The sequence below is a fragment of the Streptomyces sp. NPDC021080 genome, assembly GCF_044333225.1.
GTDB lineage: Bacteria > Actinomycetota > Actinomycetes > Streptomycetales > Streptomycetaceae > Streptomyces.
The window spans coordinates 436,078-493,748 of record NZ_JBIRQM010000005.1; the positions used below are offsets into that span (position 1 = coordinate 436,078).

Sequence of the window (57,671 nt, forward strand, 5' to 3'; positions counted from 1 at the left end):
CCACGCCCGCGGCATCACGGTCGTCGGCGGCACGATCACCCCGTACGGCGGTCATGCCGCGTACACCCCGGCCCGGGAAGCCGTGCGGCAGGCCGTGAACGCCGCCATCCGCACCCACCGGATCTTCGACGCGGTCGCGGACCTCGACGCCGCCGTCCGCGACCCGGCCCACCCGGACCGGATCCTCCCCGCCTACGACCCCGGAGACCACCTGCACTTCAACGACGCCGGCATGAGCGCGCTGGCCGACACGATCGACCTGCGGTCCCTGTCGGCACCCCGCACCCCGGCCCCCGATCACCGCGCCCGGCCCCTCAGCCCCAGATGACCGCTCCCAGCCAGGCGCCCATGATCAGCAGGCAGGCGAAGAGTTCCGTCAGCACGCTCCAGCCGCCCGCCCGCATCGCGGTCCGCACCGAGGCCTTCGCCGGGCCGTGGCCGCCGAGGCGCAGCCGTTCGCTGAGGTAGATCCCGCCGACGAAACCGGCCACGGCACCCACCACCGGGACCAGGAAGAAGCCGAGGAACGAGCCGCCCCCCGCGAATACCGCCATCCGGGTGGTGGCACCGCTCTCGCGCAGCCGCCGCGGCGGCAGCATCCAGCGGACGGCCTGGGAGAGCAGCAGGACCGCTGTCGAGGCCACCAGGACGGCCCAGGACAGCGTCTGCGGGTAGCTCAGCGCCCACCACAGCACCGCGGCCCAGACGAGCCACGACCCCGGCAGACCAGGCACCAGTACTCCGACCAGGCCGAGCAGAATCACCAAGCCGACCAGCAGGAGTTCCCACACTCCCATCTGCCCAGCCTGCCCGAGCGGACGGGGGAGCGCAGGTCAGCGCCGCGCCACCCAGTCACGCTCGTACGCGTGCCAGCCCAGCTGCAGCCGGGTCGTCACGCCCGTCAGCTCCATCAGACGCTTGACCCGGCGCTGCACCGTCCTCAGGCCCAGGTCGAGCTGTTTGGCGACGCTCGCGTCGGTCAGGCCCGCGAGGAGCAGGGAGAGGATCTCCAGGTCGGTGGTGTCCGGACCGTCCGGTTCCTGCTCCAGCACGCCCCGGCTGCCCAGCCGCAGCGGCAGCGCGTCCCGCCACACCGACTGGAACAGCCCCGACAGCAGCTCGAGGAGTCCGCTCGCGTGCACGACCAGCGCGGCCGGCTCGGCGGTGTGCGAGGTGAGCGGCACCATCGCGAGCGCCCGGTCGGCGATCACCAGTTTGGTCGGCACCCGGTCCACGACCCGCACCTGCTCGTCGCGGCCGAGCGCGGCCGACAGCTCGGTGATCCCGGTCGGCTGGTCCAGGACGGACCGCTCGACGACCACGCGATAGCGGACGCCCCGGCCCGCGGCCTGTTCCTCGGCGTCGTTGTCCGTGCCGGAGACCACCATCGGGGTGCCGGTGACCAGCGCGCACACCTCGTCGCAGGCGCCCAGCTGAAGCTGCAGGAAGCGCTGCGAGACGGCCGCCGCGCCGATCACCACCTCGACCAGGTCGTGCACGGCCGGTTCGCCCGCCGTGCCCCGGTACTCCTCGGCCAGCAGCGCGGCCGCCAGTTCCGCCTTCTCCAGTTCGTGGCGCTGCTGGGTGAGCAACGCGCCGAGGGCGACCCCGGGCGGGGCCGCGACCCAGCGTCCGGGCCGCGCCGAGGACTGGGCGGCCAGGCCCCGTAGCTCCAGCCGCCGCAGGGCGCGCTCCGTCTCGTGCTCGCCGAGCGTGAGCCGGCGCGCGAGATCGGGCACCTCGGCGGCGCCCGCGGACACCAGCGCGCGGTACGCCGACTCGTGGGTCTCGTCCAGACCTATCGCTCCCAGCATGCGGCGAAGCCCCTCCCGTGGATGCGTTCCGGCCGGGCCGGCCGAGCCGTGGCGGAAACCGGCCACGGCGCAAACCCGCCCCGGCACATCATCGCCATACCCCCCGCCCCTCTGACAAGCTCACGTCACCGAGGAGCCGACCGGCTTCCTCGATCCTCCGCTCGGGCCCGGCGTTCGGGTCCGGCGCTCGGGTCCGATGCCTGGATCCGGCGTGCCGGGAAGCGGCCGTGCCGCTTCGCGGACCGGGACGTTTCCGGGCTCGCGGACACGGGCGAACCGGTCCTGGAGCACGGGGGTTGAGGAGGCCGGACGAATCCGGGCCCGAAGCCGGTGCCGAACCGGCCGACGTCGGAGGCGACTCGGCCGTCCGGCCGTGGCCCGGGCCGCTGCGCGGTGCGCGGCGCGGTGCGCGGCGCGCGTGGGCCCGGCCGTCCAGACGTCGCCGGGCGGTTCTCCCGTGGGGGGTGGGACCGTCCGGCGGCAGGATGTCCGCAGCCTCCGGTACGCATCCCTGTTCGAGCCTTCACTCGACGTGCCGTTCGACGGCCCGCACCTTGGCCGGTTTTTCCGGATGCCCCGTTTTCAACCGGCTGTCTCGGTGGACAATCGGGGGCATGAGCCAGCAGGGGGACAGGCCCACCGGTCATGAGGACGACTGGTGGCGGCAGTTGTACGACGACTCCACCGAGGACACGGGGCCCGCGGCCGTGGCCGATTCCCTCGACGACCGGTTCGCGTCGGCGTCGGGGACGCTCGGGGACGGGCTGGACACCGGCCCGGAATCCGGGCGGGACACCCGGCCCGCGCCGGAGCGGAGGCCCGGGCCCGATGCCCGGCCCGCGCCGGAGCGGAGGTCCGCATCCGAGCCCCGGCCCGCGTCGGAGCCGGGGCCGCCCGCGTCCGTACGGCGGCCGACGTCGGACGTGCCGCCCGTACCGGGCCGCGGGCGCATGCCGTCGGACCCGGGCCCCGGCTCGGATCCGAGGTCCGGGACGGACGGGGCGTCCGTCCCGGGACGCGGCTCCGAGCCGGGGCCCGGCCCCCACGGGCTCGGCGGTCTGCCGCGCCCCGAGCGGCCTCCCACCGTGCCCGGGTCCGCCTCCTCCGGGCCGGGGAAGCCGCCGCCCCCGCCGCCGGAGCGGCCTCCCGTCGTTCCGGGGCGACGTCCGGGCACCTCGGCCCCCGCCGCCCGGCCCGGCGCGAACCCGGCCGGCCCGACGCCCTCCGACGAGCCGGTGTCCCGGCCGGGCCGCTGGGAGCGGGGCCCGGTGCCGGGGCCCGGCGCGGACGTGGGCCCGCCCGGCCAGGAGACGCCCCCGTCGGAACCCGCCTCCTGGGAGCCCACCCCGTGGGAGCCCACTCCCTGGGAGCCCCCGTCCTGGGAGCTCCCGCGGCCGGCTTCGGCCCCGGCCGCTCCCGCGGATCTGCCGTCCGGCCCGAAACCGCCGGGGTCCACCGCGCAGGAACCCGGCCCGCACGCCTCCCGGGACACCCGGAGCGAGCCGTCCCCGGTGCCTCGCGCCGACCGGGTGCCCGCTTCGAGGGCGTCGGCGGAGGTGCCGCCGGCACCCGAGGCCGCTCCCGCGGCGCCCCCGGACGCCGCGTCCCCCGGACCCTCGGCGAACGCCCTGCCCAGCACCACCGGCGGCTTCCGGACACCACCGCCCGAGCCGGCCCCCGGGGACCTGTCCGCGGACGAGTCCCGGGAGACGTTCCTCTCCGTCGTCGAGCCGCCGCCCTCCGCCGGACACGTCGGCTCCGGCCCGCCCACCTACGACCCCGAACCGACCGCGCTGCCGTCCGCCGAGCCCGACGAACTCGGCGACCTGGTCGCCGACACCGTGCTGGACGGAGCGCGCTACGGGACGAGCACCCTGCGGGCCGTGTCGCTGCGCGGGGACTCCGCGCGCTACCGGGGCGAGCCGCGCCGGGACGCGCTGCTCACCGCGCGGTTCGGCACGGGCGAACAGGCACTCGTCCTGGTGGCGATGGCGACCGGCGCGCGCGCCACCTCGGGCGCGCACCGGGCCGCGGCGGAGGCGTGCCAGTGGATCGGGCAGGCCGTCGGGCGCAGTCACGAACGGCTCTCCGAGGACATCAGGGCCGCCCGGCGCGGCGAGCTGAAGTCGGGACTGCACCGGCTCACCGCCCGCAGCCTCGGCAAGCTGCGGGCGAGCGCGGCGGAGCAGGGCGTCGAACCCGAGGAGTACACGGCGGGCCTGCGCTGTCTGTTGCTGCCCGCCGATCCCGAGTGCCGTACCCGGGTCTTCTTCGGCGTCGGAGCGGGCGGCCTGTTCCGGCTGCGGGACGGCGAGTGGCAGGACATCGAGCCCCGGGTCTCCGACACGGCGGGGGAGGCCGTCGTCGGTTTCGGATCGCCGCCCCACGAGACCCCCGAGGGCGACCGGCTCACCATGGACCTGGGCATCACGACACCACCGAGCCCGTACGAACCCGCCCCCCGGCCGCCGCAGGCCCCCTTCCGGTTCCGGGCCTCCGTCGCCCGCCCGGGTGACACGCTCCTGCTGTGCACGGGCGGCCTCGCGGAGCCGTTGCGCGGCGAGGCCGAACTGGCCGCGTACCTGACGACACGGTGGTCGGTGGCGGAGCCGCCCGGTCTGGCCGCGTTCCTCGCGGACGCGTCGGCGCGGGTCAAGGGGTACGCCGACGACCGGACGGCCGCCGCCGTGTGGGAGGCGTAACCGCGCACGGTGTGAATTCATGGAACCGAGGGACGAGCCGCCGGGTGAACGAGGGGGACCCGGGGCCCAGGGTTTCGCGGATCACGAAGAGGTGTGAGCGGCATGGCCAAGCAGAACGTCGCCGAGCAGTTCGTCGACATCCTCGTCCGCGCGGGTGTCCGGCGGCTGTACGGAGTCGTGGGTGACAGCCTCAACCCGGTCGTGGACGCGATCCGGCGCAACGCGGCCATCGACTGGATCCAGGTCCGGCACGAGGAGACCGCCGCGTTCGCCGCGGGCGCCGAGGCCCAGATCACGGGCCGGCTCGCGGCCTGCGCCGGCTCCTGCGGACCGGGCAACCTCCACCTCATCAACGGCCTGTACGACGCGCACCGCTCCATGGCCCCGGTCCTGGCCCTCGCCTCGCAGATCCCCTCCGGCGAGATCGGCCTCGGCTACTTCCAGGAGACCCATCCCGACCAGCTCTTCCGCGAGTGCAGTCACTACAGCGAACTCATCTCCAGCCCGAAGCAGATGCCGCGGCTCCTGCAGACCGCCATCCAGCACGCGGTGGGCCGGTCCGGTGTCAGCGTCGTCTCGCTGCCCGGCGACATCGCCTCCGAGCCCGCCCCGGAAAAGACCGTCGAGACCGCCCTCGTGACCTCCCGGCCCACCGTCCGGCCGGGCGACGTGGAGATCGACCGGCTCGTCGCGATGGTCGACGAGGCGGAGAAGGTCACCCTGTTCTGCGGCAGCGGCACGGCGGGCGCGCACGCCGAGGTCATGGAGTTCGCCGGGAAGATCAAGTCCCCGATCGGACACGCGCTGCGCGGCAAGGAATGGATTCAGTACGACAATCCGTTCGACGTCGGCATGAGCGGGCTCCTCGGGTACGGCGCGGCCTACGAGGCGACCCACGAGTGCGATCTCCTCATCCTGCTGGGCACCGACTTCCCGTACAACGCCTTCCTGCCCGACGACGTCAAGATCGTCCAGGTCGACGTGCGGCCGGAGCACCTGGGGCGGCGGTCGAAGCTGGACCTGGCGGTGTGGGGCGACGTGCGGGAGACGCTGCGCTGTCTGACCCCGCGGGTACGGCCCAAGGGGAACAGGCGCTTTCTCGACAAAATGCTGAAGAAACACGCGGACGCGCTCGAAGGGGTCGTCAAGGCGTACACCCGCAAGGTCGACCGGCACGTTCCGATCCACCCCGAGTACGCCGCCTCCGTGCTCGACGAACTCGCTGCCGACGACGCGGTGTTCACCGTGGACACCGGAATGTGCAACGTGTGGGCGGCCCGCTACGTCTCGCCCAACGGCAGCCGCCGGGTGATCGGTTCGTTCTCGCACGGGTCGATGGCCAACGCGCTGCCGATGGCGATCGGCGCCCAGTTCACCGACCGGCGGCGCCAGGTCGTGTCGATGTCGGGCGACGGTGGATTCTCCATGCTGATGGGCGATTTCCTCACCCTCGTGCAGTACGACCTGCCGGTGAAGGTCGTACTGTTCAACAACTCCTCCCTCGGCATGGTCGAGTTGGAGATGCTGGTCGCCGGGCTGCCCTCCTACGGCACCGCCAACAAGAACCCCGACTTCGCGGCGGTGGCCCGCGCGTGCGGGGCGTTCGGCATCAGGGTCGAGAAGCCCAAGCACCTCGCCGGCGCCCTCAAGGACGCCTTCCGTCACAAGGGCCCGGCCCTCGTCGACATCGTCACCGACCCGAACGCGCTCTCGATCCCGCCGAAGATCAGCGCGGACATGGTGACGGGGTTCGCGCTCTCGGCGTCGAAGATCGTGCTGGACGGCGGCGTCGGCCGGATGCTGCAGATGGCCCGCTCCAACCTGCGCAACGTGCCCCGCCCGTGATGCCAGTGAGCCCCGTGACGACCATGACGGGACTCGACCCGTGAGGCCCGTGGTGGCGTCCTACCGGCCGCCGTCGGCGTTCGGGCTCATGCCAGGGTCCAGCCGTCGTGCGCGTACCAGTAGCGCGGCAGGCCGTCGGTGCCGCTGGTGCGGAACGGCCGGCCGCCGTCGTCGATCCGCTCGGTGCCGGTGCGGCCCTGCGAGGACCAGTCGAGCTCCAGGTACCAGCGGCAGTCGCAGCCGCCGGTCCGCGCGTCGACCATCAGCACCTCGGGGTCCGTCACGGAGACCCGGTAGGGCATGCTCATCGGCGGAGTGATCGTTCCGCTGTCGTTGCCCGGCACCGCGCGGGCGATGGGCCGGTCCTTGTCCAGGTCGACGGTGAACGAGTGCGGGGCCATGTCGGAGCCGCAGCCCTGTCCCGTGGAGTAGACGCTGCCCTTCACCGGGGCCGAGCGTCCGACGACGCGGACCCGCAGCGCCTCCAGGACGACGGCCGCGTCCGTCCGCCCCTGCACGGTGATGTCCACGAACATCTGGCCACCGTGCACGGCGTTCTGTGTCCGTGCCCACGGGGACGCGTCCTGGGGGGCCGGGGGCGGCGGCACCTGCTCGGGCGCCTTGTCGATGACGTAGTCGTGAAAGCAGCCGGTCGCCCAGCGATGGGAGTTCGCGGTCCAGGTGAGCGGGGTGACGGCTGAACCGGCCGTGGGGGAGGAGGGGCTCGTGGACGGGCTCGGCGAGGTGCCCCGCTTGCCGGACGTGCTCGGGGAGGGGGTTCCGGACGGCCGGCCCGGCCGGGTCGAGGGAGGTGCGGACGGCGTCGCCGATCCTCGGTGCACGCCCGTCGCCTTCGCGGCCGGAGCATCGGACGTCCGGTCGGCGGCGTCGGCCGAGGAGTGCCCGGACGGCAGGGCGGACAGGCTGCCCAGGGTGGCCAGCAGCGCGGTCACGACCGCCGCGGCGACCGCGACACGGCGCCTGTACCAGGGCGTTCGCGCCCCGTCGGCCCGCTCGGGGGACGAGCCGGGGAGGCTTTCCGCGGCTCCGCCCGGTCCGGGGTGCCGGTCGCGTTCGAGCGCTTCCCCGGACTCGGTCACGTCCGGGTGCTCCCCGGGAGCGGGAGCGAGGGCGGCACCCGGCGGCGGGGGAGCGGCGGCGTCCTCGGTACTCTGCCCGGCCTCGGACGCCAGGGCCTCGGCCGTGTCCGATCCGGTCTCCGACCCGGGGGCCGTGCGCGGGCGTTGCCGGGCCGCCGCCGCGAGGATCCACAGCCGGTGGAGTTCGACCCGTTCGGCCGGGCTCGCCCCGCACAGCGCGGCGAACTTCTCCACGGACGCGAACCCGAGCGGCACCGCCTCGCCCGCGCAGTACCGGTGCAGCGTCGAGGCGTTCATGTTCAGACGGCGGGCGAGCGCGGCGTAACTGCGGTCGGTACGCCCCTTCAAGTGCCGCAGCAGCGCGGCGAATTCCTCGACCTCGTCCTGGGATGACACCGTTTTCCTCGCTTCCCGTCCCAGGACGGCATCCCAGGCACTCCTCATGAAGGAGGCCGCAGGGCCCGGGACGGTTCCACCGCAGTGCCGTTGCTTCAGGCGGTTGCTGCGGTTGCTGCGGTCGCCGTGCTGCGGGCGGACAAGACGGTCGAGCCGGTGGAGGCGCGGCCGACCGCCCCCGCCATGTCCTACTCCTCCGGCTCCCAGGCCCGGAGCAGGTCGAGCAGCCCTGCGTCTCCGTCGACGCGCAAGGAGTCGGCAGGGATACGGTCGTACAAGTAGAGGACCAACTCACTGGCCGTGCCATGGACGGAGGCGCCGGCAGCGTCCGAGTCCTCGCCGGTCGCGGCAGTGGGCGCGGGGATGCGGGTGGAGCGTGCGCCGTCGCCGTCGACCGTGAGGCGCCAGGAGCGGCCCTCGGCGGTGTGGAAGTCGAAGGCCGTGGGCTTGTGCGGCCAGGCGCTGGGCGTCGCGACGCAGGTGAACAGGAACTCCTCGACACCGTCGAGGGCGACCCCGGCCGGCAGCGGCTGCGGGGCGCCTGCGGCGCGCTGGACGTCGTAGGTATGTACCGCGCTCTCCTGGACCCGGTGCCGGGCGACTCCGCCGGAGGTCCGCGGCGTCTGCAGGGCACTCCACCACGCCCAGCAGCCGGCGTCCGGTCCTGCCTCGCGCAGGGTGCTCAGCAGAAGCTGCGTCGACGCGGCCAGCCAGGCCAGCAGGGCCTCACGCTCCCGCGGCACTTCCAGAGCGGCGCGCGCGGCGGTGGCCTCGGCCGGGGGAGCGCCGGCAGGCCCCGCGCCGACGACGGCGGCCCAGAAACGGTCTCCCCCACCCAGGTGCTTCACCAGGTCGAACAGCGTCCACCCGGGGCAGGTCGGCACCTGTGCGTCGAGATCGGGCGCGGCGGCGACCGCGGCGCGGAAGGCGGTCGACCGTTCATCGATCAGTCGCAGCAGGTCGGGAAACTCGAGATTCTTCTCCACGCCGGATGTCTATCACCGTGCTCCGGTGATCGGACAGCGATTTTCACCGTCGCCGCCGGTCGGCCACTGCGGACGCCCTCGCCTCCCATCGCCCGCCTGGAGCATGGGCATTGCGGTTCCACCGTCCCGGGCCCGGACCCGTCCCGGGCCCGCTCCTAGCGGGCGGGCCGCAGCCGAAGGGTGAGGATCTGGAACGGCCGCAGCTCGATCTGCGGCGGGGCCTCGCGCAGCGGCCGTTCCAGCAGGTCGGTCACCTCGGTCCGGGAGACCGGGAACCCGGCGGTCACCTTCGCGCGGGCCCGTCCGCCCCGCGACTCGTACAGCCGCACCACCACATCGCCGCTGCGGTCCTCGGCGAGCTTGACCGACTCGACGGTGACGGCCGGATGGTCCACGCCCACCAGCGGTTCGACCGCCGGTGCCGTGGCCTCGCGCAGCGGCAGATTGAGCGCGATCCCCTCCGCGACCGCGTCCCCGACACCGGCCCCCGGCAGCAGCGCGTACGTGAACCGGTGCGTGCCGAGATCGGTGTCCGGGTCCGGGCTGTGCGGGGCGCGCAGCAGGGTCAGCCGTACGGTGGTGCCGAGGCCGTCGGTATGCGGGGTGCGGGTCACGTCGTGGCCGTACGTCGAGTCGTTGAGCACCGCGACGCCGTACGACTCCTCCGCTACCCGCAGCCAGCGGTGGGCGCAGATCTCGAAACGGGCCGCGTCCCAGCCGGTGTTGGCGTGGGTGGGACGGTGGACGTGCCCGAACTGGATCTCGGCGGCGGACCGTTCGGCCTGGACGTCGAGCGGGAAGGCGGCCTTGAGGACCTTCTCCGACTCCTGCCAGTCGATGTCGGTCACGATGTCCAGCCGGCGGCTCGCGGCCGTCAGCCGGATCTCCTGGGTGACGCGGGAGGAGCCGAAGGCCCGGGTGACGCGCACGGCCGCGCGCAGTGGCCCGCTCTCCACCAGCTCCACCGACTCGGCGGCCGTGAGGTCCGTGCGGGTGCGCCGGTAGTGCCGGTCGATGTCCCAGGCGTCCCACGCGTTGGGGTGGTCGGGGTGGAGCTGGAGCAGATTGCCCGGGCCGCACAGCACCTCCCGGCCATGGACGAGATCCCGTACGGAGGCCAGCAGCCCGTCGGCGTCGACGCGCACCCGCAGCCGGCCGTTCTCCAGCACGACGGCGCCGTCGCGCTGTTCGGCCCGGACGGCGGGGCCGTGCGGGCCGGGCGGGGCGGGCAGGGCGGCGGCGCCCAGCCCCGGTACCGTCACCAGCGTGTCCCCGGCCACTTCCGTCCGCTCGTACGGCGAGGCGTTCAGCACCGCGGGCGAGCCGGTCCCCAGGGCCCGTACCGCGTCCGTGGTGATCTCCTCCAGTTCGGCGAGCACCCGGGCGTACGTCTCGCGTGCCTCCCGGTGGACCCAGGCGATGGAGGAGCCGGGCAGGATGTCGTGGAACTGGTGCAGCAGCACCGTCTTCCAGATCCGGTCCAGCGCGTCGTACGGGTAGCTGTACGACGGATCGCGCACGGCGGCCGTCGCGCACCACAACTCGGCCTCGCGCAGCGCGTGTTCGCAGCGGCGGTTGCCCTGCTTGGTCTTGGCCTGCGTGGTGTAGGTGGCCCGGTGCAGCTCCAGGTACAGCTCGCCCGACCACACCGGAGCGTGGGCCCCGTACTCCTCCTCGGCGGCGGCGAAGAACGCCTCCGGCTTCTCGATCCGGACCGTGGGCGAGCCCTCCAGGGACCGCAGCCGGCGGGCCTTCTCCAGCATCTCGCGGGTCGGTCCGCCCCCGCCGTCGCCCCAGCCGAACGGGACCAGTGAACGGGTGGCCCGGCCCTTCTCCGCGAAGTTGCGCTCGGCGTGGGCGAGTTCACGTCCGTGGAACTGTGAGTTGTAGGTGTCCACGGGCGGGAAGTGGGTGAAGACCCGGGTGCCGTCGATGCCCTCCCACCAGAAGGTGTGGTGGGGCATCTTGTTGGTCTGGTTCCAGCTCAGCTTCTGGGTGAGGAACCAGCGGACGCCGGCGAGCTTCGCCAGTTGCGGGAAGGCCGCCGTGTAGCCGAAGGAGTCCGGCAGCCAGATCTCCTCGGTCTCGACGCCCAGTTCCTCCCGGAAGAACCGCTTGCCGTGCACGATCTGCCGGGCCAGCGCCTCACCGCCGGGCATGTTGGCGTCGGACTCCACCCACATCGAGCCCACCGGGGCCCAATTGCCGTCCCGTACTGCTTTCTTGATGCGTTCCCAGATGTGCGGCTGGTGCTCCTGGACCCAGGCGTACTGCTGGGCCTGGGAACAGGCGAAGACCAGCTCCGGGTAGTCGAGGGCCAGTGCGGTGACGTTGGCGAAGGTCCGGGAGGCCTTGCGGACGGTCTCGCGCAGCGGCCACAGCCACGCCGAGTCGATGTGCGCGTGCCCGGTCGCCGAGACGCGGTGCGCGCTGGCCGACGCGGGCCGCGCCAACGCCTCCGTCAGCTCGGACCGTGCCGCCGCGGCCGTGCCGGACACGTCGTGCAGGTCGAGGGCGTCGAGCATGTTCTCCAGGGCGCGCAGGATCTCGTGCCGGCGCGGCCGCTGCGGATCCAGCTCGTACATCAGCTCCGAGAGGACCTCGATGTCGAGGATCAGATGCCACACGTCCTCGTCCGGTACGGCGAGATCGGCAGCCGCGAATCGGTAGATCGGCCCATCGCCGGCGGTCAGTACGTCTCCCAGGCGCGTGGGCTCGAAGCCGTGCAGGACGGCGGGGTTCGCCGCCGCCTCCAGCAGCAGCCGCACCGCCTCGCCGCCCCGCGCCGGTGTTCCGACCGTCAGATGGCGGTTGCGGGGGTGGATGCCCTTGAGGGGGACGCCGTCGGCGTCGTACAGCAGCCCCTCCGCCTGGAAACCGGGCCCGTCCCCGGTGAACCCGGGGTCGATCACCACCTCCACCGGGCGGCCCGCCCATTCCCCGGGCACCCGGCCCTCGATCCGGAACCAGCTGGTCGACCAGGGCTTTCCCCAGACCGTTCCGGTCGTGAAGGGCTCGTAGGAGGCCTGGAGCGCCTGTCCCACGGGCACCGGCTCGCCCGGCACATGCCAGACCGAGAGCGTGAGGGGCATCCGCTCGCCGTACCGCGCGGGGCGCAGGAACTGCCGCAGCGCGCGCTCCAGACGGGCCTCCACCAGCGAACGGTCGTCGTGCACGGCGGCTCCTCGGTCCTTGGACGGCTCTGTCGAACCCTTCACTTCCCCGTGCGGGCGGCGCGCACCCGTGGCCGTACGGCAGCTGGTTGATGATTCGACATGACTGTCACGATCCCGAAGAGGGCATGGATCCCGTGAACGTGTTCGAGCAGAGGGGACCCGACATCGGCACGCAGGCGGGGGTCATGAAACGGCAGGCATCAGGAGGTGGTCCCATGACCAAGGGGGCCTTCTCCACCGATCCAGTGGAGGAAGCGTCCGACGGGGCGATGGACGAACCGGACGGCGCGCAGCTCAGGCGCCGGCTGGGCAAGGCGGATCTGAGGGCGGTGCCCGAGGCGCGCAAGGCGCTGAGGGAGCTCTTACGGTACTGGGGGAAACCGGGCAGGGCCGAGACGGCCGAGCTCTTGACCAGCGAGCTCGTCACCAACGCACTGATTCACACGGACGACGACGCCGTCCTGACGGCGACGATCGGACCGCGCGGGCTGCGCGTGGAGGTCCGGGACTTCGTGGCACGCAGGCCCAGACTGTGCGTACCGAACGCCGACGACGGTACGCACGGCAGAGGTCTCGTCCTCGTCCAGTCCCTGGCGGACGCGTGGGGCGTACGGTCGCACGGGGTGGGCAAGGCGGTGTGGTTCGAACTGAACGGCGGCACGGTGTAGGAACACCGCGCCGCCGCTGTCGTGTCCGGGCCCGGCCGGAAACTCCGGCCGGGCCGCGTCGGTCCGGCGTGCGTCCGGGCCGTCAGGCTGTCCGGGCCGGGTGTGTCCGTTCCGGCCACGGCCGTCCGGGCCGGCGTCCGGAGCGGGGAGCCCGGGGCTCAGCCGAACTGCTGCTCGAGATCCTTGAGCTTGCGCTCCAGGGAGTCGAGCCGGGGCAGGGCCATCGTGTCGTCCTCCGTGGTGAGGTCGACGGTGATCGGCTCAGTGCTCTTGCGGACGGGGGTGAGGGAGGGCCGCGATCGTACGGGCAGCTGCTCCGCGGTGGATATGGCAGGCTCCGTGGAGGCTCCGGCGGGTGCCCGCTCCACGGTCGTGGTCTCCAGTTCCCGGGCGCCGCCGCGGCCGGGGAAGCCGCGGCTGAGCGCCTTGAGGTGCGCGCGCTCGACCCGCTCCTCGTTGCGGCGGCGCAGCCGGTTCTGCTCCTTCTGGCGCCGGTCCTCGCGCACCTCGTCCACGGCCTCGTCCAGGGACCGGACGTTCTCCAGGAGCATCAGCGACCACGCGCTGTACGTCTCACGGGGCGCGCGCAGCCAGCGGACGATACGGATCTGCGGCAGCGGACGCGGCACCAGACCCTGCTCGCGCAGGGCGGCCCGGCGGGTCTGCTTCAGGGCCCGGTCGAACAGGACGGCGGCCGACAGGGACATGCCCGCGAAGAACTGCGGAGCGCCGGCGTGGTCCACGCCCCGGGGCGCGTGCACCCAGTTGAACCAGGCCGCGGCACCGGCGAAGGTCCACACGAGTATGCGGGAGCCGAGCGCCGCGTCACCGTGGCTGGCCTCGCGCACCGCGAGGACGGAACAGAACATCGCCGCGCCGTCCAGACCGAACGGGACGAGGTACTCCCAGCCGTTCGAGAGGCCGAGGTTCTGCTGGCCGAAGCCGACCAGGCCGTGGAAGGAGAGTGCCGCCGCGACGGCGGCACAGCAGAACAGCAGGACGTAGGAGGCCGTGCCGTAGACGGCTTCCTTACGCCTGCGACGCTCCTCGGTGCGCTCCCACGAGTCGTCGCTGCTCGCGCTGTCCCCGGACCGCTTGCCGCGTGCGAGCACCGCCACCGCCGCCAGCAGGCCCAGGAGCAGAACGGCGCCTGGAAGCAGCCAGTTCAGCGATATGTCGGTCAGTCTCATCGGGGGTCCCTTGCATGGGGAGAGGGCGTAACGCCCGCCATAGTGGCCCAATCACATCGGCCCTCAGGGGGTTTCGGGGCAAGAGGCCGCCAAGGAAGTGCAAGAAGGTGCGCAGGGCGACTTTCTGCTCGAACTGCCGCGCGAGGGACGGGAGTTGAGTGCGAATAAAGACTACCCATACGGATGGTTCCGCGGAAAGTTCCCGTGACAAGTGAGGAATGTGTGAAGCGCCTGTGTCCCGCGTGCCGTCCGAGAGTGGTGGGGCCCGTCAACTCACCGCGGTGGCGGTCAGTTTGGCGATCCGGTCCGTGTCGCAGGTGCGCGGACAGGTGACGCAGGTGTCGGCGGGGCGCAGGGTGTAGAACAGGCAGCAGCTCACCCGGTCCCGGGTGGGCAGGGACTCCCCGTCGGGACCGGTCAGTTCCCGGAAGGCCGCCGAACCCGCGTACGGCTGGGCGGACCCCGGCAGCAGCAGTTCCAGCTCGCGCAGCGCGCGCCGTTCCTCGCCGAACAGCTGTGCGACGTACCAGAGGCCCTCGACCACCTCGTCCGTCGCCATGCCCCACAGCGCCCGGCCGCGCCGTCGCATCCGCGGCCCGAATCCGCCGAGGAGGGGCTCCAGGTGCCCGGCCACCGCGGCCCGCACCTCCGCGCGCAGCGCCTCCTCGTCCGGTACGACCCGGGCGCCCGGCAGGGCGGCGGCGGGGTCGTCCGGCAGGCAGGCGAACGTGGTGACCCGGACGGCCATCCGGCCCGCCTCGCGCTGGAACGTGACGTCGTCCACAGTCAGGCGGGGCACCCGCCGCAGCAGGAACCACGGCACGGTGATCAGCAGGCAGGCCGGCCAGGCGTACCGGTGCAGTCCGAAGCCGGCCACCACGTCGGGCCGTGCCCGCGTGCCGTGGTCCCGGATCACCTGGGCCTCGTCCCAGGCGAGGAAAGCGTCGAGGTCCGGCCCGCCCTCCGCGAGCCGGGCGGCGGCGGCCCAACCCGCGCCGCGCGGGGGCGCCTCACCCGCTCCCAGCTCGGTGACGCCCAGCCCGGGGAAGACCTCGCCCAGCCGTGCGTAGGCGTCCGCGACGGGCGACACGGCGGCGGCCGGCGCCTCCGTGCGGGCCGCGGCGACCGGGCCCGCCGGGGCGGCGGTGGCGGACGTGGCGGCTTCGGCGGACAGGGTGGGAGCGGACATGCGGAACCATCGCTTCACGATCGTTAGCAGGTAAGCCTTACCTTACCCCGCCGTCCGGGTGTTTGAACTGGGGCCGTGTGCGCCTATCGTGCTTGACGGACGGGTAACAACCGATGCTCACGACCCCGGCCGACGACCCCCCAGAACCGCCCACCCGCAGGAGGAACCGTGGAGCAGACCGGTCCGCGCGGCGCGCACGGCTCCGCCGGGACCTGGGCCCCCGACGCCCGCGCGGGCGCCTTCCGGATTCCGCAGCAGTCGGGCCCGGTGGACGCGGGGTGGGCCGGGGGAGCGGCCGCGGGGGCCGTGGGCGACGGTTTCGGCTCCGGGCAGGGCACCGGGCCGGGCACCGGCACCTCTGCCGTCCTGGCCGCGGCCCGCGGTGAGCACACGCACAGCGAGGCGCCGATCCCGCATCCGCGCACCGACGACACCGTCCGCCCCGCCGCACGCGCGGACGTCCCCCGTCCCGCCGCGGACGCCGAGAACACCAGGCCCGTGCACACCGACGAGCCGCGCCCCGCCGCACGCCCGCAGGCAGCACGCCCGCAAGACATGCGTCCCGGACGCGCGGACGAGGCCCGGCCGGAAGCGGGTGCCGGGGGCGCCCGCCCCGCGCACGCGGAGGAGACCCGTCCGGCCGTACGTCCGCGGAGCGCCCGGCCCCCGCGCGCCGAAGACGCCCGCCCGGCCGTACGCGAGCCGGACGCGGGCCCCGCGCGCACCGAGGGGGCCCGTCCGGCCGTACGCCCGGAGAACACCTGGACCGTGCGCACCGAGGAGGCCCGTCCCGCCGCCCGTACGGAGTCCGCGCGCCCTGTCGTGCAGCGCGCCTCCGTGCGGGGGCAGATCCTCGACGCCCTGCGCACCGCGCTCGTCGCCGGTGAACTCGCCCCCGGCGAGGTGTACTCGGCGCCCGCGCTCGGCGAACGCTTCGGGGTCTCGGCGACGCCCGTCCGGGAGGCGATGCAGCAGCTCGCCCTCGAAGGCGCTGTCGAGGTCGTCCCCAACCGGGGCTTCCGCGTCGTCGAGCGCGGCACCCGGGAACTGGCCGAACTCACCGAGATCCGGGGCCTGATCGAGGTCCCGGTGATGCTCCGGCTCGCCCGCACCGTGCCCGCCGCCCGCTGGGCAGAGCTGCGCCCGCTCGCCGAGGCCACCGTGCGCGCCGCCTCCTCGGGCTGCCGCGCGACCTACGCGGAGTCCGACCGGACCTTCCACCGCGCGGTGCTCGGCCTCGCGGGCAACCAGCAGCTGGTGCGCATCGCCGACGATCTGCACCGCCGTGCCCAGTGGCCCCTCGTCGGCGGTCCCGTCTCCCGGGGCCGCGCCGACCTGGTGGCCGACGCGGCCGAACACACCGCGCTGCTGGACGCGTTGATCGCCGAGGACCTGACGGTCGTCCAGGCGCTGGTACGGGAGCACTTCACCGGCGCGTCCTGAGGCACCCGGGCACCAGGCCCCCAGGAACCCCGTTCAGCCCCTGCCGCGAGGGCGAGGCACGCCACCCGGGTCGTACGCGGCCCCCTGCCGGGGGCGGCGCACCGTGCCGGGCGGCGGGATCCGCGCCCGGCGTCGGCAGCCCCGTGGCGGGCGAAGCGGCCGCCCGCCCGTGTACGGTCAGGCCGTCGCCGCGGGGGGCGACAACTGGTCCGCCAGCCACAGCGGGACACCCCCGAGCAGCCGGAACAGCCGTCCCGCCTCCGCCCGCAGCCGCGAAGCCTCCGGCTCGGTCTCGGCGTCGGCGAGGGACGCCAGCGCCGGCGCCGTACCGACGAGATACCCCAGCTCCTCCCGGATCCGCAGGGATTCGGCGAAGCCGTGCCGGGCCTCCGCCAACTCCCCCTCGCGCAGGGCGATTCCGGCGAGGTGCCGCCAGGTGAAGGACAGCAGCAGGGCGTCGTTCCGGTCGGTCGCGCCCGCGTGCGCCCGCCGGTACGCGGCGCGGGCCGCCTGCGGGGCGTGTGCGAGGTTCTCGGCGAGCAGCCCGCGCCGGAAGTCGAGCAGTGCCCTGCCCGGCGCGCCGGGCGCGAGCAGCGCCGCCGCCCGGCCGAGCGCGGCGCGCGCCTCGTCGGCCCGGTCGCGCACGCCCAACAGGGTTGCGGCATAGGCGAGTTGACCCCGCTCGCAGGCCGCCGCGCCGCGCTCGTCGTCGCTCTGCGCCAGCGCCTCGGCGGTGCGCAGCGCGTCCTCCGCCTCGGCCCAGCCCTGCTCGGTGTAGAGACAGCGCTCCACCAGGAGCGATGCTCTCTGCAGCGCGGGCCCCGCCGTGCGCGGCTGGATCAGCGCCGCCGCGTCGGCCCAGCAGGCGCGCGAGCGCAGCCGCCATACCGCGGTCTGGAGTGGATCGTCCCCTGCAGTCGTTCCGGTACCAGACATGGCGGTATGCGCCACGTTGCCCTCCCCGAGCACACCATTGAGCTGTTGAGTGGTGGCATCTCAGCATGGATCACGGGGCCCGGCCAAGAGGGCGGGTGAAGGATTTCACAAAGTCATGGGTCCCGCGCCGGGCCGCCCGGGGCTCCTGGGGTCAGCTCATCCGCAGGGCCAGGAAGAAGTCCAACTTGTCTTCCAGGCGCGACAGGTCACGACTCGTCAACTGCTCGATACGTCCGACACGGTAGCGCAGCGTGTTGACGTGCAGGTGCAGCCGGGCGGCACAGCGCGTCCAGGAGCCGTCGCAGTCCAGGAACGCCTCCAGGGTCGGGATCAGCTCCGCGCGGTGCCGGCCGTCGTACTCGCGCAGCGGGTCCAGCAGACGGGCGGTGAAGGCACGGCGCACGTCGTCCGGGACGAACGGCAGCAGCAGGACGTGCGAGGCCAGCTCCTGGTGCCCGGCCGCGCAGACCCGTCCGGGACGGGCCGCGGCGACCCGGCGGGCGTGCCGGGCCTCCTCCAGGGCACCGCGCAGCCCCTCGGCCGAGTGGACGGCCGCGCTGACGCCGATGGTGAGCCGGCCGTCGTCGTTCAGGCCGGCGGACAGCGGCTCCCGTACGGCCGCCAGCAGGGTGTCGGCGTGCAGGCCGGGCTCGGTGCCGTCCTCGTCGGAGGGGACCGCCGGAAGGGGGACGAGCGCGACCGCCTCGTCCCCCGTGTGGGCGACGGCGATCCGGTCGGAGTGCTCAGGGCCCGGCGTCAGCGGGTCGACGAGGATCTCCTCGAGGAGCGCCTGGGCGACCGGGCCGCCCTCGATCCCGCCCCCGTCCCACTCGACACGCGCCACCACGACCTGCCAGTGCGGGGCCGCGCCCAGCCCCGGCAGCAGCACCGGCGCCGCGACCCGCAGCCGGGCCGCGATCTCGGTGGGCGCGGCTCCCGTCTGGACCAGTTCCAGGACCTCCTGCGCGAGCCGCCTGCGCACCGTGCGCGCCGCGTCCCGCCGGTCCCGCTCCACCGCGATCAGCTGGGTGACGCCCTGGAGCAGGTCGAGCCGCTCCTCGGGCCAGTCCCCGGCGTCCGCCTCGACCGCGAGCAGCCAGTCGGAGAGCACGGTCTCGCGGACGTCCCGGAGGGCGCCCGTGGCGCGCCCCGAGGAGCGGACCGGGAAGAGCGAGTACATCGCCGGGCCCACCGTCACCCGGTGCGGTCCCCGGCGCCCGCTGCGGACCGCCGCGAGATGGGCCGCGGCCAGCTCGGCGCGGGTGTCCGCGGGCAGCGCCCCGCCCGCGAGCTTCGAGCCCGCGATGGGCCGTCCGGCGGGCGAGAGGACCCAGGCGCGCAGGTCGAGATCAGTGCCGAGGAGATCGAGGACCACGTCCGGGCCGCCGCCGGCCGGGCCCGAGGTCATCATCCGCCGGTGCCGCTCGACCACGGCGGCCAGATCCCCGGCGCGCTCTCCCGAGACCTGGCGCACGACGTGCTCGGTGATCGTGGCGAAGGCGACGGACTCGTTCACGGCGAACAGCGGCAGCCGGTGCCGGGCGCAGGCCACGACCAGGTCGTCGGGGATGTCGCCGAGCTCCGCCTCGCCCGCGGCCAGCGCCGCGACCCCGGCGCCCGCGAGGATGCGGACGAACGGCTCGGAGTCCTCGGCGTCGTGCCGCCAGGCGAGGCCGGTGAGGACCAGCTCGCCGCCCGAGAGATAGCGGCTCGGGTCCTTGAGGTCGGTGGTCATCACACCGCGTACGGTGCGGTCGAGTTCGTCCTCGCCGCCGAGCAGCCGCAGGCCCAGCGCGTCCGTGTCGAGCAGTGCGCGCAGCCGCATTCTCGTCGCCGCCGTTCTTTGTCTCGAAATCTACGATGGATCGGTGGGGCGGGCCCGTCGGCCTCCCGGGCTCCGCGGGAGCTGTCCGCGGACTCCGGGAACCTGCGGTACCGGCCCCGTGGCCCTCTGTTTCCAGACGGCCGCGGCCCTGTTCCCGCAGGGCCCTGTGCCTGCTCCCGGAGGACCGGGTCTCTGTTTCCAGAGGACTGGGTCTCTGTTTCCAGAGGAAAACGAAGAGGTTGCCGATGGCCTCGGTTCATACGAATCTACAAGATGCGCACGCTGGCCAGCGAACTCCTTCATGGTTTTGGTGACTGACCCCGACGTGGGACGCCGCTGTGTACTGACCCCACTCCGCTGTTGAGACCTCATGAACGAGCCGAGGACGCCGCACCCGATCTGGCTTGATGAGAACACCCCCGACACGAATGAAGAGAGCCACTCATGGACTTCCTTCGCCCCGCCAGTTGGGAGGAGGCGCTCGCCGCCAAGGCCGAGCACCCCACGGCTGTGCCGATTGCGGGTGGCACCGACGTGATGGTCGAGATCAACTTCGATCACCGCAGGCCCGAGTACCTCCTCGACCTGAACCGCATCGGCGAGCTGAGCGAGTGGGAGGCGGGCGAGGAGAGCGTGCGCCTGGGCGCCTCCGTCCCGTACACCCGGATCATGGAGAACCTGCGCCGCGAGCTTCCCGGGCTGGCCCTCGCCTCCCACACGGTGGCCTCCCCGCAGATCCGCAACCGCGGCGGCGTCGGCGGCAACCTCGGCACCGCCTCCCCGGCCGGCGACGCCCACCCCGCCCTCCTGGCGGCCGGTGCCGAGGTCGAGGCCGAGTCGGTGCGCGGTTCGCGGCTGATTCCGATCGACGACTTCTACACCGGCGTGAAGCGCAACGCGCTCGCTCCCGACGAGCTGATCCGCGCGGTCCGCGTCAGGAAGGCGGACGGGCCGCAGCAGTTCTCCAAGGTCGGCACCCGCAACGCGATGGTGATCGCGGTGTGCGCCTTCGGACTGGCCCTGCACCCCGAGACCCGTACGGTCCGCACCGGCATCGGCTCGGCCGCGCCGACCCCGGTCCGCGCGAGGACGGCCGAGGAGTTCCTGAACGCGGCGCTCGACGAGGGCGGCTTCTGGGACAACGGAAAGATCATCACCCCGTCGGTGGCCAAGCAGTTCGCGGCGCTGTGCTCCGCCGCCTGCAACCCGATCGACGACGTCCGCGGCACGGCGAGCTACCGCCGTCACGCGGTCGGCGTCATGGCCCGTCGCACGCTGACCTGGACCTGGGAGTCCTACCGCACCGCCGCCCGCAGGGAAGGAGTCGCGTAATGCGTGTCAACTTCACGGTCAACGGCCGCAGTCAGGAGGCCGACGACGTCTGGGAGGGCGAGAGCCTCCTGTACGTCCTGCGCGAGCGCCTCGGTCTGCCCGGTTCCAAGAACGCCTGCGAGCAGGGCGAGTGCGGCTCCTGCACCGTCCGCCTGGACGGCGTGCCCGTCTGTTCCTGTCTGGTCGCCGCCGGCCAGGTCGAGGGCCGCGAGGTCGTCACCGTCGAGGGGCTGGCCGACTTCGCCAAGCAGCGTGCGGAGCAGGCAGGTTGTACGACGGGCGCGTGCAACACGCCGGATTCCGCAGGTATTCCGCTCGACGAGGCCCAGCTGGGGGCACCCCCGGGCGAAGCCTGGGGGAGGGCGGCCAGGGGCCACGACTCGCAGACCGGCGAGGGCACCGAACTCTCGCCCGTGCAGCAGGCGTTCATCGACGCCGGAGCCGTCCAGTGCGGCTTCTGCACCCCGGGTCTGCTGATCGCGGCGGACGAGATGCTGGAGCGCACCCCGAACCCGACCGACGCGGACATCCGCGAGGCGCTCTCGGGCAACCTGTGCCGCTGCACCGGCTACGAGAAGATCATGGACGCGGTCCGCCTCGCGGCCGCCCGGCAGTCCGAGGCGGTCTGACCATGGGAACGACCGGCACACCCACGAACATCACCCAGGGCACCGGGACCAGGGGCGGCATCGGCGAGTCCACCCTCCGTCCGGACGGCACCCTCAAGGTCACCGGCGAGTTCGCGTACTCCTCCGACATGTGGCACGAGGACATGCTGTGGGGCCAGATCCTGCGCTCCACCGTCGCCCACGCCGAGATCGTGTCCATCGACACGGGCGAGGCGCTCGCCACCCCCGGCGTGTACGCCGTCATGACGTACGACGACCTGCCCACCGACGTGAGGAACTACGGCCTGGAGATCCAGGACACCCCGGTCCTCGCGCACGGCAAGGTACGCCACCACGGCGAGCCCGTCGCCATCGTCGCCGCCGACCACCCGGAGACCGCCCGCCGCGCCGCCGCCAAGATCAAGGTGGAGTACCGCGAGCTGCCGGTGATCACCGACGAGGCGTCCGCGACCGCGCCGGACGCGGTCCTCGTCCACGAGGGCCGCACCGACCACCACATCGGCCACGTCCCGCACCCCAACATCGTGCACCGCCAGCCGATCGTCCGCGGCGATGCCGAACGGGCCGCGGGCAGGGCCGACTTCGTGGTCCGGGGCGAGTACACCTTCGGCATGCAGGACCAGGCGTTCCTCGGTCCCGAGTCCGGCCTCGCGGTGCCCTGCGAGGACGGCGGCGTCGAGCTCTACATCGCCACCCAGTGGCTGCACTCCGACCTGCGGCAGATCGCCCCGGTCCTCGGCCTGCCCGAGGACAAGGTCCGGATGACGCTCTCCGGGGTCGGCGGCGCGTTCGGCGGTCGCGAGGACCTGTCGATGCAGATCCACGCCTGTCTGCTGGCGCTGCGCACCGGCAAGCCCGTCAAGATCGTCTACAACCGTTTCGAGTCCTTCTTCGGACACGTCCACCGCCACCCCGCGAAGCTGTACTACGAGCACGGGGCGACCAGGGACGGCAAGCTGACCCATGTGAAGGCGCGGATCGTCCTGGACGGCGGCGCGTACGCCTCGGCCTCCCCGGCGGTCGTCGGCAACGCCTCCTCCCTCGGCGTCGGCCCGTACGTGGTCGACGACGTCGACATCGAGGCCATCGCCCTCTACACCAACAACCCGCCCTGCGGCGCGATGCGGGGCTTCGGCGCGGTCCAGGCGTGCTTCGCGTACGAGGCGCAGATGGACAAGCTCGCCGACGAGGTGGGCATGGACCGGGTCGAGTTCCGCCGGCTCAACGCGATGGAACAGGGCTCGCTCCTGCCGACCGGGCAGCGCGTCGACTCACCGGCCCCGGTCGCCGAACTCCTGCGCCGCGTCAAGGCGATGCCGCTCCCGCCCGAGCGCCAGTGGCTCTCCGCGGGCGAGGACGCCGACGTACGGCAGCTGCCCGGCGGTCTGTCCAACACCACGCACGGCGAGGGCGTCGTCCGCGGGATCGGGTACGCCGTCGGCATCAAGAACGTCGGCTTCTCCGAGGGGTTCGACGACTACTCGACCGCCCGGGTCCGCATGGAGGTCGTCGGCGGAGTGCCCGTCGCCACCGTGCACACCGCGATGGCCGAGGTCGGCCAGGGCGGCGTCACCGTCCACGCGCAGATCGCCCGCACCGAACTGGGCGTCGCGCAGGTGACCATCCAGCCGGCCGACACCCGGGTGGGCAGCGCCGGTTCGACGTCCGCCTCGCGCCAGACCTACGTCACCGGCGGCGCCGTCAAGAACTCCTGCGAGCTCGTCCGCGAGAAGGTCCTGGAGATGGGCCGCCGCAAGTTCGGCACGTACCACCCGGCCTGGGCCACGGCCGAACTCCTCCTGGAGGGCGGCAAGGTCGTCACCGACGGCGGCGAGGTCCTCGCCGACCTCGCCGACGTGCTCGAGGACGAGGCCGTCGATGTCGAGGCCGAGTGGCGGCACCGCCCCACCGAACCCTTCGACCTGCGCACCGGACAGGGCAACGGCCACGTCCAGTACTCCTTCGCCGCGCACCGCGCCGTCGTCGAGGTGGACACCGAACTCGGCCTGGTCAAGGTCGTCGAACTGGCCTGCGCCCAGGACGTCGGCAAGGCGCTCAACCCGCTGTCCGTCATCGGCCAGATCCAGGGTGGCACCACCCAGGGCCTGGGCGTCGCGGTCATGGAGGAGATCATCGTCGACCCGAAGACCGCGAAGGTGCGCAACCCCTCCTTCACGGACTATCTGATCCCCACCATCCTCGACACGCCGACCATCCCCGTCGACGTGCTCGAACTCGCCGACGACCACGCCCCCTACGGGCTCCGTGGCGTCGGCGAGGCCCCGACCCTGTCGTCCACCCCGGCCGTCCTCGCGGCGATCCGGAACGCGACGGGTCTGGAGCTCGACCGGACACCGGTACGCCCCGAACACCTCACGGGCAACGCGTAGTTCCGGGCACCTCTCTCCGGGCGGCGCAGGGAACATCACCCTTCCCCGCGCCGCGCGGAGACCTTCACGTTCGTCTCGGGCCGTCCCCCGGGTCGTGCTGCCGAAGCACCTTCCCAAATCCCGCAGCCGCAGGCGCGGCTGACCAGTCGTCAGGACGGCTGTACGGGTGCCCCTTTGAACCTTGGGAGCAGGCCCACATGACCCAGCAGTCACTGGAGCCGAAGACCACCGCGCAGGACGCGGGCGCGGGCAGCCGCGTTCCGGCGGGACGGTCCTGGCTCGACCGGTACTTCCACATCTCCCGGCGGGAGAGCTCGATCGCGCGCGAGGTGCGCGGCGGCGTCACCACCTTCATGGCGATGGCGTACATCCTGCTGCTCAACCCCCTCGTCCTGTCCGGCAAGGACGTGGCGGGGGACACGCTCGGCCAGAAGGCGCTGATCACCGCGACCGCGTTCGCGGCGGCCTTCACCACCCTCCTCATGGGCTTCGTCGGCAAGGTGCCGCTCGCCCTCGCCGCCGGACTGTCGGTGTCCGGAGTGCTCTCCTCGCAGGTCGTCCCGCAGATGACCTGGCCGCAGGCCATGGGGATGTGCGTGATGTACGGCGTCGTCATCATGCTCCTGGTCGTCACCGGGCTGCGCGAGATGATCATGAACGCGATCCCGCTGGCGCTCAAGCACGCCATCACCATGGGCATCGGTCTGTTCATCGCGCTGATCGGCCTGGTCAAGGCCGGCTTCGTGCACCAGGGCAAGGCCACCCCCCTCACCCTCGGCCCCACCGGTGAACTCGCCGGCTGGCCGGTGCTGCTCTTCGCCGCGACCCTGCTGCTGATCTTCGCGCTCCAGGCCCGCGGGGTCCCCGGAGCGATCCTCATCGGCATCGTCTCCGGCACGGTTCTGTCCGTCCTCCTCGACGCCACCGGCGTCGTCGCCCCCGGACAGTGGGCCGGGGGCGCCCCCGAACTGCACGGCAGCGCCGTCTCGATGCCCGACTTCTCGCTCTTCGGCCAGGTCGAGTTCGGCGGCTGGAGCCAGGTCGGAGCCATGACCGTCGGGATGATCGTCTTCACCCTGGTGCTCGCCGGGTTCTTCGACGCGATGGCCACGATCATCGGCGTCGGCACCGAGGCCGGACTGGCCGACGACCGGGGCCGGATGCCCGGCCTGTCGAAGGCGCTGTTCATCGACGGCGCGGGCGGAGCGGTCGGCGGAGTGGCCGGAGCCTCCGGCCAGACGGTCTTCGTCGAGTCCGCGACCGGCGTCGGCGAGGGCGCCCGTACCGGCCTGTCCTCCGTCGTCACCGGCCTCCTCTTCGCCGCCTGCCTGTTCTTCACCCCGCTCACGGCGATCGTCCCGGGCGAGATCGCGGCGGCGGCCCTGGTGGTGATCGGCGCCATGATGATGACGAACGCGCGCCACGTCGACTGGACCGACCGCGCCACCGCCGTCCCGGTCTTCCTGACGGTCGTGATCATGCCGTTCACCTATTCGATCACCGCGGGCGTGGCGGCCGGTGTGATCAGTTACGTCGCCATCAAGACCGCCCAGGGCAAGGTCCGGGAGACCGGGGCCTTCATGTGGGGTCTCACGGCGGTCTTCCTCGTCTACTTCGCGCTCCACCCGATCGAGGGCTGGCTGGGCGTCCGCTGACACCCGAGCCCCTTCCACGCAACCGCTGTCAAGGAGACCGAGACATGCTGGACATCGCCGCAGAACTGCACCGGTGGGTCGAGCAGGGCCGCGACTTCGCCGTCGCCACCGTGGTGGCGGTCGGCGGCAGCGCGCCCCGCCGGCCCGGCGCCGCGCTCGCCGTCGACTCCGACGGCACGGCGATCGGCTCGGTCTCGGGCGGTTGCGTGGAAGGAGCGGTCTACGACCTGTGCACGCAGGCGCTGGAGGACGGCGGGACCGTCCTCGAACGCTTCGGCTACAGCGACGACGACGCCTTCGCGGTCGGCCTGACCTGCGGCGGCGTCATCGACATCCTGGTCACCCCGGTCCGCTCGCGGGACGCCGCCCGCCGGACGGTGTACGCGGCGGCGCTGGCCGCCGCGGCGGGCGGCGAGGCGGCGGCCCTCGCCCGGGTCGTGAGCGGGCCCGCCGAACTGATGGGCCGGGCCCTCCTCGTGCGGGCCGACGGCTCCCACGAGGGCGGCTTCGGCGCCCATCCCGGACTCGACCGTACGGTGATCGGCGAGGCGGCGGCCCAGCTCGACGCCGGCCGCACCGCCACCGTGGAGATCGGAGAGCAGGGCTCTCGTTGCGGAGCGCCGCTCACGGTCCTGGTGGAGTCCTCGGTCCCGCCCCCGCGCATGATCGTCTTCGGTGCCGTCGACTTCGCCTCCGCACTGGTGCGCGTCGGCAAGTTCCTCGGCTACCGGGTGACGGTGTGCGACGCCCGCCCGGTCTTCGCGACGGCGGCCCGCTTCCCCGAGGCGGACGACATCGTCGTGGAATGGCCCCACCGCTACCTGGAGCGCACGGAGGTCGACTCCCGCACGGTCCTGTGCGTCCTCACCCACGACGCCAAGTTCGACGTCCCGCTGCTGCGGCTCGCGCTGCGGCTGCCGGTGGCCTACGTCGGCGCCATGGGTTCGCGCCGCACCCACCTGGACCGCAACGAACGGCTGCGCGAGGTCGGCATCACCGAGATCGAGCTGGCCCGCCTGAGGTCGCCGATCGGCCTGGACCTGGGGGCGCGGACCCCCGAGGAGACGGCGCTGTCGATCGCCGCGGAGATCGTGGCCGACCGGCGCGGCGGGAGCGGGGTCTCCCTGACCGGGGCGCACACCCCCATCCACCACGACACGCCCTCGACCCCGGTGCGGCGGATCGGGTCGGTGGCCTGAGGGAGGGACCCCCGCCGGGGCCGCGCCTCGGGGCCCTCGTCCGGGCGGCTCCTTCCGGGCCGCGCTCCCGGGCCGCGCTCGCGTGCGGCTCCTTCCGAGCGGTTTCCTGCGTACCGCTTCGCCACTTCTTCCGTGCCCCGTATTGACGTGAACGCGTCTCTCGGCGAGTCTCCTGTGGGAGCGCTCCCGCGCACCCCTCCGCAAGTCCCTCGTGACCGTTGCGACCCCGGAGTGAACCCGTATGAGACGACGCACCCCCACCTGGCTCGCCGCTCTGTCCGTCGGACTGGCCGCCCTGTTCGTCGTACCCCCGGCGCACGCCGCCGAGCCCGCCGGCCGCGGACCGTCGCTGTACGTCCCCGACGCCAACCCGGCGGCGTACCAGCAGGTCCGGAGCCTCGCCCGAGCCGGCCGGCTGCACGACGCGGCGGACGTCCTGGCGATGGTGAACACCCCGCAGGCCGTGTGGTTCGGTGACCAGACGCCGGCCGAGGTGGAGCGACTGGTCCGCACGGTGGTGCGCGACGCGGGCCGCGAGCACGCGGTTCCCGCCCTGGCGCTGTACGACATCCCCGGCCGGGACTGCGCCAACTATTCCGCCGGCGGCGCCGCGAACACCGCGGAGTACCAGGCGTGGATCGACGCCGTGGCACGCGGGATCGGCCGCGGCGACGCGATCGTCGTCCTCGAACCCGACGCCCTCGCCCTGCTGCCCTCCGACTGCGGCCAGGACGACGCGCAGGGCACCAAGACGGCCGCGCGCTACGCCGAGGTCAACTACGCGGTCGACGCCCTGGAGCCGCTGCGCGGCACGAAGGTGTACCTCGACACCGGGCATCCGGGCTGGCACTCGGTCAACGACATCGTGCCGCGCCTGATCGAGGGCGGGGTGGCCCGGGCCTCCGGCTTCTACACCAACGCCTCGAACTACAACACCGACGACGCCAACTCCTGGTACGGCAAGCTCATCTCGTCCTGTCTGGCCTACGCCGACGGCGGTGGTGACGTGGCCCAGTGCCCCAACCAGTGGTGGCCGCGCGCCGACGCGCAGGCCTGGTTCGACGCGCACGTGACGACCCCGCCGTCCCGGATGAAGCACTTCGTCACGGACTCCAGCCGCAACGGCCGGGGCACCTGGACCCCGCCCGCCGGCAGGTACACGGACGCGCAGGACTGGTGCAACCCGCCGGGCCGGGGGCTCGGCGCCCGCCCCACGCTGCGCACCGGCGACCCGCTCCAGGACGCCCGGCTGTGGATCAAGACGCCCGGCGAGTCGGACGGCCTCTGCCTGCGCGGAACCGCGGGCCCCGAGGACCCCGAGCGCGGCACGGTCGACCCGAAGGCGGGGGACTGGTTCCCCCAGCAGGCCCTGGAGCTGGCTCAGTTGGCCGAACCACCGCTTCTCCCGGGGCACTGACCCGACAGGAGGCCGGCCCTCCAGGAGACGCGTCTCCTGGAGGGCCGGCCTTTCGGGAGACGCGTCTCCTGCGGGACCGGCCTTCAGGGGACATGGCTCACGGCCCCAGCAACCCGTCCACCGCCCGCCCGAACATCCACCGCGCCGACCACCCCAGCGGGCGGTCGGCGAGACCCGGCAGCCCGCGCACGCTCAGATCCTCGCGCCAGACCACGCGCGAACCGCCGCCGTCCGCCGGGTGCACCTCGAACTCGGCCCAGCCCGTGACGAACGCGCCGCGCTTGACCAGCCGGCACGTTCCCGGGGTCCCGTCGCCGGGCGGGTGCCACGCGACGACCTCCATCGGGTCGTCGAACGCGAGCGGCCCGAGGCCCGAGCGCGCCACGAAGACCGTGCCCTCCCGCGTCGGCGGCGGCGTGCGCACGGTGACCCGGGTCAGCGGGACGACGTCCGCGTGCCGGGGCCAGTCGGTCAGCCGCCGCCAGCTCTCGGCGACGGCGTGCCGGGACGCGCGTTCCAGGACGAAGAGGACCACGGCACGATCGTAGGCGCCCGGAGGCCGCGGACCGGGGACGAACTCTCCCGTGCTCGGGCGAGACGTCATCAACACAGCGCCGGAACGAGGGTGTTGACGGCGGAGAACGCCCGTTCGACCGCTCCCCGGACCGGACGTCCCCGCGTTACGATGCGGCCGACCGTGATCGACGATCGCCCGAGACGCCGCACCCTGACCGCCCCTCCCGCGACAGGAGCCCACGTGCCGGACCAGCCCTTCGTCCTCGACCCCACAGGCGCCGACATCCACGGGGAGGCCGAGCGGTTACGCGGCCCGCGCCGCGGCTCGCAGGACACGGGAGACGCCCCCGCCGCCGCCCTCGTGGAACTCCCGGGCGGGATCACGGCCTGGTTCCCGACCCGGTTCGACACGCTCAAGCGGCTCCTCGCCGACGACCGGGTCTCCAAGGACCCCAACCAGCACTGGCCCGCCTGGATCGACGGTGCCCACCACGAGAGCTGGGTCGCCCTCTGGGTCGGCGTCACCAACATGTTCACCGCCTACGGCGCCGACCACCGCAGGCTGCGCAAGCTCGTCTCCCCCGCGTTCACCAAGCGGCGCACGGACGCGCTCAGGCCCCGTATCGAGGAGATCGCGGCCGAGCTGCTCGACCGCATGGCCGAGGCGCCCGAGCGCCGGGCCGATCTGCGCTCCGCCTACGCGCACCCGCTGCCGATGCGGGTGATCTGCGAACTCTTCGGCCTCCCCGAGGAGCAGCGCGCCGACATCGCGCGTCTCATCGAGGCGAACATGGACACCACCCTCACCCCCGAGCAGGCCATGGCCACCTACCGGGAGGTCCACGAACTGCTCGCACGGCTCGTGGAGTCGAAGCGGGAGCGGCCCGGCGACGACATGACGACCGCGCTCATCGCGGCCCGCGACGAGGAGGGATCCCGGCTCACCGAGGCCGAGTTGATCGACACCCTCCTCCTCGTCATCGGCGCGGGCCACGAGACGACCGTGAACCTCATCGGCAACGCGGTCCACGCCCTGCTCGCCCACCCGGACCAGCTCGCCCGTGTGCTCGCCGGCGAGGTGCCGTGGAGCGAGGTCATCGAGGAGACCCTGCGCTGGGCCCCCTCGATCGCCAACCTCCCGCTGCGGTACGCCGTCGAGGACATCAAGCTCGCCGACGGCACCCTGATCCCGCGCGGCGACGCGATCCTGGCGACGTACGCGGCGGCGGGCCGTGACCCCCGGCGGCACGGCGAGAGCGCGGACCGCTTCGACACCGGCCGCCTCGACAAGGAACACCTCGCCTTCGGCCACGGCGTCCACTACTGCGTCGGCGCGCCCCTGGCCCGGCTGGAGGCCGCCGTCGCGCTCCCCGCGCTGTTCGAGCGCTTCCCCGACCTGAGCGGGGACAGCTCGCGCGATCCCGCGCGCCTCGCCGAGTCGTTCATCGGCCACGGCTACCGGACCCTGCCCGTGCGCTGGAGCTGACGGTCCCGGGGGAGCCCCCGCCGCCCCGTGCTCACGGGGTGCCGGACCCCTCCCGCGGGCGGCGCTCCCGCCCCGGTCCGTGGCCGGGGCGGTGCACGCCGGCCGTGCGGCCCACGAGCAGGGCCACGGCCAGCAGCCGGCGCCAGTCCAGGGTGGGCTGCACCGCGGGAACGCCCGGACGCTTCCTCGGGACGCGTACGCGCAGCACGCCCGGTTCGACGCGGCAGCGCACCGGGGTGGGCAGGACCATGGCCTCGCCGTCGATACCGGCTTCCAGTTCGCCGCCGTCGGCGGTCACGGTCACCTCGCGCGAGGTGAGGACCGACAGGCCGTGCGGGGCGGGGGAGAGCAGCAGGGCGGCGGCCTCGACGGCGTTGTCCACCTTGACGCCGAGCACCCCGAGCAGCCCCGAGTCCAGCCGCTCGCGCCGGCCCAGCCCCGCCGGATCGTTCGTGCGGTAGGGGTTGTTGCTCACCAGCACCGCCTGCGGGGCGTCGAGTGTCGTACCGGCCGCGTGGGCGGTCAGCACGGGGCCGCGCTGGCGGGTGAGCAGATCCGGAAGGAGCTCCAGGATCGTGCCGATCTTGTCGTCCCGGTAGGCGGGATCCTGGACGACCGCCGCGTACGCGCCGAACGAGGCGTTGTTGACGAACGGGTGCTCCCCGGCGAAGCCGAGGTCCACCCGCAGTTCGACCCCGTCTCCCAGCGCGTCGAGGCAGGTGGCGGGGTCGTCGCGGTCGAGGCCGAGGTCCATGGCGAAGTGGTTGCGGGTGCCGGCCGAGACGACGAGGAACGGCAGACCGTGTTCGGCGGCGACGGCCGCGACGAGTGCCTGCGTCCCGTCACCGCCCGCGACGCCCAGCAGGTCCGCTCCGTCCGCGACCGCCCGCCGGGCCAGCTCGGTGACGTCCTGATGGTGTTCCGGGTCGAGGAGCACGACGCGGGCGCCGAGCCGTTCGGCCTTCTCCACGAGGCCGAACCGCTCCACCTTGCCGCCGCCGGACCGGGGATTCATGAGGACGAACGGCCGTCGCGGCGGCGGAGTGCGGTGCTCCTTCATCGGCCGGACCCGGCCGCGGGCGCCGCGCAGCGCGTAGCGGCCGCACCACACGGCGACGATCCACAGCACGGGGGACAGCAGCAGGGTCCACAGCAGCGTGACCGCGAGGACCACGACGGCGGCGAGCGGGAGGACGATCGCGAGCAGCCCCGCGATCCAGCGCACCGGGCCGCGCCTGCTCAGCATCCACCACAGCGCTGCCGCCGCGACCGCCATGGCGGCGAGGGCGGCCAGCAGGAGCAGGAAGCCGCGTACGCCTCCGAAGGCGAGCGGCAGCGCCACGGCGAGCGCCGCCGACGCCAGCGAGGCTCTCGCCGCCCACCGTTCCCGGGCCGGCGGGCCCGTCTGCGTGCTCATCGTTCCTCCACCGGTCGGTCCGTCCGGCATCGCGGCCGCCGTCCGAGGAGAGGGCCGCCGGGCCGGTCATGCGAACCAGATGCCCCGGCCGCGGACGTCCATGTCCGGCCCGCCGGGACGGCTCTTAGGGAGTCACGCTGTCACGAGCCGGGCTCCGGCACCACGAGGCGGCCCGTGTCCCGGCCCGTGTCCTGCCCGGTCCCTCCTCCCCGTCCCCGTCCGGAAGCCGGGAGAGCGGCGGGATCCGCCGACCCCTCGGCGGGATCCGCCGACCGTGCTCCCTCGGCGGGATCCGCCCGCCGCGCGGCCGGGCCGGGCCGGGTGCGTGCCTCCGGCGGGATCAGCGCGCCGTGCCCGGCCCCGCACACGACCGCCGCCCGCACCGGCTCGCCGCAGTCCGCGTGCACGACCTCCAGCGGCGGCCCCTCGGGATCCGCCGTGTAGCGGTCGCCCCACTGCTTGAGGGCGATCATGACGGGCCACAGGTCCCAGCCCTTGCGGGTGAGCCGGTACGCGTGCCGGGTGCGGCTGCCGGGTTCGCTGTACGGCACGGTGTCCAGGATCCCGGCCGCGACCAGCTTGCGCAGCCGGTCGGCCAGCACGCTCTCGGAGAGCCCGACGTGCCGCCGGAAGTCGTCGAAGCGGCGTACGCCGTTCATCGCGTCCCGCAGGACCAGCATCGACCACTTCTCGCCGATCAGGTCGAGTGTCCGCTGGACCGTGCAGTTCTCGGTACTGGTGTCGAGCCACGTCATGCGCCCATCGTAGGCTGACTGCGAGATTGACAGCCAGGTGTGGCACCGCCTAACTTCGAAAAACAGAGTCAGAGGGTCGACGCGGGAGAGTGGAAGAGCCATGGGCAGGTCTCGTACGTACGACTGGGAGGACCCGGCCGTCTCCGCGGCCGCCGTCGCCCGGTACAGCGGTCTCGAATTCCTCCGCGAGATGCAGGCCGGACGGCTCCCCGCACCGCCGGTCTCCGCGACCCTCGGCATGACCCTCGACGAGGTCGAGCACGGCCGGGTGGTCTTCACGCTGGTTCCGGGGGAGGAGCACTACAACCCCATCGGAAGCGTCCACGGGGGCATCTACGCCACCCTGCTGGACTCCGCCGCGGGCTGCGCGGTGCAGTCCGTACTCCCCCGGGGCACCGGGTACACCTCGCTCGACCTGAACGTGAAGTTCCTGCGGCCGGTCACCGTGGACACCGGCGAGGTCCGCGCGGTCGGCACCGTGCTGAACAGCGGCCGCCGCACCGCCCTCGCCCAGGCGGAGCTCTTCGACACGGGCGGCCGGCTGCTCGCGCACACCACCAGCAGTTGCCTGCTGTTCCCCGTCTGACCCGCCGCCCGGCGCTCCCAGGGCGGGTGCGCGTGAGGCCGGCCCCCGGGCCCCGCCGGTGGGTTCCGCCGGGCCGGCCGGCGGTCCCGGGGATAGCGTGGCGGCGCATGAGGACCAGCCCCCTGAGACTGCCCCTGGACGCCGTGCCGCGCCTGGTCGTCGCGTTGCTCCTCGGCGCCGTGATCGGCTCGGCCGTCGGACTCGGGCACGACGGCTATCTGGGCCTGCTGGCCGGGATCGCCGCCACGGGTCTGTTCTTCGTCCTGGCGGGCTGGGCGGTGCTGTGGCCGATGACGGCCGCGGACACCCGCGCCAACGCGCGGCGCGAGGACTTCCGCCCCCTGGCCGACGAACTCGTGGTGGTCGCGGTCGCCCTGTGCGGGCTGTGCGCCATCGTGCTGATGCTCCTGCGCGGCGGCAGGTCCGACCACAACCACGTCGCGGCCCTGACCGCCCTGTGCGGGGTGATCACGGCCTGGGCCGCGCTGCATCTGATGTACGCCGCCCGCTACGCCTACGTGTACTACGACACGAACGGCGGCATCGACTTCAACACGGACGACCCGCCGGCGTACCGCGACTTCTTCTACTTCAGCTACAACCTCGGCATGACCTACCAGGTCTCCGACACCAGCGTCTCCAGCGCGAGGATCCGCGCGATCGTGCTGAGGCACTGCCTCCTGTCGTACGTGTTCGGCACCAGCATCCTCGCCACCGCCATCAACTTCGTCGTGGGCCTCGTGAAGTAGCGGCGACATGGGACTCATCCGGTCGTGACGACGCCGGGAGTGCGCCGCTCTGATGCGTTCCGTCCCGGGACCCAGCAGGATGGGGAGGGAAGAACCGACCGGTCCGCGTGCGACGGACACCTCCGCGTCCCCCGAGGAGGCCGACCCTTGACCGAGCCACAGGCTGTGATCTCCCGGCCGGCCGGGGCCGCCGTGTTCCTCGTGGTCACCGTCACGCCGGGGCGCGAGGACACGGTCCGCGGTCTGCTGGAGGACGTCTCCGGACTGCGGCGCTCCGTCTCCTTCCGGGCCCCCGACGGCGACCTCGGCTGTGTCGTCGGCATCGGATCGGCGGCCTGGGACCGGCTGTTCGGCGGACCCAGGCCGCAGGAGCTGCACCCGTTCGTGGAGTTGGCGGGCGGACGGCACCGGGCCCCGGCCACGCCGGGCGACCTCCTGTTCCACCTCCGGGCCCGCCGCATGGACCTCTGCTTCGAACTCGCCCGGCTGATCACGGAACGGCTGGAGGGCGCGGTCACGGTGGTCGACGAGGTCCATGGATTCAAGTACTTCGACGAGCGCGACCTGCTCGGCTTCGTCGACGGCACCGAGAATCCCGAAGGCCCGGCCGCCGCCGACGCCGTGCTCGTCGGGGACGAGGACCCCGCCTTCGCGGGCGGCAGCTACGTGATCGTCCAGAAGTACCTGCACGACCTGCGGACATGGAACGCGCTGCCGTCCGAGGAACAGGAGCGGGTCATCGGGCGCACGAAGCTCGCGAACACCGAACTCCCCGACGACGTCAAACCGGCCGACTCCCATGTCGCGCTCAACACCGTCACCGACGAGAACGGCGACGAACGCAGGATCGTGCGGGAGAACATGCCGTTCGGCACCCTGGGAGACGGCGAGTTCGGCACCTTCTTCATCGGCTACGCCCGTACCCCCGAGGTGACCGAGCGGATGCTCCGCAACATGTTCCTCGGAGACGGCCGGGCCTCGCACGACCGCATCCTCGACTTCTCGACCGCGATCACCGGATGCCTCTTCCACGTGCCGGCCGCCGGTTTCCTCGACGACCTCCCCGCCGCCCCCGGCGAACGGTAGGCGGACGAGCCCCCGGCGGACCCGGCCGCCGCGTCGTGGACGTCACGGGCCCCGGCGGCCCCGTGCCCGCAGCCGCGGGGACCGGTCACCCGTCCCGCGTCGACGGGCCGTCACCCGGTGTCGCCGCCCGGCTGCGCCGGGTTCGGCCCCTGGTGGAGCCGACGGTGCCGTCGTGATACTCGACCCGTGGTCCGGCACGGGCGGGGACAGAGGCGGAAACACGGACGGGGACACGCGCACGGGTACGGTCCGACCTCGCCGGGCGCGCGGGCGCTCCCCTGGCGGGACGGCCCTCGGCACGGGTTCGCCGGCCGCGCCGTGTCCCCCTTTCCGGCGTTCCTCAACACGCCCTCCGCCTCGGTGAGTTCCACCTTCGCCGGGGGAACACCGCAGGCCAGGAGCTGTGCGGCGCGGACGGCCGCTCCGGTTGCGGAGCAATAGGCGCCGCGAAATGGTGGAAAGGACTAGTCGTCGCACCGGGAGCTGTCCATGTCGATGTCGTCCTACGGTTTCGGCTCGTCCGACCCCTTCGGTGACCTCCTGAACCGCTTCTTCGGGATGTCGCCCGCCTCCTCCCCGCCGGCGGTGCAGCGCGTACCCATCGGAAGGCTGCTGACGGAGTCCTCGCAGGAACTGCTGAACCTGGCCGCACAGCGGGCCCAGCAGGACGGGACGCCCGACCTCGACACGGAGCATCTGCTGTGGGCCGCCACGAAGGTGGAACCCTCGCGCTCGCTGCTCGCCCGCGCGGACCTGGACCCCGACGCGCTCGCGGTCCAGCTGGCCGAGGTGCTTCCCCGGGAGAGCAGCGAACCGTCCTCGGAGCCGGGACTGACCCCGGCGGCCAAGCGCACCCTCGCCGCCGCGTACGCCCGCTCGCAGGCGGCCGGTGTGTCCTACATCGGCCCCGAGCACATCCTCGCCGCCCTGCTGAGCGACGCCGACACCGGTGCCGCGCAGCTGCTGCGCGCCGACGGGCAGGACGCGCAGAAGCTGGCGGGTCTCACGGAACGCACGGCCCGTCCCGAGAGCCGTCCCACCGATCCCGACAAGCCCGCCACGACCCTCGACGAGTTCGGACGGGACCTGACGGAGGAGGCGAAGGCCGGCCGGCTCGACCCGGTCGTCGGGCGTGCCGAGCAGATCGAGCAGACCATCGAGATCCTCTCGCGGCGGTCCAAGAACAACCCCGTGCTCATCGGCGAGCCGGGCGTCGGCAAGACCGCGATCGTCGAGGGACTCGCGCAGCGCATCGTCTCCGGCGACGTCCCCGACACCCTCAAGGGCAAGCGGGTCGTCTCGCTCGACCTGTCCGGCATGGTGGCCGGAGCCCAGTACCGCGGGCAGTTCGAGGAGCGGCTGAAGAAGGTCATCGAGGACGTCCAGGCCTCGGACGGGGAGATCGTCCTGTTCATCGACGAACTGCACACGGTCGTCGGCGCGGGCGCGACCGGCGAGGGCTCGATGGACGCGGGCAACATGCTCAAGCCCGCGCTGGCCCGCGGAGAACTGCACGTCGTGGGTGCGACGACCATCGACGAGTACCGCAAGTACGTCGAGAAGGACGCCGCCCTCGAACGGCGCTTCCAGCCGGTGATGGTCCCGGAGCCGACGGTCGAGGAGACCGTGCAGATCCTGGAGGGACTGCGCGACGCGTACGAGGCGCACCACCAGGTCCGCTTCGCCGACGGCGCCCTGGCCGCCGCGGCGGAACTCTCCGACCGCTACATCAGCGACCGGTTCCTGCCCGACAAGGCGATCGACGTGATGGACCAGGCGGGTGCCCGGGTGCGGCTGCGCAGCGCGAGCCGCTCGACCGAGGTCGCCGAACGCGAGGACCGCATCGCGAAACTGCGCCGTGAACGCGATCAGGCCGTGGCCGCCGAGGACTTCGAGCGGGCCGGGGAGCTGAAGGGGCGGATCGCCGAGGCGGAGGGCGAACTCGCGGGCATCGAGGAGCGGCGCGCCGGTGTCGTCTCGGTGACCGCCCGTGACATCGCGGACGTCGTCTCCCGGCGCACCGGCATCCCGGTGTCCCAACTCACCGCCAGCGAGAAGGAGAAGCTCCTGAGGCTGGAGGACGAGATGCACTCCCGGATCGTCGGCCAGGACGAGGCGGTCACGGCCGTCTCGCAGGCCGTGCGCCGCAACCGGGCGGGCATGGGCGATCCGAACCGCCCCGTGGGTTCCTTCCTCTTCCTCGGCCCCACCGGCGTGGGCAAGACGGAGCTGGCCAAGACCCTTGCCGAGCAGCTGTTCGGCGACGAGAGCCGCATGATCCGCTTCGACATGAGCGAGTTCCAGGAGAAGCACACGGTCGCCCGGCTCGTCGGCGCGCCTCCCGGCTACGTCGGATACGACGAGGCGGGGCAGCTGACCGAGAAGGTCCGCCGGCAGCCGTACAGCGTCGTGCTGTTCGACGAGGTGGAGAAGGCGCACCCCGATGTCTTCAACACGCTGCTGCAGATCCTCGACGACGGCCGCCTGACGGACGGCCAGGGCCGTACCGTCGACTTCCGGCACTGCGTCGTGATCATGACGTCCAACATCGGCGCGCACCGGATCCTGGACCACAAGGGCGATGTGTCCGATCTCAAGGACGCGTTGATGGACGAGCTGCGGACCCGGTTCCTGCCCGAGTTCCTCAACCGCATCGACGACATCATCATCTTCCACGGCCTGAAGGAGGACGATCTGGCCGAGATCGTCGAGCATCTCCTCGGGCGCAGCGAACGCCGGGTGCACGCGCAGGGCATGAAGCTCGAGGTGACGGACGCGGCCAAGAAGCTGCTGGTCGCCCACGGCCACCAACCCGAGTTCGGGGCGCGCCCGTTGCGGCGCACGATCCAGACGGAACTCGACAACGGCATCGCGGAGCTCCTGCTCGGAGGCGAGGCCGAACCCGGCGACACGATCGTCGCCGACGACCGGGACGGCTCCGTGCGCTGCATCGTGCGCAAGGGTTCCTCGGGCGGCGGCACTTCGGACGACGGCGCCCGGGGCGACGGCTCCCCGGGCGGGAGCACGGAGGTGGAGCAGGGCGGCCGAGCGCCCGCCGGCGACACACGGAACGAGTGATCGACGCACGACGAAGGACGGGACGGAGGACTCCTGACACCGAGGACGTACCCGGGCGCACCGACGCCGGGTAGTCGTTTGAGGAGGCTGCGCATGACGCACCACAAGTCCAACCGGGCTGTCGAAGGCGATCCGGAGCACGCCCACAACAGGGGAATGCCCCTGCGGTCCGACGACGACGAACTCCACGCACGTACGGTCCGTGAGCGGCGGGAAGCAGGTCTGCTCGGCGGACCCATGGAGGATCCCGAGGCCGCATACCGGCGCGAGCGGGTGGAGATCGACCTGGAGGTGGGTTCCGGCCGGATCCCGACGGGCAACCTCACCCGGCGGAACCGGGCCCCCTACCCGCCCTCCAGCTACGGGGACTGAACTCCCCACGGGAAAAGCGCCGTCGGCGCGGGAAACGCACCGTCGGACCCCGGCGCGCGGCTCCGGTCGGCCACTGTCCGGTGGCCCGGGAAGACCACGGCTTCCCAGTGGTCCGGGAAGACCACGGATGTCTAGTGGCCGAGGGAGACCACGAGCGCGCTTCGGGGTCCTTCGGGTGCCCGGAAATTCACGGTGTCGCCCGCCCGGTGACCGAGGAGGGCGTGGCCGAGCGGGCTGTCGGCCGTCACGAGGGTCCGGTCCAGCACCGCGGCGCCGTCGCCGATCTGGACGGTGTCCGTCGTACCGTCCGAGAACCGGACGGTGACCGTGCTGCCCACACCGACCGTGTCCGTGGGCGGCGGACCCGCCACCTCCGCCTGGGCCAGCCGCGTGGTGATCCGCGAGATCCGGTCGTCCAGACGCCGCAGATCGTCCGCGCGCTGCAACTCGTCGGCCGCGTCGGCCTGGTCGCCGACCTCGGCGTCCGAGTCCCGCAGGGTCGCCGCGACCGATGCGCGTTCGGTGCGGAGGTCCGCGAGTTCCTGCTCCAGTGCCTGCCGGGCGGTCTTGCTGATCGGTGCCGGTTCGCCGGACATGCCTGCTCCTCGGTGTACGAGAGATGACGTGGAACGGAGTGATATCAGCATATCCACGCGCTTCTATGTACCAACGGGTCGGATCGCGGTGAAATGTGATGTATGGAATCGTGGGTCACCGGAGTTCAGGACGCTTCGTGCTGTCCTGCGAGTGAGGGAGGTCCCATGTCCTCGAAGCGACGCCGCAAGAAGAAGAGCCGCCGCAAGCACGCCGCGAACCACGGAAGACGACCTCAGTGCTAGCTCGGTGAGACCCTTGAACGCATCCCAGGACGGACAGGACGGCCGGACGCCCCATGTAGGGCCCGACCCACGGGGCGAACCCGAGTTCCATCCGTACCACCACCCGGCCGCCGGCTGGGGTGCGGCCAAGAGCGTGAGCCAGGTCCTGGTGCGCGAACGCGCCCTCGTGGACGGCCCCCGCGCGATCATGCGCATGAACCACGAGAACACGGGCTTCGACTGCCCCGGATGCGCGTGGCCCGACGACACCAAGGGCCTGCACCTGGACATCTGCGAGAACGGCATCAAGCACGTCACCTGGGAGATGACGGGCAAGCGGGTCGGCCGCGAGTTCTTCGCCGCGCACTCGGTGACCGAGCTGTCCACCTGGAGCGACTACGACCTGGAGGACCAGGGCCGGCTGACCGAACCCATGGTCTACGACCCGGAGTCGGACCACTACGTGCCCGTCAGCTGGCGCGACGCGTTCGAACTCGCCGGGCGTGCCCTGCGCGAACTCGACGATCCGGACCAGGCCTCCTTCTACACCTCGGGCCGGCTGGGCAACGAGGCCACGTTCCTCTACCAGCTGCTGGCCCGCGAACTGGGCACCAACAACCTGCCCGACTGCTCGAACATGTGCCACGAGGCCAGCGGCCGGGCCCTCACGGCCTCGCTCGGCACCGGCAAGGGGACCGCCGATCTCAAGGACTGGGAGACCACCGACGCCCTGTTCATCCTGGGCGTCAACGCGGCCTCCAACGCGCCCAGGATGCTCACCGCCCTGGCCGAGGCCTACCACCGCGGCGCCCAGATCGTGCACATCAACCCCCTGGTCGAGGCGGCCGCCACCCGGACCATCGTCCCGCACGACTTCACGGACATGGCCGTCCTCAAGTCCACCCGGACCAGCACCCTGAACCTCCAGCCGCGCATCGGCGGCGACATGGCGCTGATACGGGGGATGGCCAAGGCGATCCTGGAGCAGTCCGAGACCGATCCCAAGGCTCTGGACCGGGAGTTCATCGACCGGCACACGGCGTACTTCGACAAGTACCGCGCCGTGTGCGAGGCCACCTCCTGGGACGCGATCGAGCGGCAGTCCGGGGTCGGCCGGGACGGCATCCTCGAGGCGGCGCGGGTGTACCGCGACGCCGACCGCTCCATCGTCAGCTGGTGCCTCGGCGTCACCCAGCACGAACACGGCGTCGACACCGTGCGCGAGATCGTCAACCTCCTGCTGCTGCGCGGCAATCTGGGCCGCGAGGGCGCCGGTCCCTCACCGGTGCGCGGCCACAGCAACGTCCAGGGCAACCGGACGTGCGGCATCGACCACCGGCCGGGCGCGGAGTTCCTGGACCGGCTCGGCGAGGTCTGCGGGATCGACCCGCCCCGCGAGCACGGCATGGACACCGTCGCCACCATCCACGCCATGCACCGCGGCGAGGTGAAGGTGTTCGTCGGCATGGGCGGCAACTTCGCCCTCGCCGCGCCCGACACCCCGTACACCTACGCGGCCCTGCGTAACTGCGACCTCACCGTCCAGGTGAGCACCAAGCTCAACCGCAGCCACCTCGTGCACGGCCGCCGGGCGCTCGTCCTCCCGTGTCTGGGCCGCACCGAGAAGGACCACCAGCGCGGCGGCGTCCAGAGCACCTCGGTCGAGGACTCGATGAGCATGGTGCACCTGTCCGTCGGCATGAAGCGCCCGGCGTCGAAGCAGCTGCTGTCCGAGCCCGCGATCATCGCCGGCATCGCACGCGCCGCGCTCCCGGACAGCGACACCCCCTGGGAGTGGTACATCGAGGACTACGACCGCATCCGCGACACGATGGCCCGGGTCCTCGACGGGTTCGAGGACTGCAACCGCCGGGTGCGCCTGCCGCTCGGGTTCCGTATCAAACAGCCCGCCCGCGAACTGGTCTTCCTCACCCCCTCGGGCCTGGCCGAGTTCTCCGCCGCCCCGCTGCCCGACGTGGTCCCCGCCCCCGGCACCCTGGCGCTGGGCACCATGCGGTCCCACGACCAGTGGAACACCACGATCTACTCGGATAACGACCGCTACCGGGGCGTCAAGAACCTGCGCACGCTCGTCTTCATGAACGAGGACGACATGCGCGAACGCGGTATCTCCGAGTTCACCCCGGTCCGCATCGTCAGCACCGCCAAGGACGGAAGCCACCGCAGCCTCGACGGCTACCGGGCCATCCCGTACGACATCCCCCGCGGCTGCGCGGCGGGGTACATGCCGGAGATGAACGTGCTCTGCGCGATCGGCGACTACAGCCTCCAGAGCGACCAGCCGTTGATGAAACACGTCAACGTCACCATCGCGCCGTGCAGTTGAGATTTCGCGAAGTGTTGACCCGCGAGGCCGCCGATGACGGTGTGCCGCGACCGCTTCGTTGGCTAGGGTGACAAAGGCTCGCCGCGCGGGCCAAGCCGGACACAACGGGGGTGTGTCAGTGGGGAGTTGGCGTCGAGCGCAAGCCGCCGCGGTACCCCCGGCGCTGCGCACGTTCCTCGGTCTCGTCGCCGCCCTCGCCGCGCTGGTCGTCCTGGTGCTCGGGATCCTGTACGCCGGTGACAGCACACCCGACGCACTGGACGCGCGCCTCGGGGCGGAGGCGTACGACGTGGGGCAGTCGTGGCGGAACGTCGCCCTGGCCCTGGACTTCCTGGGGGAGCCGGCGGGCTCGGTGGCGCTGGTCACGGCCCTCGTGACGGGCTGCCTGCTGCTTCGGCGCCCTCGCACGGCGGTGCTTCTCGTCGCCGGCACCGCCACGTCCGTGGGAACGGCGACGCTGCTCAAGTCCCTGGTGGGACGCACCATCCACGGCGACAACCTGTCCTACCCGAGCGGGCACACCGCCTTCGCCACCACGCTCGCCCTCGTGGTGGCGCTGACGGCGGCCGGCCGGCCCGGCCTCGGCAGGCCGGCCGGCACGTCACTCGTGCTCGCCTCGGCGGTGTCCGCCGGCACCGCCATGGGCTGGGCGGAGGTCGCGCTGAGCGCGCACTACCCGACCGACGCCCTCGGCGGCTGGTGCACCGCGCTGGCGGTGACACCGGCGACCGCGTGGCTGGTCGACAAGGCGGCCGACCGGGTGACCGCCCGCACGGCCGGCCGACGGGCCGGAGGACCGGATGACGACCGGCCGTCGGACCCGACGGCCGGGCGCATGACCGGGCGCATGGCCGAAGCCGGTCGCGGGGAACACCGTTGATGTCACGTCATGTCAGGTCGCACCCATCACACCAGGCGGCGGAACACCGGCTTCACCGGCCGTCCGGCCAGCCAGGACGCCGGGTCGGCGGCGTCCAGCGCCTTGCGGTACACCGCACACGCCTGGGCCACCACGTCGACGGTGTGATCGATGTCCGCGTCGTCGAGCGCGCTGCTCACCACGAACGACGGGGCCAGTACCCCGCCCGCGAGGAGCCGGCGCAGGAACAGGGTGCGGTACTCCTGCGACGGCTGCCCGTTCTCGTCGAGGGTGGCGAAGACCAGGTTGCTGGCCCGTCCCCGGACGACGATGTGGTCGCCGACGCCCATGGTGGCCGCGGCCTCGCGGACACCGGCGGCCAGCCGCTCGCCGAGGGCGTGCAGCCGCGCGGTGACGCCCTCCTCGACGTAGGTGTCGAGCACGGCCATCGCGGCCGCCAGGGAGTGCGTCTCCGCGCCGTGCGTGGTGGACAGCAGGAACACCCGGTCGCCGGAGTGACGCAGCCCGCCCAGCTCCATGAGCGCCCGGCGCCCGGCCAGCGCGGAGACGGCGAATCCGTTGCCCAGCGCCTTGCCGAACGTGGAGAGGTCGGGCACGACGCCGTACAGGCCCTGGGCGCCCGCCTCGGACCAGCGGAAGCCGGTGATCATCTCGTCGAAGACGAGGACGCAGCCGTGCCGGTCGGCCAGCTCGCGCAGCCCGGCGAGATAGCCGGGCGGCGGCTCGGTGTGGGTGGCGGGTTCGAGGATCAGACAGGCGATCTCGTCCGGGTACCGGGCGAACAGCTCCTCCGTGGCGGCCAGATCCCCGTAGGGGAACGTCACGGTCAGCTCGTTGGTCGCCGCCGGAATGCCGGCGGACATCGGCGTGGTGCCGATGAACCAGTCGTCGACCGAGAAGAACGGATGGTCGGCGCACAGGGCCACCCTCGGGCGCCCGGTGGCCGCGCGGGCGAGGCGTACCGCCGCGGTGGTGGCGTCCGAGCCGTTCTTCGCGAACTTCACCATCTCGGCGGTCGGCACCGTGGCCAGGAAGCGTTCCGCGGCGTCGACCTCCACGATCGACGGCCGGACGAAGTTGCTGCCGCGGCCGAGTTCCCGTCGCACCGCCTCGGTCACGCGCGGGTGCGCGTGACCGAGGCTGACCGACCGCAGACCGGAGCCGTACTCGATGTAACGGTTCCCGTCGACGTCCCACACGTGGGCACCGTTGCCGTGACTGATGACCGGGGCCAGATTCTCGGGGTACTGGTCGTCGCCCTTGGCGTACGTGTGCGCGCCACCGGGGATCATGGCGTGCAGTCGCTCGTTCGCCCTCCGCGACAGGGGCAGGGTGAGCTCTTCGGTGTCCACGCGGACCTCAACTCTCTTCGTGCTTCAGGACTTCGGCGAGGCTCGGTGCCTCCCGGTCCCGTCGGGACATCGAGGTGACCGGCAGCGGCCAGGGAATGGCGAGCTCCGGGTCGTCGAAGGCGATCGTCACGTCCTCGGCCGGATCGTGCGGGCGGTCGATCCGGTACGAGGTGTCGGCGCTCTCGGTCAGCGACTGGAAGCCGTGCGCGCACCCCGCCGGGATGTACAGGGTCACCTGCGTCTCGCCGGACAGTTCGAACGTGGCCACGTTGCGATACGTCGGCGAGTCCGCCCGCAGGTCCACGACGACGTCGAAGATCCTCCCGTACGAGCACCGCACGAGCTTGGCCTCGCCGGCGCCGGAGCGCAGGTGCAGGCCGCGCAGCACGCCCTGGGCCGAGCGGGACAGACTGTCCTGGACGAAGGAGTCCGGGTCGAGGCCCACCGAGCGGACGACGTCGGAGTCGAAGGTGCGGCAGAAGAAGCCGCGTTCGTCGGCGTAAGGCGTCGGCTCGAACAGGTACGCGCCGGCGATCGTCGGTACTTCGGTCGCTTTCACGGTGCCTCCCGCAGGGCGTCGGCGTCGTCGGTCGCCGGGTACAGGACCGCCGTCAGAGCGGCGAACTGGTGGTCGAGACGCCGGACGGCGTCCTGGTTCCGCTCGGTGAGGGTCCGCCGCGCGTCCGCGGCGTTCTTCTCCAGCGCCCGGAACTGTTCGAGCAGCCGGTCGGTGTCGACCTCGCGGGCCGGATGGCTGTAGGTGTCCAGCCCCATCAGGGCCATGAGCGCGTCGCTCTTGGCCGCGTAGCTGAGCGCGAGCGTCGGCGTGCCGGCCCGCAGCGCGCAGATCAGGTTGTGGTACCGGGTCGCCACCACGGTGTCGGCGGCCGCCATCTCCTTCATCACGTCGGCCAGCGAGGCCGCCTCGGCGACGGTGACCAGCGGCGAGTCCACCGCGTCGAGGATCGCCTCGACCACCGGCGCGTCCACGTCGTCGCCGGTGACCAGCCGGACCGGCCTGCCCTCCTCGACCAGCGCGCGGACGAACCGGGTCGTCCCGTCGAGGTAGCGCCGGTGGATCTCCTCGGCCCGGGCGCGGTCGTCGTCGCTGCCGTGGAAGGCCATGACGCCGACACAGACCAGGCCCGGAGCCTCGGACGGCGTGCCCGCCGGCGGCGCCGGCAGGGAGAACGCGATGTCCGGGTAGACCTCGTCGCGTGCGGTGTCCACCCCCATCGCCCGCATGGCGTCGCGGGACGGGGCGTCACGGTACGACCGGTACGCGGCCATCCGCGCCGACCAGCGCACCAGGGTCCGGGTCGCGCGGTTGCCGATCGGGGCGGCGCCGACACCGACCAGCGCGACCCGGGTGCCGGACAGCCGGCCGGCCGCGCAGAGCAGGAACAGCGCGTACGGGAAGCCCCAGGGCCGCAGCGGCAGCGTGGCCTCCAGGACGCCCATGCCGGGGACGATCACCACATCGTGCTTCCGCACCCAGGAGGCGGTGCGGAAGACGTCGACGAACTTGCCCAGGCCCTTCCCCACGACCGCGCCCGCACGCGACGCGGTCCGGTACTCCCCGCGGTACCAGTGCAGCCGCGTCGCGGGGATCCCGTACCGGGCCGTGACGGCCTCGGGCCCGCCGCACAGCGCGTCCACGGCCGCCTCCGGGTGCCTGTCCCGCAGGTACCCGAGCACGGCTTCCAGCGACCCGTCGTTGCCGAGGTTGCCGGAGCCGAGCAGCCCGAACATCCCGACCCGTACCGGAGTTCCGTCCGCGGCCGTCACGACCGCCTCCCCTCACGGCCGGCGACCAGGGCGTCGACGGAGACGGCGAGCCGGTCCGGGTCGACCGGGGCACGGTCCTCGACCCGCTCGCCGGCACCCGGCCGGACCCGGCTGGTCATCCACGAGGCCAGGTGGCGGTAGCACGCGCGCCGGTCGGCCGGGGACAGCGGCGCCCGCCGGATCGCCGAGGCGAAGCCCCAGACGTACTCGGCGAGCAGCCGGGGCGTCGGGTGCAGCGGGCCCGCCCGGCGCGGGTCCAGGTTGACACACCGGGACCGCTTGCTCGGGTTCGCCCGCTCGGCCCTGGTGGGGTGGTCGCGGCGGAAGTACAGCAGTTCGGGCACCTGGTGGAAGGGCCCGTGCAGGGTGATCTCGGCGACGTAGGTGCGGTCCGCGTGGTGGTAACTGTCCATCGGTTTCACCCGGCGCAGCCTGTCGGCCCGGAACACCCCGTAGAAGTCGTCGCCGCCGGGCTCGAACAGCAGACTGCGGAAGCGCTCCGGCGCGCTCGGCGAGTCGGTGGCGAGGGTGTACTCGTAGGGGACCTTCACCTTGCCGTCGCCGTCGATGACGGCCTGGCCGGTGTGCGCGAGGATCATCTCCGGCCGTTCGTCCAGGGCCTCCACGCACAGCCGCAGCAGGTCCCGGCCGTACAGGTCGTCGTGCGAGGCCCACTTGAACAGCTCGCCCCGCGACTCGTTGAACACATGGTTGTGGTTCGGTGTGGCGCCGATGTTCTTCGACAGCCGCAGATACCGGATGCGCGAGTCCTTCGCCGCGTACCGGCGGCAGATGTCCTCGGTCCCGTCGGCCGAGGCGTTGTCGGAGATGACCAGCTCGAAGTCCTCGTAGGTCTGGCCGAGCAGGGCGTCGAGCGACTCGGCCAGGTACTCCTCGCCGTTGTAGACGGGCAGGCCGATGCTCAGCCTGGGTTGCGCGGTCATGACGTCCTCACTTCGGGGATCGGTTCTTGAGCGTGCTCGCGCAGGGCGGAGCGCAGTTGCAGCCACCACACGGCCGAGCCGCTGACGGTCGCGGCGGCGACGCCCCAGGCCGAGCCGACCGCGCCGGCGGCGGCCGCGCCGCCGAGTCCGCCGCCGACGTAGCAGACGGAGGCGAACAACTGGCAGCGCAGGCTGCGCCGGGCCGCGCCGAGCGCGCGCAGCCCGGCCGCCGCACCGGTGCCGAGGCCCGCGCCCGCGACGCCGAGGCTGATCGCCACGATGAGCGGGGAAGCGGAGTGCCAGACGTCGCCGAGTGCCATCTCGCCGAGCCGGCCGGGTATCAGCAGCAGCGCCGCGCCCCAGAGCAGCGAGCCGGCGGCCTGTCCTCCGCCGAGGAGCAGGCAGAACCTGGCCAGCCGGTGCGGGGCCCGGCGCAGTACCCGTGCCGCCTCCGGGACGGTGACCAGGGAAAGTCCCATCAGTACGGCGAGGAACGGGCCCATGAGGAGCTCGGCGCCCCGCACGGCTCCCACCGCGCTCACCCCGACGATCGCGCCGACCCCGTACGCCCGCAACTGGCTCGCGCCGCTGAGGCTCACGTTCTCGACCAGGTAGCGGTAGCCGAGGTCGCGCTGCTCGCGCAGCCATCCGCGCGCCTCCGCCATCCGGGGCCGGATGCCGGACTGGACGCAGCCGTAGCCCGCCGCCACCGTGGCGGATGCGCCCCAGGCGAGCACGAAGGCGGCCACACTGCCCACACGGGCGGCCACCACCATGGCCGGGATCAGGGCGACACCCCACACGACGTCGTTGAGGAACGCCTTTCGCCCGGTGCCCGCGGCGAAGAACGAGTACCTCCAGGCGTCCTGGAGCAGCAGTCCCGGCAGCATGACACCGAGGGCGGCGAACGCGGGCCCCACGCGGCCGCCGAGGCCGAGCCCGGCCGCCAGGGACACCACGCCGAGCACGGCGCCCACGCCGAGCGCGGTACCCGTCGAGCGGCCCACCGCCCCCCGCCAGGCCGGGCCCGGCGGGCCGCTGAAGCGCACCGTGAGCGGATCGGTGGCCAGCCCGCGGGAGACGTTGAGCACCACGCCGTACGTCACCCAGGCGAGGCTGAACACGCCGAACGCGGTCACCCCGAGCGAGCGGGCCACGTAGAGGCCCACCGCGAAGTTGCTCACGCTGGAGGCCGCCTGGTCGGCCAGTCCCCAGGACAGCCGGCCGACGAGGGCACGCTTGGCGGACCCCGCCGGTGCCCTCGTCGTCTCCCCCTCCGTGGTCACGGGCCTCACGCCTTGATCAGTTCGGCGCCGCGCAGGGCGTCCGCCGCGGTGGCGACGGTGTCGAACGGCAGCCCGGACCGCTCGGCCACGTCCAGCAGCGAGTGCTCGCCGTCGGAGAGGCTGAGCACCCACAGCATGGCCATCTGCGCCTGCTTGGTGTCGCTGCGGCCGCCGAGCGCGTCGTACAGTCCGCGCCGGCCCAACTGCGGCTCGCCGTAGGGACTGAGGTTGACGTACCGCCGGTTGCGGTCCAGGACGCCGAACGCCTCGCGGCACACGGCGAGCGTGTCCGCCATCGCCTCCGGGGAGACGAAGTCCGGGTTGTCCGCGGAGGTGTGGTACTCGGGATAGCCCGCGTACGGGGTCCGGCTGAGCGAGCCCACGCCGAGGTCGAACCCGGGCGAGCAGTACTGCCGCTCGTCGTAGCCGTACGGCGTGAACTCGTCGATCCGGTGCGGGCGTTCGGAGGCAGCCAGCACGTGCCGCAGCACCCGGTCGATCTCCGCGTCGCCGCGCCGGCTCTGCTTGTACGTCAGATCGCCCCGGTCGCCCGCGCAGGCCAGCACGAGGCCGTGCTTGACCTGTTCCACCCGCTCGACGTTGCGGGCCAGCCAGGTGATCGCCCCGATCGTGCCGGGCGCGAAGATGAACCGGTAGGTGTAGTACGGGTTCTGCTCCGCGAGCGCCCGCGCCAGGTACGTCGCCACCGCGACGCCGGCCAGGTTGTCGTTGGCCAGCGACGGGTGGCAGACGTGGCAGGAGACGATCACCTCGTCGGCGACCTGCCCGGGGACGACGTGCTCGGCGTAGGTGAGGTGGCCGTCGGCGAGGGTGGAGTCGATCCGCACCTCGTACTCGCCGTCCGGCATCGCGTCGAGGGTCTCCTGGGACAGGCAGAACCCCCATTCCGGCTTGTAGTAGCTGGTGCGGTACGGCACCCAGGACGGGTGGTCCGGCAGGGTGTGCAGGTGCCCGCGCAGCTCGGACAGCGGCACGGTCGCCGACACCGGCACGCTGTAGCCGAGCACGTGCAGGCTGGACGCGGCGAAGTCGACGACCCGCCTGCCCGTGCCGTCGGCGACGTACGCGTCCCGGATGTTCCACTCCTGCGGAACCGTCCAGTCGAGCACCTGTGTGCCCGTGGGCACCTCGTGCACCGTGAGCGGGATGTACTCGCCGACGATGTCCAGGGTGGCGCGCACCCCGTCGCCGGTGATGCTCCGGCACAGCGGGTACATCCGCCGCACCAGTTCGTGCATCTCCTCGCCGACACCTCTTTTTACACGCGTGGTCACCGGCGCCACCGCAGGGTGTCGTCGACGGTGCCCGCCTCGGAGGCCGCGCGCAGCACGGCGAGCCGGGTGAAGCGTTGCTCGAAGGCCTCCCGGGTCAGCCCGTGCTTCCGGTAGGCGTCGGCGAGTTCGAGCGCGCCCCGCTTCACCGACCACTCGCAGTCGAAGCCGGGGATCGCCGTGCGGAACCGGGAGAAGTCCACCCGGTACGACCGCGGATCGGCACCGTTCTCCCCGGTGATCACCACCTTGGCGCCGGACACCGCCTCGGCGACCTGCTCGGCGATCTCGGCGACCGTGACGTTGTTGGTCTCGCTGCCGATGTTGAACGCCCGGTCGTGCACCGCTTCCCGGGGAGCGGCCAGCGCGGCCGTGAAGGCCCGGGCGATGTCGGCGGCGTGCACCAGCGGACGCCAGGGGGTGCCGTCGGACAGGACGAGCACCTCACCGGACAGCAGGGCGTGCCCCACCAGGTTGTTCAGCACGATGTCGGCGCGCAGCCGGGGCGAGTAGCCGAAGGCGGTGGCGTTGCGCATGTACACCGGGCTGAAGTCGCCGTCCGCCAGCTCGTGCAGATCGTCCTCCACCCGCACCTTGGACTCCGCGTACGGCGTCACCGGGCGCAACGGCGCCTCCTCGGACACGAGTTCGTCGCCGCCGGCGGCGCCGTAGACCGAGCACGTGGACGCGTACAGGAAGCGCCGCACCCCGGCCTCGCGGGCGAGGCGGGCCAGCTTCACGGACGCGTGGTGGTTGATGTCGTAGGTGAGTTCCGGCGCCAGCGACCCCAGGGGGTCGTTGGACAGCGCGGCCAGGTGGATCACGGCGTCCACCCCGGCCACGTGTTCGGCCGTGACGTCACGCAGGTCGACCCGGGGCCCCGGCGGGTCGGCGGGCGCCGGGCCGAGCACGCAGTCGGCGAACAGGCCGGAGTCCAGTCCGACGACCTCGTGCCCGGCGGCCGTGAGGACCGGGGCCATGACGGTGCCCAGGTAGCCCTGGTGCCCGGTCAGCAGTACGCGCAAGGTTCATTCCCCCAGGTCGAGAGTGAGTTTGGTGACGGCGAACGCCTCGGCGTAGCGCGCGTTGCTTTCGATACCGCGGATCCGGGCGAGCCCGAGGAAGGCCTCCCGGTCGTACCAGGGCCGGTGCTGCTGCGAGGGGTAGTGCTCCTGCAGCAGCCGCACCTTCTGTTCGGCGATCTCGGGCGACAGCGGCTGGTACGCCACCGGACGGCCGAGATCGCCGTCCCACTTGACGATCTCGTAGCCGAGCACGAGGTGGTCGCGGAACGCCGTGGTCATGAGTTTCGCCAGGCCGCGGTGGTCCTGGTGCGCGTCCTCGGTGCGCGGGGCCAGGACGAGATCCGGCTCCGTCCCCGCGCGCAGCTCCTCGACCGCGCCCTTGGCCTCGTCCCAGTGCGCGGGCAGTCGGCCGTCCGGCAGTTTGTGCACGGTCAGCCTGAGGTCGGCGCCCGGGCAGAAGGCGGCGAGCGCGGCCCGCTCCTCCTGCTCCCGCTCGCCGCCACCGCCGGAGAGCACCAGCGCGTCGACGCGGACGCCCGGCCGTGCCTGACACAACGTCAGCAGCGTTCCACCGGCGCCGATGGCGATGTCGTCGCAGTGCGCGCCCACCGCGACGATCCGGTTCAGGGGCCCCGCCCCGAGCCGGATCACGCGGTCCCCGCCCCGGCGCCGGCCCGGCTCGCGGGCACGCGTGCCCCGGTGCCGCCGTGCTCCCACACGGCCCACGGGCGCTCGCCCCGGGTGTAGGCGTCGTCGAGCGCGGCCCGTTCCTTCACGGTGTCGGTCGGCTTCCAGAACCCGCGGTGCTGGTGGGCCACCAGCCGTCCCTGCTTGGCCAGTTGGGCGCAGCCGTCGGCGACCAGGTCCCCGTTCTCCGGGATGTGGTCGAAGACCTCCTGGCGGAGCACGAAGTAGCCGCCGTTCTCCCACAGCGGCATGTCGCTCACCGCGGTGATGCCTCCCACCAGGCCGTCCTCGCCCAGGTCCACGCAGTGGAACGAGGACTGCGGCGGCACCACCATCATCGACGCTCCGGCGTCACGCCGGGCGAAGTTGTCGATCATCTCCGGCAGCGGGGCGTCGGTGAGCACGTCGGCGTAGTTGGCGAGGAACATCTCGTCGCCGTCCAGATGATGGCGCACCCGGCGCAGCCGCTCCCCGATCGGCGACTCGATGCCCGTCTGCGCGAACGTGATCGTCCAGTCGGCGATGTCGGTGGACAGCAACTCGGGCCGCCCGCCCCGCAGTACGAAGTCGTTGGACGTCGTCTCCTCGTAGTTGAGGAAGAAGTCCTTGATGTGGTGGGCCCCGTACCCGAGGCACAGGATGAACTCCTTGTGCCCGAAGTGCGCGTAGTAGCGCATGACATGCCAGATCAGCGGGCGCGGGCCGACCATCGCCATCGGCTTGGGCACGTCGTCGGAGGTGCCGTTGCGCATGCGCATCCCGTAGCCGCCGCAGAACAGTACGACCTTCATGCCTTGACCTCGACAATGCTCAGTTCCGGAATGGGGAAGACCAGGCGGCCGCCCCAGTCGTGCACGAAGGACAACTGCTCGGACAGCTCGGTCCGCAGGTTCCACGGCAGGACGAGGACGTAGTCCGGCTTGTCGGCGGCGATCTGCTCCGGCGCCAGGATCGGGATGCGGGTGCCGGGGGTGAACCTGCCGTGCTTGTACGGGTTGCGGTCGACCGTGTACGCGAGCAGGTCGGGCCGGATGCCGCAGTGGTTGAGCAGGGTGTTGCCCTTGCCCGGGGCGCCGTAGCCGACGACGCGCTCACCGCGCTCGGCCGCGTCGATGAGGAACCGCAGCAGGTCCCGGCGCACCTTGGCCACCCGGGCGGAGAACTCGGTGTACCCGGACAGGTCCTGGAGCCCGGCGGCCTTCTCCCGGTCGAGGACCTCGGCCACCCTCGCGGACGGCTCGCCGGCCACCTCGGCCGGGCGGGCCCACAGCCGGATGGAGCCGCCGTGCGTGGGCAGCAACTCGACGTCCACGAGCGTGAGTCCGCCGCTCGCCAGCGCCCGGATCGCGGACGCGACCGTGTAGTACTGGAAGTGCTCGTGGTAGATCGTGTCGTACTGGTTCTCCTCGATCAGGGTCAGCAGGTGCTGCACCTCGATCGAGACCCAGCCGTCGTCGGCGACCAGGGCGCGCAGCCCCTGGGTGAACCCGACCACGTCGGGGATGTGCGCGTACACGTTGTTGGCCACGACCAGGTCCGCCGGGCCGTGCTCGGCGCGGACGGCCGCGCCGGTGCCGGGAGACAGGAACTCCGTGAGCGTGGGCACACCCGCGTCCCGCGCGGCGGCACCGACGTTCACCGAGGGCTCGATGCCCAGGCAGCGGATCCCGCGGTCCACCACGTGCTTCAGCAGGTATCCGTCGTTGCTCGCGACCTCGACCACGAAGGCGTCGGGGCCGAGACCGGCCTTCTCCACGGCGCCGTCGACGAACGTGCGCGCGTGCTCCACCCAGGAGGTCGAGAAGGAGGAGAAGTACGCGTACTCGCTGAACGTCTCCTCCGGTGTGATCAGCGGTGGGATCTGCGCGAGCCAGCAGTTGGTGCACACCCGCAGGTGCAGCGGGTACGCCGGCTCCGGCTGGTCCAGTTGGTCCGCGGCGAGAAAGCTCTCGCACGGCGGGGTCGCCCCGAGATCGACGACGCTCGCGAGCGACGCCGCGCCGCAGAGTCGGCAACGTGACATCAATTTCCCCCATCCCGCTCGCCCGGGTGCACCCGCGACGAGCCCGTTCTTTCCCCTACCGGCGGCGGGCCGTCCCCGTCGCCGGACCGCACCGCGATCGCGGTGCGGTACCCCTCCACCAGGCGCTCCAGCCCGACGGCCGGGCTGAAGTCCTTCTCGTACCGGCGCCGGGCCGCCTGTCCCATCTCCCGGTTGCGGACCTGCCCGGCCGTGATCAGGCGCAGGCAGGACGCGAGCGAGCCGGGCTCGCCCGGCCGGTGCAGCAGTCCGGTCACCCCGTCCTCGACGAGTTCGACGAAGGCGCCGTGACCGGCGGCGACCGCCGGGACCCCCGCGGCCATCGCCTCCACCACCACCAGGCCGAACGCCTCCAGCCAGGTGGAGGGAGCCACCACGGCCACCGACCGCGCGATGGCCCGCCGGCACTCCTCCTGGCCGTACAGGCCGACGTAGCGCACGTCGTCCCGTCCCGCCGCCCAGTCGGCCACCTCCCGCTCCAGGGGCCCCGTTCCGGCGATCATGAGCGGCACGCCGATTCCGCCGCCGGAGGTGATCTCGTCCCACGCGGCCATGAGCAGCCGTACGCCCTTGGCCTCCGCGAGCCGGCCGAGGTAGAGCAGATGCTCGCCGTCGCCCTGCCGGCGGTCACCCGGCTCGGGCACGAAGTTGTGCTTCACCGCCAGGCGTTCGGCCGGCATCCCGGCCCCCACGAGGACCTCGCGCTGCGCCGCCGAGATGCAGAAGAACCGCTCCACGCCGGACCACCAGCGCCGCCGGTTGGCCGACAGGCTGACCGCGAGCGGCACGGTCGCCAGCCGGGAGCCGCGGTAACAGCCGTGCCGGACCGCGGGCAGCGGTGTGGAGCCGACGCACTCGGTGCACGGCCGGCCGTCCCGCTGCAGCGTGCCGGGCGGACAGACCTGGGTGTAGTTGTGCAGGGTGGCGACGGCGGGCACGCCCGCGTCGGCACAGGCGGCCAGCACCGCGGGCGACAGCAGCGGGAACACGTTGTGGACGTGCACCACGTCCGGCCGCTCGGCGCGGAGCCTGGCGGCGAGTTCCTTGCGGACCGCCGGGTTCCACGGCACCAGCAGCGGCAGCGCGGCCTTGGCCGGCAGGGACAGGGCGCCGATGTCGTCGCTGCGCCGCTCGAACAGCTCGACCTGATGGCCGGCCCCGCGCAGCAGCGCCACCTCCTGGTCGACGACCTTGTTCTCACCGCTCGGCTGCGCCGAGGCGTAGCGGTTGTGCACCACGAGGACGTGCATGCTCAGCCCACCTCCGATCTCTGGGCCCAGCGCGGGACGCGCCGTCGGGGCACTTCGGGTACCGGCAGGGGAGCGGCCGGGGCGGGCGTCGCCAGCAGTGAGGCGGCCACGGCCAGATGCAGCAGATACGGCGAGGCGTCGCCCAGTCCGGCCTCGGTGTACGACGCCATCGCGCAGTAGCTGATCAGGAAGATCGCGCAGGCCCGCTCCAGCGACGGCGGCCGCAGCAGCGCGACCCCGCCCAGCACGACGAGGAACGCCGCCACCAGGCCGACGCCGATCACGCCCTGCTCGTTGTAGACGGCCAGCCAGCTGTTGTCGATCGGGAGCCCGTCGAACGACTTGTCGCCCAGGCCGTGGCCGAACAGGTACTCGGTGGTGGTCCGGGGTGCTGTCAGCAGGGCGTGCCAGACCTTGGCCCGGCCGGTGAGGCTGGAGAAGTTCTCCTGGCTCTGCCCGCGCAGGAACCACGTCTGCAGCGCGGAGGCGAACCCCACCGCAGCCACCGTGGCGATCACCACCGCCCTGGTGAAGAACCGGCGGGCGGCGCCGCTGGTCAGCATGAGCGAACCGATCGCCAGCACCAGCCCGACGAGCAGGCCGAGCGTGGCCGTCCGGGTGTGGGTCAGGGCGAGCAGGACGAGCGAGGGCACGATGACCACGGCCGCGCTGGTCCGGTCGGTGCGACCGCCCAGGAGGAGCAGCACGGTCAGCCCGATGATCACCGCCGCGTACTGTCCGATCTGCGGCGGGGTGAGCGGCCACAGCGCGCCGACCAGCCGTCCGCCGTACAGATCCGGCAGGGCGGCACCCGGTGAGGCGATCAGCCCGGCGGCCACCGTGCCCAGCACCGCCAGGTACATCCGGATGTGGTGCCGGACGAAGGTCGTCCCGCCGTCCCACCAGCGGCTGAGCAGCCACAGTGTGCCGACGAACAGGGAGAGCCTGAAGCAGCGGAACAGCGCCCCGAACCCGGACTCCAGATGCACGCTGGAGATCACGCTCAGCACCAGCAGCAGGGTGAGCAGGAACAGATAGGCGCCGGCCCGGATCCGCAGCCGGGCATTGACCGTGAGGGCCAGCGCGAACGCGGTGACCAGCGCGCCCATGGTGACCATCTGGATGAGCGAACGGGGCAGCGGGACGATGGTCTTCGCCCCGGCGGAGCCGAGCGTGTTGAGGATCAGCAGTCCCCAGACGGTCCCGACGATCTTCGGCGTGTGGTCGGTACGCATCTCAGCCACCGTCCTGGCCGCGGAAGGTGCTGCCCGCGTCCTGCCGGTACGGCGCGGCCTGCCACTGTGCGGGGTCGAGCATCCGGCTCGGGTCGTGGGCGACGAACCTCCACGGTCCGACGTAGGTGTTGTCGTGCCAGCGGTTGTGCTGCTTGAGGGTGATCGCCTCGGCCACCCGCTCGCCCTGGTACGGCGACCAGTCCGGGTAGGTGCCGTAGTTGGACAGCACGGCCATGCGGTCGCACCTCACCGTGCAGCCGACGACGGACTTGTCCAGCACGAAGCGGTTGCCGTGGATGTCCACCCGCTGGGTCCTCCACCGGCAGTCGTCGTAGAGCGGCGCCGTGGCGATCGCGGGGCGGGCACAGCGCTTGGCGTTCTTCACCAGCAGCGTGCAGTCGCCGGACGAGGTGTTGGCCGGGCTGTTGCAGAACCGGTCGGCGTTCTCCCACAGGGTGATCCCGGACCAGTTGTTCTCCAGCACGTTCCGATAGACGTCGATCTTGTCCGTGCGGGCCCGGACCCGTGGTTCGCCGCCGGACTCGGACAGATAGACCGTCGCGAACGGGAAGTTGTCGCCGCGGTCGGCGTACTTGCGGCCCTCGACCCAGTTGTTCTTGCGGATCGTGTTTCTCCGGATGACCGCGTTGTAGCTGGTCTCGTAGATCAGCGCGGCACCGTCGTTGGCCTCGAGCACGTTGTCCTCGATGAGGAAGTCGTTGTTGTTGGTGTCCGCCCACAACCCGGTCCCGCGGTTGTCGTGCACCCAGTTGCCGCGTATGTCGGCGCCGTCGACGGCCCAGAACTTGACGCCTCCGGTGCAGCCGCAGCCCTCCTGCTTGCGCTCCCAGTCGTCCGTGTTGTTGCCCGTGATCTCGTTGCCCTCGAGCACCAGGCCGGTGATGCGGCCGTTGCCCTTGTAGGCGTTCATGCCGTACTGGCCGTTGTCGCGCAGACAGCTGGCGCGGACCTGCTGCCGGGCGCCCGCCATCAGCCCGGCGCCCGAGTTCTTCTGGATCGTCGTGTGCTCGACGACCCACCCGTCGGCGGAGTCGTGGTTGACCACGCCCTCGTTCTGGGGGGCGACGAAGCCCTGCACGGTCAGGTAGCGGATGGTGACGTCGGGGGCGGTGCCGGCGAACGCGTACTGGTTGGTCCTGCGTCCGTCGAGCACCGCGCCGGGCGCGCCGAGGTAGACGTCCCCCTTCTTGGGGAGGACCTGTGCGTAGCGGTTCTTGTCGAGCCGGTGCCTGCCCGGCCGAAGCCAGAACGTGGTCCTCGGGGGATGGCTCCTGGTCTTCGCGGCCAGGTCGCCGGGCACGGCGGGGTCGACCGTCACCGCGCCCGCCGGTGCCTTCGCCGGCCCGGACGCGGGCTCGGCGCACACCCGGGCCACGGACGCGGGCGCGGCCGGCTCGGCGGCCGGCTTCAGCCGCGTGTCCGACGAGCTGTGGCAGCCGGTCGCCGCCGACAGGGCCAGTGCCAGCAGTGCCGTCGGCAGCGCCCCGTGCCGCCCCTTGATCCTCAAGCGTCCTTCCCCCTCTAGCCGCTGAACCCGAGTACGGTGCTGAACTCCCGCGTGCCCTCGGCGACTCCGGTGCCCACCAGCGTGGTGGCGGGTTCCTTGCGCCCGAAGCCCGCGGAGTACCAGCCCAGCGGCGGTTCGCTCTCGCCGCGGTGCGCCCGCCAGGTCAGCTCCCCGGGCAGGTCGAGCACCGCGGAGCGGTCCTCGCCGTCCCGGGTCCAGGTGAGACGCGCCCGGTTCCCCTCCAGGTCCGCGGTGATCGCCGGACCGAGGTGGAACGCGAGCCGCACGGTCCGGCGCGGGCCGCGCACCTCGTCGACCACCCTCAACTCCCGCCTTTCGGCTGTCAGTTCCACCCTGCGGCGGTGCGCGGAGGGCTGATAGCCGTCGTGCTCGGCGCACCAGCGGAGCGTCTTCTCACCGGACGTGTCCGCGACCAGGACGCGACTGAGGGCATGCCGGGTCCACAGGAACGGGCCGCCGGAGACCGACTGGTCGGCGCCGTCCAGCTCCAGGGTGTTGTGGCCGAGGGTGGAGCGGAAGTACCGCCGCCACTCGGGCTGCCCGTGATAGCAGAACGTCCCCGGGTCCGCGAGCACGTCGACCCCGTCGTGCCGGACCTCCACCGACAGCGCGTCCGCGTGGGCGTGCGCGGCGATGGACAGGAAACCGTGCGGACCGCCGTCGCAGCGGACCCAGATCTCCTCCGGACCGCGCAGGATGGTCATGCCCGCGTCGGAGAAGTGGGCCGGCCTGTTCGCCGGACGGGACACGGCCGGTGAGGCTCCGTCCTTCGCGTACGGTCGGACGAGCGCGGCCAGCAGCGGGGTGCGCACATCGGTGCCGGTCACCTCCGGCCACCAGCCGAGCCGGCCGAACACGGCCTCCCCGGTGGCCAGCAGCGAGCCCCAGCGGTCGGTGCCCGCGCCGTCCACGATCAGACCGTGCCCGTCGTCCGCGTCCCCCTGGCGCGGCGGCCGCAGCCGGTTGTCCACGACGGCCGCGAGCGCGTCGGTCATCCGCAGCAGCACCAGCCGGACCGTCGCGGGGACCGGTACACCGGAGGCGTCCGCCTCGGCCAGCGCGGCCAGGCCGAGCTCCAGCACCAGTCCGTGGTACTCGGTGGCCAGCTCCCGGTTGAGACCGGAGCCGAAGGTGTTGCCGCGCAGGTTCCGGTCCAGCGAGCGCAGCGCGTCGGCCCGCCAGCGCGCCGAGGAGGGGAACCACCCGAACGCGCAGGCCGCGGCGAACTGCCCGGCGGCCT

45 protein-coding genes and 1 pseudogene (2 of these 46 only partly in view) are annotated in these 57,671 nt (G+C 72.6%); 19 read left to right on the plus strand and 27 right to left on the minus strand.

Going from position 1 to position 57,671, the window contains the following annotated elements:
- Positions 1-328: the 3' portion of an SGNH/GDSL hydrolase family protein gene (locus ACH4S8_RS15105; protein WP_398393839.1), read on the plus strand. Its footprint begins 986 nt before the window's first position; 328 of the gene's 1,314 nt are visible here — the last part of the coding sequence; its start codon lies beyond the left edge, outside the window; its stop codon occupies positions 326-328.
- On the opposite strand, the gene ACH4S8_RS15110 is transcribed toward ACH4S8_RS15105, so the two are convergent.
- Together ACH4S8_RS15110 and ACH4S8_RS15115 are read right to left on the minus strand one after the other, a co-directional pair.
- Positions 315-797, minus strand: coding sequence for a DUF456 domain-containing protein (locus tag ACH4S8_RS15110; protein WP_398393841.1), 483 nt, complete (start codon positions 795-797; stop codon positions 315-317). The genes ACH4S8_RS15105 and ACH4S8_RS15110 overlap by 14 nt on opposite strands.
- A gap of 36 nt (positions 798-833) precedes the next feature.
- Positions 834-1,814 (minus strand): helix-turn-helix domain-containing protein, encoded by a 981-nt coding sequence (locus ACH4S8_RS15115; RefSeq protein WP_398393843.1) that lies wholly within the window; start codon positions 1,812-1,814, stop codon positions 834-836.
- Positions 1,815-2,428: 614 nt separating this feature from the next.
- Here ACH4S8_RS15115 and ACH4S8_RS15120 point away from each other — a divergent pair.
- Together ACH4S8_RS15120 and ACH4S8_RS15125 are read left to right on the plus strand one after the other, a co-directional pair.
- On the plus strand, positions 2,429-4,516 hold the full coding sequence (locus tag ACH4S8_RS15120; RefSeq protein ID WP_398393845.1) for a protein phosphatase 2C domain-containing protein: 2,088 nt from the start codon (positions 2,429-2,431) through the stop codon (positions 4,514-4,516).
- Between the two features lie 102 nt (positions 4,517-4,618).
- Entirely contained in the window at positions 4,619-6,361 is a 1,743-nt protein-coding gene (locus ACH4S8_RS15125; RefSeq protein ID WP_398393847.1) for a pyruvate dehydrogenase, read from the plus strand.
- 86 nt (positions 6,362-6,447) lie between these two features.
- Here the strand turns inward: ACH4S8_RS15125 and ACH4S8_RS15130 are convergent, their stop codons facing one another.
- The 3 genes from ACH4S8_RS15130 to ACH4S8_RS15140 all read right to left on the minus strand — a co-directional run bounded on the left by ACH4S8_RS15130 (position 6,448) and on the right by ACH4S8_RS15140 (position 12,019).
- A complete protein-coding gene (locus ACH4S8_RS15130) occupies positions 6,448-7,857 on the minus strand; it encodes a helix-turn-helix domain-containing protein (RefSeq protein ID WP_398393849.1) in 1,410 nt (469 codons plus the stop codon).
- A gap of 188 nt (positions 7,858-8,045) precedes the next feature.
- A complete protein-coding gene (locus tag ACH4S8_RS15135; protein WP_398393851.1) occupies positions 8,046-8,843 on the minus strand; it encodes a maleylpyruvate isomerase family mycothiol-dependent enzyme in 798 nt (265 codons plus the stop codon).
- 155 nt (positions 8,844-8,998) lie between these two features.
- Complete coding sequence (locus ACH4S8_RS15140; protein WP_398393853.1) at positions 8,999-12,019, minus strand: alpha-mannosidase; 3,021 nt, start codon at positions 12,017-12,019, stop codon at positions 8,999-9,001.
- 269 nt (positions 12,020-12,288) lie between these two features.
- Here ACH4S8_RS15140 and ACH4S8_RS15145 point away from each other — a divergent pair, with 269 nt between their 5' ends.
- The gene (locus ACH4S8_RS15145; protein ID WP_398394115.1) at positions 12,289-12,687 is read left to right on the plus strand and encodes an ATP-binding protein; all 399 of its coding nucleotides are present in this window, start codon (positions 12,289-12,291) and stop codon (positions 12,685-12,687) included.
- A gap of 158 nt (positions 12,688-12,845) precedes the next feature.
- Here ACH4S8_RS15145 and ACH4S8_RS15150 read toward each other — a convergent pair whose 3' ends face one another.
- Both ACH4S8_RS15150 and ACH4S8_RS15155 read right to left on the minus strand, forming a co-directional pair.
- Positions 12,846-13,877, minus strand: a complete 1,032-nt coding sequence (locus ACH4S8_RS15150) for a DUF2637 domain-containing protein (protein WP_398393855.1) — start codon at positions 13,875-13,877, stop codon at positions 12,846-12,848.
- 268 nt (positions 13,878-14,145) lie between these two features.
- Positions 14,146-15,066, minus strand: a complete 921-nt coding sequence (locus ACH4S8_RS15155; RefSeq protein ID WP_398393857.1) for a (2Fe-2S)-binding protein — start codon at positions 15,064-15,066, stop codon at positions 14,146-14,148.
- A 555-nt stretch (positions 15,067-15,621) separates the two neighbouring features.
- On the opposite strand from ACH4S8_RS15155, the gene ACH4S8_RS15160 reads away from it, so the two are divergent.
- A complete protein-coding gene (locus ACH4S8_RS15160) occupies positions 15,622-16,509 on the plus strand; it encodes an FCD domain-containing protein (RefSeq protein WP_398394117.1) in 888 nt (295 codons plus the stop codon).
- 177 nt (positions 16,510-16,686) lie between these two features.
- Here the strand turns inward: ACH4S8_RS15160 and ACH4S8_RS15165 are convergent, their stop codons facing one another.
- Positions 16,687-17,460, minus strand: coding sequence for a hypothetical protein (locus tag ACH4S8_RS15165; protein WP_398393859.1), 774 nt, complete (start codon positions 17,458-17,460; stop codon positions 16,687-16,689).
- 136 nt (positions 17,461-17,596) lie between these two features.
- On the minus strand, positions 17,597-19,270 hold the full coding sequence (locus tag ACH4S8_RS15170; protein WP_398393861.1) for a PucR family transcriptional regulator: 1,674 nt from the start codon (positions 19,268-19,270) through the stop codon (positions 17,597-17,599).
- 444 nt (positions 19,271-19,714) lie between these two features.
- On the opposite strand from ACH4S8_RS15170, the gene ACH4S8_RS15175 reads away from it, so the two are divergent.
- The 6 genes from ACH4S8_RS15175 to ACH4S8_RS15200 all read left to right on the plus strand — a co-directional run bounded on the left by ACH4S8_RS15175 (position 19,715) and on the right by ACH4S8_RS15200 (position 27,892).
- Positions 19,715-20,602, plus strand: a complete 888-nt coding sequence (locus tag ACH4S8_RS15175; RefSeq protein ID WP_398393863.1) for an FAD binding domain-containing protein — start codon at positions 19,715-19,717, stop codon at positions 20,600-20,602.
- Entirely contained in the window at positions 20,602-21,231 is a 630-nt protein-coding gene (locus tag ACH4S8_RS15180; RefSeq protein ID WP_398393865.1) for a (2Fe-2S)-binding protein, read from the plus strand. The genes ACH4S8_RS15175 and ACH4S8_RS15180 overlap by 1 nt, the downstream gene beginning before the upstream one ends.
- 2 nt (positions 21,232-21,233) lie before the next feature.
- Positions 21,234-23,621: a xanthine dehydrogenase family protein molybdopterin-binding subunit gene (locus ACH4S8_RS15185; protein WP_398393867.1), complete on the plus strand. Its 2,388-nt coding sequence runs from the start codon at positions 21,234-21,236 to the stop codon at positions 23,619-23,621.
- Between the two features lie 197 nt (positions 23,622-23,818).
- Complete coding sequence (locus ACH4S8_RS15190; protein WP_398393869.1) at positions 23,819-25,276, plus strand: NCS2 family permease; 1,458 nt, start codon at positions 23,819-23,821, stop codon at positions 25,274-25,276.
- Positions 25,277-25,320: 44 nt separating this feature from the next.
- Positions 25,321-26,475, plus strand: a complete 1,155-nt coding sequence (locus tag ACH4S8_RS15195; protein ID WP_398393871.1) for an XdhC family protein — start codon at positions 25,321-25,323, stop codon at positions 26,473-26,475.
- Positions 26,476-26,716: 241 nt separating this feature from the next.
- On the plus strand, positions 26,717-27,892 hold the full coding sequence (locus ACH4S8_RS15200; protein ID WP_398393873.1) for a glycoside hydrolase family 6 protein: 1,176 nt from the start codon (positions 26,717-26,719) through the stop codon (positions 27,890-27,892).
- 97 nt (positions 27,893-27,989) lie between these two features.
- Here ACH4S8_RS15200 and ACH4S8_RS15205 read toward each other — a convergent pair whose 3' ends face one another.
- Positions 27,990-28,427 (minus strand): SRPBCC family protein, encoded by a 438-nt coding sequence (locus ACH4S8_RS15205; protein ID WP_398393875.1) that lies wholly within the window; start codon positions 28,425-28,427, stop codon positions 27,990-27,992.
- Between the two features lie 222 nt (positions 28,428-28,649).
- On the opposite strand from ACH4S8_RS15205, the gene ACH4S8_RS15210 reads away from it, so the two are divergent.
- Entirely contained in the window at positions 28,650-29,894 is a 1,245-nt protein-coding gene (locus tag ACH4S8_RS15210) for a cytochrome P450 (RefSeq protein ID WP_398393877.1), read from the plus strand.
- 31 nt (positions 29,895-29,925) lie between these two features.
- On the opposite strand, the gene ACH4S8_RS15215 is transcribed toward ACH4S8_RS15210, so the two are convergent.
- Both ACH4S8_RS15215 and ACH4S8_RS15220 read right to left on the minus strand, forming a co-directional pair.
- The gene (locus ACH4S8_RS15215) at positions 29,926-31,311 is read right to left on the minus strand and encodes a diacylglycerol/lipid kinase family protein (RefSeq protein ID WP_398393879.1); all 1,386 of its coding nucleotides are present in this window, start codon (positions 31,309-31,311) and stop codon (positions 29,926-29,928) included.
- 299 nt (positions 31,312-31,610) lie between these two features.
- Positions 31,611-32,066: pseudogene (locus ACH4S8_RS15220) on the minus strand (winged helix-turn-helix transcriptional regulator); the annotation flags it as partial.
- Between the two features lie 100 nt (positions 32,067-32,166).
- Here ACH4S8_RS15220 and ACH4S8_RS15225 point away from each other — a divergent pair.
- From ACH4S8_RS15225 to ACH4S8_RS15245, 5 genes are all read left to right on the plus strand, one after another.
- Complete coding sequence (locus ACH4S8_RS15225; RefSeq protein WP_398393881.1) at positions 32,167-32,652, plus strand: PaaI family thioesterase; 486 nt, start codon at positions 32,167-32,169, stop codon at positions 32,650-32,652.
- 107 nt (positions 32,653-32,759) lie between these two features.
- Complete coding sequence (locus tag ACH4S8_RS15230; RefSeq protein ID WP_398393883.1) at positions 32,760-33,401, plus strand: DUF1345 domain-containing protein; 642 nt, start codon at positions 32,760-32,762, stop codon at positions 33,399-33,401.
- Between the two features lie 147 nt (positions 33,402-33,548).
- The gene (locus tag ACH4S8_RS15235; RefSeq protein WP_398393885.1) at positions 33,549-34,487 is read left to right on the plus strand and encodes a Dyp-type peroxidase; all 939 of its coding nucleotides are present in this window, start codon (positions 33,549-33,551) and stop codon (positions 34,485-34,487) included.
- 489 nt (positions 34,488-34,976) lie between these two features.
- Complete coding sequence (locus ACH4S8_RS15240; RefSeq protein ID WP_398393887.1) at positions 34,977-37,565, plus strand: ATP-dependent Clp protease ATP-binding subunit; 2,589 nt, start codon at positions 34,977-34,979, stop codon at positions 37,563-37,565.
- A gap of 93 nt (positions 37,566-37,658) precedes the next feature.
- Entirely contained in the window at positions 37,659-37,937 is a 279-nt protein-coding gene (locus ACH4S8_RS15245; protein WP_398393889.1) for a hypothetical protein, read from the plus strand.
- A 131-nt stretch (positions 37,938-38,068) separates the two neighbouring features.
- On the opposite strand, the gene ACH4S8_RS15250 is transcribed toward ACH4S8_RS15245, so the two are convergent.
- Positions 38,069-38,533, minus strand: coding sequence for a GreA/GreB family elongation factor (locus tag ACH4S8_RS15250; RefSeq protein WP_398393891.1), 465 nt, complete (start codon positions 38,531-38,533; stop codon positions 38,069-38,071).
- Between the two features lie 256 nt (positions 38,534-38,789).
- Between ACH4S8_RS15250 and ACH4S8_RS15255 the strand changes: the two genes are divergently transcribed.
- Positions 38,790-41,102, plus strand: coding sequence for an FdhF/YdeP family oxidoreductase (locus tag ACH4S8_RS15255; RefSeq protein ID WP_398393893.1), 2,313 nt, complete (start codon positions 38,790-38,792; stop codon positions 41,100-41,102).
- 118 nt (positions 41,103-41,220) lie between these two features.
- A complete protein-coding gene (locus ACH4S8_RS15260) occupies positions 41,221-41,982 on the plus strand; it encodes a phosphatase PAP2 family protein (RefSeq protein ID WP_398393895.1) in 762 nt (253 codons plus the stop codon).
- A gap of 26 nt (positions 41,983-42,008) precedes the next feature.
- Here the strand turns inward: ACH4S8_RS15260 and ACH4S8_RS15265 are convergent, their stop codons facing one another.
- The 14 genes in view from ACH4S8_RS15265 to ACH4S8_RS15330 are tightly spaced (at most 32 nt apart) and all read right to left on the minus strand, a layout consistent with a single transcriptional unit that may run on beyond the window.
- A complete protein-coding gene (locus tag ACH4S8_RS15265; protein ID WP_398393897.1) occupies positions 42,009-43,334 on the minus strand; it encodes a glutamate-1-semialdehyde 2,1-aminomutase in 1,326 nt (441 codons plus the stop codon).
- A 7-nt stretch (positions 43,335-43,341) separates the two neighbouring features.
- Complete coding sequence (gene rfbC, locus ACH4S8_RS15270; RefSeq protein ID WP_398393899.1) at positions 43,342-43,893, minus strand: dTDP-4-dehydrorhamnose 3,5-epimerase; 552 nt, start codon at positions 43,891-43,893, stop codon at positions 43,342-43,344.
- The gene (locus ACH4S8_RS15275; RefSeq protein WP_398393901.1) at positions 43,890-45,122 is read right to left on the minus strand and encodes a polysaccharide pyruvyl transferase family protein; all 1,233 of its coding nucleotides are present in this window, start codon (positions 45,120-45,122) and stop codon (positions 43,890-43,892) included. Before ACH4S8_RS15275 ends, rfbC begins: the two co-directional genes overlap by 4 nt.
- Positions 45,119-46,066, minus strand: coding sequence for a glycosyltransferase family 2 protein (locus ACH4S8_RS15280; protein ID WP_398393903.1), 948 nt, complete (start codon positions 46,064-46,066; stop codon positions 45,119-45,121). The genes ACH4S8_RS15275 and ACH4S8_RS15280 overlap by 4 nt, the downstream gene beginning before the upstream one ends.
- Positions 46,063-47,352, minus strand: coding sequence for a hypothetical protein (locus ACH4S8_RS15285; RefSeq protein ID WP_398393905.1), 1,290 nt, complete (start codon positions 47,350-47,352; stop codon positions 46,063-46,065). The genes ACH4S8_RS15280 and ACH4S8_RS15285 overlap by 4 nt, the downstream gene beginning before the upstream one ends.
- 5 nt (positions 47,353-47,357) lie before the next feature.
- Positions 47,358-48,611: a DUF4910 domain-containing protein gene (locus ACH4S8_RS15290; RefSeq protein WP_398394119.1), complete on the minus strand. Its 1,254-nt coding sequence runs from the start codon at positions 48,609-48,611 to the stop codon at positions 47,358-47,360.
- Between the two features lie 32 nt (positions 48,612-48,643).
- Complete coding sequence (locus ACH4S8_RS15295) at positions 48,644-49,669, minus strand: NAD-dependent epimerase/dehydratase family protein (RefSeq protein ID WP_398393907.1); 1,026 nt, start codon at positions 49,667-49,669, stop codon at positions 48,644-48,646.
- Between the two features lie 3 nt (positions 49,670-49,672).
- On the minus strand, positions 49,673-50,320 hold the full coding sequence (locus ACH4S8_RS15300; protein WP_398393909.1) for a PIG-L deacetylase family protein: 648 nt from the start codon (positions 50,318-50,320) through the stop codon (positions 49,673-49,675).
- Positions 50,317-51,147: a glucose-1-phosphate cytidylyltransferase gene (locus ACH4S8_RS15305; protein ID WP_398393912.1), complete on the minus strand. Its 831-nt coding sequence runs from the start codon at positions 51,145-51,147 to the stop codon at positions 50,317-50,319. The genes ACH4S8_RS15300 and ACH4S8_RS15305 overlap by 4 nt, the downstream gene beginning before the upstream one ends.
- The gene (locus ACH4S8_RS15310) at positions 51,144-52,379 is read right to left on the minus strand and encodes a methyltransferase domain-containing protein (RefSeq protein WP_398393914.1); all 1,236 of its coding nucleotides are present in this window, start codon (positions 52,377-52,379) and stop codon (positions 51,144-51,146) included. Before ACH4S8_RS15310 ends, ACH4S8_RS15305 begins: the two co-directional genes overlap by 4 nt.
- Entirely contained in the window at positions 52,379-53,647 is a 1,269-nt protein-coding gene (locus ACH4S8_RS15315; RefSeq protein WP_398393916.1) for a glycosyltransferase, read from the minus strand. The genes ACH4S8_RS15310 and ACH4S8_RS15315 overlap by 1 nt, the downstream gene beginning before the upstream one ends.
- 2 nt (positions 53,648-53,649) lie before the next feature.
- A complete protein-coding gene (locus ACH4S8_RS15320) occupies positions 53,650-54,882 on the minus strand; it encodes an O-antigen ligase domain-containing protein (RefSeq protein ID WP_398393918.1) in 1,233 nt (410 codons plus the stop codon).
- Position 54,883: 1 nt separating this feature from the next.
- The gene (locus tag ACH4S8_RS15325; RefSeq protein WP_398393920.1) at positions 54,884-56,410 is read right to left on the minus strand and encodes a right-handed parallel beta-helix repeat-containing protein; all 1,527 of its coding nucleotides are present in this window, start codon (positions 56,408-56,410) and stop codon (positions 54,884-54,886) included.
- A 14-nt stretch (positions 56,411-56,424) separates the two neighbouring features.
- A protein-coding gene (locus ACH4S8_RS15330; RefSeq protein WP_398393922.1) for an alginate lyase family protein crosses the window boundary here: on the minus strand, positions 56,425-57,671 show its 3' portion. 712 nt of this gene lie beyond the right edge of the window; only the last 1,247 of its 1,959 coding nucleotides appear in the window; its start codon lies beyond the right edge, outside the window — the gene reads right to left on this strand; its stop codon occupies positions 56,425-56,427.

What these genes read in the sequence shown, in the direction of transcription:
- ACH4S8_RS15110 (WP_398393841.1), bottom strand. Translation starts at nt 797, where the DNA reads ATGGGAGTGTGGGAACTCCTGCTGGTCGGCTTGGTGATTCTGCTCGGC.
- ACH4S8_RS15115 (WP_398393843.1), bottom strand. Translation starts at nt 1,814, where the DNA reads ATGCTGGGAGCGATAGGTCTGGACGAGACCCACGAGTCGGCGTACCGC.
- ACH4S8_RS15120 (WP_398393845.1), top strand. Translation starts at nt 2,429, where the DNA reads ATGAGCCAGCAGGGGGACAGGCCCACCGGTCATGAGGACGACTGGTGG.
- ACH4S8_RS15125 (WP_398393847.1), top strand. Translation starts at nt 4,619, where the DNA reads ATGGCCAAGCAGAACGTCGCCGAGCAGTTCGTCGACATCCTCGTCCGC.
- ACH4S8_RS15145 (WP_398394115.1), top strand. Translation starts at nt 12,289, where the DNA reads ATGGACGAACCGGACGGCGCGCAGCTCAGGCGCCGGCTGGGCAAGGCG.
- ACH4S8_RS15150 (WP_398393855.1), bottom strand. Translation starts at nt 13,877, where the DNA reads ATGAGACTGACCGACATATCGCTGAACTGGCTGCTTCCAGGCGCCGTT.
- ACH4S8_RS15155 (WP_398393857.1), bottom strand. Translation starts at nt 15,066, where the DNA reads ATGTCCGCTCCCACCCTGTCCGCCGAAGCCGCCACGTCCGCCACCGCC.
- ACH4S8_RS15160 (WP_398394117.1), top strand. Translation starts at nt 15,622, where the DNA reads ATGCGTCCCGGACGCGCGGACGAGGCCCGGCCGGAAGCGGGTGCCGGG.
- ACH4S8_RS15170 (WP_398393861.1), bottom strand. Translation starts at nt 19,270, where the DNA reads ATGCGGCTGCGCGCACTGCTCGACACGGACGCGCTGGGCCTGCGGCTG.
- ACH4S8_RS15175 (WP_398393863.1), top strand. Translation starts at nt 19,715, where the DNA reads ATGGACTTCCTTCGCCCCGCCAGTTGGGAGGAGGCGCTCGCCGCCAAG.
- ACH4S8_RS15180 (WP_398393865.1), top strand. Translation starts at nt 20,602, where the DNA reads ATGCGTGTCAACTTCACGGTCAACGGCCGCAGTCAGGAGGCCGACGAC.
- ACH4S8_RS15185 (WP_398393867.1), top strand. Translation starts at nt 21,234, where the DNA reads ATGGGAACGACCGGCACACCCACGAACATCACCCAGGGCACCGGGACC.
- ACH4S8_RS15190 (WP_398393869.1), top strand. Translation starts at nt 23,819, where the DNA reads ATGACCCAGCAGTCACTGGAGCCGAAGACCACCGCGCAGGACGCGGGC.
- ACH4S8_RS15195 (WP_398393871.1), top strand. Translation starts at nt 25,321, where the DNA reads ATGCTGGACATCGCCGCAGAACTGCACCGGTGGGTCGAGCAGGGCCGC.
- ACH4S8_RS15200 (WP_398393873.1), top strand. Translation starts at nt 26,717, where the DNA reads ATGAGACGACGCACCCCCACCTGGCTCGCCGCTCTGTCCGTCGGACTG.
- ACH4S8_RS15215 (WP_398393879.1), bottom strand. Translation starts at nt 31,311, where the DNA reads ATGAGCACGCAGACGGGCCCGCCGGCCCGGGAACGGTGGGCGGCGAGA.
- ACH4S8_RS15225 (WP_398393881.1), top strand. Translation starts at nt 32,167, where the DNA reads ATGGGCAGGTCTCGTACGTACGACTGGGAGGACCCGGCCGTCTCCGCG.
- ACH4S8_RS15230 (WP_398393883.1), top strand. Translation starts at nt 32,760, where the DNA reads ATGAGGACCAGCCCCCTGAGACTGCCCCTGGACGCCGTGCCGCGCCTG.
- ACH4S8_RS15240 (WP_398393887.1), top strand. Translation starts at nt 34,977, where the DNA reads ATGTCGATGTCGTCCTACGGTTTCGGCTCGTCCGACCCCTTCGGTGAC.
- ACH4S8_RS15245 (WP_398393889.1), top strand. Translation starts at nt 37,659, where the DNA reads ATGACGCACCACAAGTCCAACCGGGCTGTCGAAGGCGATCCGGAGCAC.
- ACH4S8_RS15250 (WP_398393891.1), bottom strand. Translation starts at nt 38,533, where the DNA reads ATGTCCGGCGAACCGGCACCGATCAGCAAGACCGCCCGGCAGGCACTG.
- ACH4S8_RS15280 (WP_398393903.1), bottom strand. Translation starts at nt 46,066, where the DNA reads ATGACCGCGCAACCCAGGCTGAGCATCGGCCTGCCCGTCTACAACGGC.
- ACH4S8_RS15290 (WP_398394119.1), bottom strand. Translation starts at nt 48,611, where the DNA reads ATGCACGAACTGGTGCGGCGGATGTACCCGCTGTGCCGGAGCATCACC.
- ACH4S8_RS15305 (WP_398393912.1), bottom strand. Translation starts at nt 51,147, where the DNA reads ATGAAGGTCGTACTGTTCTGCGGCGGCTACGGGATGCGCATGCGCAAC.
- ACH4S8_RS15310 (WP_398393914.1), bottom strand. Translation starts at nt 52,379, where the DNA reads ATGTCACGTTGCCGACTCTGCGGCGCGGCGTCGCTCGCGAGCGTCGTC.
- ACH4S8_RS15315 (WP_398393916.1), bottom strand. Translation starts at nt 53,647, where the DNA reads ATGCACGTCCTCGTGGTGCACAACCGCTACGCCTCGGCGCAGCCGAGC.
- ACH4S8_RS15320 (WP_398393918.1), bottom strand. Translation starts at nt 54,882, where the DNA reads ATGCGTACCGACCACACGCCGAAGATCGTCGGGACCGTCTGGGGACTG.